This is a genomic window from Porphyromonas sp. oral taxon 279 str. F0450, assembly GCF_000292995.1.
Lineage (GTDB): Bacteria > Bacteroidota > Bacteroidia > Bacteroidales > Porphyromonadaceae > Porphyromonas > Porphyromonas pasteri.
In genome coordinates this window covers 1-57,671 of the sequence record NZ_ALKJ01000019.1, presented here as the reverse complement: position 1 = coordinate 57,671, position 57,671 = coordinate 1, and the positions used below count along the sequence as shown (strand labels likewise).

The 57,671-nt window shown below is 54.6% G+C and carries 42 protein-coding genes and 2 pseudogenes (1 of these 44 running past the window's edge); 32 read left to right on the top strand and 12 right to left on the bottom strand.

Translation table 11 applies throughout. The features are described 5' to 3' along the window. From glmM to HMPREF1323_RS04070, 18 genes are all read left to right on the top strand, one after another. Positions 1-59, top strand: partial view of a phosphoglucosamine mutase gene (gene glmM / locus HMPREF1323_RS04165; RefSeq protein ID WP_009433106.1) — the end only. Its footprint begins 1,336 nt before the window's first position; the window shows 59 of its 1,395 coding nt (coding positions 1,337-1,395); its start codon lies beyond the left edge, outside the window; it ends in the stop codon at positions 57-59. A 103-nt stretch (positions 60-162) separates the two neighbouring features. After that, a complete protein-coding gene (rlmD, locus tag HMPREF1323_RS04160) occupies positions 163-1,602 on the top strand; it encodes a 23S rRNA (uracil(1939)-C(5))-methyltransferase RlmD (protein WP_009433141.1) in 1,440 nt (479 codons plus the stop codon). Between the two features lie 24 nt (positions 1,603-1,626). Beyond that, on the top strand, positions 1,627-3,174 hold the full coding sequence (locus HMPREF1323_RS04155) for a transglycosylase SLT domain-containing protein (RefSeq protein ID WP_009432918.1): 1,548 nt from the start codon (positions 1,627-1,629) through the stop codon (positions 3,172-3,174). 82 nt (positions 3,175-3,256) lie between these two features. After that, positions 3,257-5,530, top strand: a complete 2,274-nt coding sequence (locus tag HMPREF1323_RS04150) for a GH92 family glycosyl hydrolase (protein ID WP_009432896.1) — start codon at positions 3,257-3,259, stop codon at positions 5,528-5,530. Between the two features lie 949 nt (positions 5,531-6,479). Beyond that, a complete protein-coding gene (locus tag HMPREF1323_RS04140; RefSeq protein ID WP_009433189.1) occupies positions 6,480-7,811 on the top strand; it encodes an alpha-L-fucosidase in 1,332 nt (443 codons plus the stop codon). Positions 7,812-7,818: 7 nt separating this feature from the next. Further along, entirely contained in the window at positions 7,819-8,571 is a 753-nt protein-coding gene (locus HMPREF1323_RS04135) for a copper homeostasis protein CutC (protein WP_009433082.1), read from the top strand. A 49-nt stretch (positions 8,572-8,620) separates the two neighbouring features. Beyond that, the gene (locus HMPREF1323_RS04130) at positions 8,621-11,356 is read left to right on the top strand and encodes a transglutaminase domain-containing protein (RefSeq protein ID WP_009433222.1); all 2,736 of its coding nucleotides are present in this window, start codon (positions 8,621-8,623) and stop codon (positions 11,354-11,356) included. 119 nt (positions 11,357-11,475) lie between these two features. Then, positions 11,476-12,849 carry an MATE family efflux transporter gene (locus HMPREF1323_RS04125; RefSeq protein ID WP_009433187.1) on the top strand — a complete coding sequence of 458 codons (1,374 nt, stop codon included), beginning with the start codon at positions 11,476-11,478 and terminating at the stop codon, positions 12,847-12,849. A gap of 298 nt (positions 12,850-13,147) precedes the next feature. After that, positions 13,148-14,623, top strand: a complete 1,476-nt coding sequence (gene cysS / locus HMPREF1323_RS04120; RefSeq protein ID WP_009433049.1) for a cysteine--tRNA ligase — start codon at positions 13,148-13,150, stop codon at positions 14,621-14,623. A 6-nt stretch (positions 14,624-14,629) separates the two neighbouring features. Continuing rightward, complete coding sequence (locus HMPREF1323_RS04115) at positions 14,630-15,619, top strand: glycosyltransferase (RefSeq protein ID WP_009751903.1); 990 nt, start codon at positions 14,630-14,632, stop codon at positions 15,617-15,619. Beyond that, entirely contained in the window at positions 15,612-16,526 is a 915-nt protein-coding gene (locus tag HMPREF1323_RS04110) for a DUF5106 domain-containing protein (RefSeq protein WP_009432934.1), read from the top strand. The genes HMPREF1323_RS04115 and HMPREF1323_RS04110 overlap by 8 nt, the downstream gene beginning before the upstream one ends. Next, positions 16,516-17,187 (top strand): MarR family winged helix-turn-helix transcriptional regulator, encoded by a 672-nt coding sequence (locus tag HMPREF1323_RS04105; protein ID WP_044124089.1) that lies wholly within the window; start codon positions 16,516-16,518, stop codon positions 17,185-17,187. Before HMPREF1323_RS04110 ends, HMPREF1323_RS04105 begins: the two co-directional genes overlap by 11 nt. 12 nt (positions 17,188-17,199) lie before the next feature. Next, positions 17,200-17,856, top strand: coding sequence for a LysE family translocator (locus HMPREF1323_RS04100; RefSeq protein ID WP_009433158.1), 657 nt, complete (start codon positions 17,200-17,202; stop codon positions 17,854-17,856). A gap of 43 nt (positions 17,857-17,899) precedes the next feature. Beyond that, the gene (locus HMPREF1323_RS04095; RefSeq protein WP_009751923.1) at positions 17,900-18,547 is read left to right on the top strand and encodes a carbohydrate-binding family 9-like protein; all 648 of its coding nucleotides are present in this window, start codon (positions 17,900-17,902) and stop codon (positions 18,545-18,547) included. Positions 18,548-18,563: 16 nt separating this feature from the next. Then, positions 18,564-20,027, top strand: a complete 1,464-nt coding sequence (locus HMPREF1323_RS04090) for a DUF5686 family protein (RefSeq protein ID WP_009432891.1) — start codon at positions 18,564-18,566, stop codon at positions 20,025-20,027. A gap of 524 nt (positions 20,028-20,551) precedes the next feature. Continuing rightward, the gene (locus HMPREF1323_RS04080; protein ID WP_009433032.1) at positions 20,552-21,001 is read left to right on the top strand and encodes a YhcH/YjgK/YiaL family protein; all 450 of its coding nucleotides are present in this window, start codon (positions 20,552-20,554) and stop codon (positions 20,999-21,001) included. 116 nt (positions 21,002-21,117) lie between these two features. Further along, positions 21,118-22,281: a TlpA disulfide reductase family protein gene (locus HMPREF1323_RS04075; protein ID WP_009433111.1), complete on the top strand. Its 1,164-nt coding sequence runs from the start codon at positions 21,118-21,120 to the stop codon at positions 22,279-22,281. A 128-nt stretch (positions 22,282-22,409) separates the two neighbouring features. Then, positions 22,410-23,528, top strand: a complete 1,119-nt coding sequence (locus HMPREF1323_RS04070; protein WP_009433165.1) for a TlpA disulfide reductase family protein — start codon at positions 22,410-22,412, stop codon at positions 23,526-23,528. 100 nt (positions 23,529-23,628) lie between these two features. Here the strand turns inward: HMPREF1323_RS04070 and uvrA are convergent, their stop codons facing one another. Further along, the gene (uvrA, locus tag HMPREF1323_RS04065) at positions 23,629-26,529 is read right to left on the bottom strand and encodes an excinuclease ABC subunit UvrA (protein WP_009433213.1); all 2,901 of its coding nucleotides are present in this window, start codon (positions 26,527-26,529) and stop codon (positions 23,629-23,631) included. Between the two features lie 659 nt (positions 26,530-27,188). Between uvrA and HMPREF1323_RS04060 the strand changes: the two genes are divergently transcribed. The 11 genes from HMPREF1323_RS04060 to HMPREF1323_RS04015 all read left to right on the top strand — a co-directional run bounded on the left by HMPREF1323_RS04060 (position 27,189) and on the right by HMPREF1323_RS04015 (position 41,173). Continuing rightward, on the top strand, positions 27,189-28,094 hold the full coding sequence (locus HMPREF1323_RS04060) for an ABC transporter ATP-binding protein (protein WP_044124026.1): 906 nt from the start codon (positions 27,189-27,191) through the stop codon (positions 28,092-28,094). Between the two features lie 8 nt (positions 28,095-28,102). Beyond that, positions 28,103-29,380, top strand: coding sequence for an ABC transporter permease (locus HMPREF1323_RS04055; protein ID WP_009433126.1), 1,278 nt, complete (start codon positions 28,103-28,105; stop codon positions 29,378-29,380). An 18-nt stretch (positions 29,381-29,398) separates the two neighbouring features. Beyond that, entirely contained in the window at positions 29,399-30,100 is a 702-nt protein-coding gene (locus HMPREF1323_RS04050) for a precorrin-2 C(20)-methyltransferase (RefSeq protein WP_009432983.1), read from the top strand. Positions 30,101-30,316: 216 nt separating this feature from the next. Further along, entirely contained in the window at positions 30,317-31,084 is a 768-nt protein-coding gene (locus tag HMPREF1323_RS04045) for a C40 family peptidase (RefSeq protein WP_009432956.1), read from the top strand. Between the two features lie 2 nt (positions 31,085-31,086). After that, positions 31,087-32,967 carry an ABC-F family ATP-binding cassette domain-containing protein gene (locus tag HMPREF1323_RS04040; protein ID WP_009433183.1) on the top strand — a complete coding sequence of 627 codons (1,881 nt, stop codon included), beginning with the start codon at positions 31,087-31,089 and terminating at the stop codon, positions 32,965-32,967. A gap of 40 nt (positions 32,968-33,007) precedes the next feature. Beyond that, positions 33,008-34,127, top strand: a protein-coding gene (gene prfB / locus HMPREF1323_RS04035) for a peptide chain release factor 2 (protein ID WP_156795197.1) whose coding sequence is annotated in 2 segments (ribosomal slippage) — positions 33,008-33,070 and positions 33,072-34,127 — 1,119 coding nt in all. Because the reading frame shifts where the segments join, the coding sequence is not laid out codon by codon here. A gap of 747 nt (positions 34,128-34,874) precedes the next feature. Beyond that, on the top strand, positions 34,875-37,049 hold the full coding sequence (gene pnp, locus HMPREF1323_RS04030; protein ID WP_009432979.1) for a polyribonucleotide nucleotidyltransferase: 2,175 nt from the start codon (positions 34,875-34,877) through the stop codon (positions 37,047-37,049). A 187-nt stretch (positions 37,050-37,236) separates the two neighbouring features. Further along, the gene (locus tag HMPREF1323_RS09230; protein WP_009751898.1) at positions 37,237-37,401 is read left to right on the top strand and encodes a hypothetical protein; all 165 of its coding nucleotides are present in this window, start codon (positions 37,237-37,239) and stop codon (positions 37,399-37,401) included. A 162-nt stretch (positions 37,402-37,563) separates the two neighbouring features. Then, entirely contained in the window at positions 37,564-38,598 is a 1,035-nt protein-coding gene (locus HMPREF1323_RS04025) for an alpha/beta hydrolase (protein ID WP_009432989.1), read from the top strand. Positions 38,599-38,602: 4 nt separating this feature from the next. Further along, positions 38,603-39,652 (top strand): Holliday junction branch migration DNA helicase RuvB, encoded by a 1,050-nt coding sequence (ruvB, locus tag HMPREF1323_RS04020; RefSeq protein WP_009432914.1) that lies wholly within the window; start codon positions 38,603-38,605, stop codon positions 39,650-39,652. Between the two features lie 18 nt (positions 39,653-39,670). Next, positions 39,671-41,173, top strand: a complete 1,503-nt coding sequence (locus HMPREF1323_RS04015) for an oligosaccharide flippase family protein (RefSeq protein WP_009433211.1) — start codon at positions 39,671-39,673, stop codon at positions 41,171-41,173. 353 nt (positions 41,174-41,526) lie between these two features. Here HMPREF1323_RS04015 and lptB read toward each other — a convergent pair whose 3' ends face one another. After that, positions 41,527-42,282, bottom strand: coding sequence for an LPS export ABC transporter ATP-binding protein (gene lptB / locus HMPREF1323_RS04010; protein ID WP_009433088.1), 756 nt, complete (start codon positions 42,280-42,282; stop codon positions 41,527-41,529). 39 nt (positions 42,283-42,321) lie between these two features. Next, entirely contained in the window at positions 42,322-43,152 is an 831-nt protein-coding gene (locus HMPREF1323_RS04005; RefSeq protein WP_044114258.1) for an enoyl-ACP reductase FabI, read from the bottom strand. Positions 43,153-43,530: 378 nt separating this feature from the next. On the opposite strand from HMPREF1323_RS04005, the gene HMPREF1323_RS04000 reads away from it, so the two are divergent. Then, on the top strand, positions 43,531-45,384 hold the full coding sequence (locus tag HMPREF1323_RS04000; protein WP_009433210.1) for a leucine-rich repeat domain-containing protein: 1,854 nt from the start codon (positions 43,531-43,533) through the stop codon (positions 45,382-45,384). Positions 45,385-45,950: 566 nt separating this feature from the next. Beyond that, on the top strand, positions 45,951-47,348 hold the full coding sequence (gene fumC, locus HMPREF1323_RS03990; RefSeq protein ID WP_009433143.1) for a class II fumarate hydratase: 1,398 nt from the start codon (positions 45,951-45,953) through the stop codon (positions 47,346-47,348). Between the two features lie 101 nt (positions 47,349-47,449). On the opposite strand, the gene HMPREF1323_RS03985 is transcribed toward fumC, so the two are convergent. The 8 genes from HMPREF1323_RS03985 to HMPREF1323_RS03950 all read right to left on the bottom strand — a co-directional run bounded on the left by HMPREF1323_RS03985 (position 47,450) and on the right by HMPREF1323_RS03950 (position 56,515). Next, entirely contained in the window at positions 47,450-48,964 is a 1,515-nt protein-coding gene (locus HMPREF1323_RS03985) for an NAD(P)H-hydrate epimerase (protein WP_009432998.1), read from the bottom strand. Between the two features lie 49 nt (positions 48,965-49,013). Further along, positions 49,014-49,805, bottom strand: a complete 792-nt coding sequence (gene lpxA, locus HMPREF1323_RS03980; protein WP_009432919.1) for an acyl-ACP--UDP-N-acetylglucosamine O-acyltransferase — start codon at positions 49,803-49,805, stop codon at positions 49,014-49,016. An 84-nt stretch (positions 49,806-49,889) separates the two neighbouring features. Next, on the bottom strand, positions 49,890-51,275 hold the full coding sequence (locus HMPREF1323_RS03975; protein WP_009433124.1) for a bifunctional UDP-3-O-[3-hydroxymyristoyl] N-acetylglucosamine deacetylase/3-hydroxyacyl-ACP dehydratase: 1,386 nt from the start codon (positions 51,273-51,275) through the stop codon (positions 49,890-49,892). Between the two features lie 13 nt (positions 51,276-51,288). Continuing rightward, a complete protein-coding gene (lpxD, locus tag HMPREF1323_RS03970; protein WP_009433033.1) occupies positions 51,289-52,326 on the bottom strand; it encodes a UDP-3-O-(3-hydroxymyristoyl)glucosamine N-acyltransferase in 1,038 nt (345 codons plus the stop codon). A gap of 23 nt (positions 52,327-52,349) precedes the next feature. Continuing rightward, positions 52,350-53,189 carry an orotidine-5'-phosphate decarboxylase gene (gene pyrF / locus HMPREF1323_RS03965; RefSeq protein WP_009432936.1) on the bottom strand — a complete coding sequence of 280 codons (840 nt, stop codon included), beginning with the start codon at positions 53,187-53,189 and terminating at the stop codon, positions 52,350-52,352. 69 nt (positions 53,190-53,258) lie between these two features. Further along, on the bottom strand, positions 53,259-54,347 hold the full coding sequence (gene prfA, locus HMPREF1323_RS03960) for a peptide chain release factor 1 (RefSeq protein ID WP_009432978.1): 1,089 nt from the start codon (positions 54,345-54,347) through the stop codon (positions 53,259-53,261). Between the two features lie 20 nt (positions 54,348-54,367). Next, complete coding sequence (locus tag HMPREF1323_RS03955; RefSeq protein ID WP_044114688.1) at positions 54,368-55,519, bottom strand: AIR synthase related protein; 1,152 nt, start codon at positions 55,517-55,519, stop codon at positions 54,368-54,370. A gap of 45 nt (positions 55,520-55,564) precedes the next feature. After that, the gene (locus HMPREF1323_RS03950) at positions 55,565-56,515 is read right to left on the bottom strand and encodes a glucosaminidase domain-containing protein (protein WP_044124086.1); all 951 of its coding nucleotides are present in this window, start codon (positions 56,513-56,515) and stop codon (positions 55,565-55,567) included. Positions 56,516-57,155: 640 nt separating this feature from the next. Between HMPREF1323_RS03950 and HMPREF1323_RS09085 the strand changes: the two are divergent. Next, positions 57,156-57,248: pseudogene (locus HMPREF1323_RS09085) on the top strand (DUF3853 family protein); the annotation flags it as partial. Between the two features lie 143 nt (positions 57,249-57,391). Here HMPREF1323_RS09085 and HMPREF1323_RS03945 read toward each other — a convergent pair. After that, positions 57,392-57,671 (bottom strand): annotated as a pseudogene (locus HMPREF1323_RS03945) (hypothetical protein); the annotation flags it as partial.

Genomic DNA, 57,671 nt, shown 5'->3' with positions numbered 1-57,671 from the left:
AGGAGGCCCAGCGTCTCGCAGACGAATTCAAGGCCGTCCTCCTCTCTTACCTCAACTAAGCAATACACCAAGCCTCACTATGCAGGGACACTCCATTGTGACTCCCCGTATCGTGAGGCTTGGTGTTTGTACTTATCATATCACTCACGGTTTACACGACAATTGGCACGTAAGAAGAAAGACCTCCCTCTTTTAGAAGGCATCACGATCACTGGTCTTGCTGGGGAAGGCAAGGCGCTCACCCATATAGACGGCAAGGTACTCTTTGTTCCCTTCGCTGCTCCTGGCGATGTCTGCGATATCCAGATCACAAAGAAGAAGAGCAGTTTTATGGAAGGAAAGATTGCACGTATCGTCACCCCCTCCCCTGAGCGTACCCAGCCCATCTGCTCACACTTCACCATCTGCGGGGGGTGCAAGTGGCAGCACCTCCCCTACTCCCTCCAGCTACAGAGCAAGGATCAGGTCGTCCGCGACGCCCTCCAGCGCATCGGCAAGATTGAGGTCGGTGAATACCTCCCCATCTTGGGCTCTACTGAGACTGAGCGCTATCGCAATAAGCTCGAGTTCACCTTCAGCCACAAGCGCTGGCTCTTCCCAGAGGAGCTTGACATACTCAACGCACGCTCCACACCACCAGAGCCCTATGAGCTCTCCGGACTCGGCTACCATCTTCCAGGGATGTTTGACAAGGTCCTCAACATCGACACCTGCTACCTCGGAGCCGAAGTCATGGATGAGATCCGCCTCTTCGTCCGAGACTACTGCTCCGCCCGTCCCGAGGACTATCCTTACTTTGACCTCCGCAAGCAGGAGGGACTGATGCGTACCCTTATGCTCCGTACGACCTCTACGGGAGAGATCATGGTTGTGGTCGTCTTCTACCGAGAGAATGAAGCAGCACGCACGGCGCTTCTCACGGCTTTGCAAGAGCGCTTTCCCCAGATTACCGCCCTACTCTACGTCATCAATGGTAAGTGCAATGACACCATTGGTGACCAAGAGATCCATTGCTTCTACGGACGCGAGTACATCGAGGAGGAGATGGAGGGGCTACGCTTCCGTATCGGGCCCAAGTCCTTCTATCAGACCAATAGTCGCCAGGCCTACGAGCTCTACAAGGTCGCCCGTGAATTCGCGGAGCTCACTGGCTCGGAGCGCGTCTATGACCTCTACACTGGGACGGGGACGATAGCCAACTTCGTCGCCAGACAGTGCGCTTCCGTCGTAGGTATCGAATATGTACCTGAGGCGATAGAGGATGCACGCGTCAATAGCGAGGTCAATGGCATTGACAATACCCTCTTCTACGCAGGCGACATGAAGGATATACTCACCACAGACTTCATCAGCGAGCATGGTGAGCCTGACGTCATCATCACCGATCCACCACGTGCTGGCATGCATGAGGATGTCATCGCTACGATCTTGCGTGCTGCTCCCCGCCGCATCGTGTACGTCAGCTGCAATCCCGCCACGCAGGCTCGTGACCTTCAGCTACTCACTGCTACGGGCGAGTACATTGTGACGAAGTCCCGTGCAGTAGACATGTTCCCGCACACGCATCATATCGAGAACGTCGTACAGCTCGTACGCCGATAGCCCTCTCCCCTAATTCCCCAAACTATGCTCCAGAAGATCCTTGCATCCCTGCGTCGCCCGACAGTACTCTTCCTACTTGTCGGCATCGCTATTGCCATAGCTACGGCTATCTTCCTGCGGCATAGGACTCGGCAAGCGACAGCTAGGGAGCTCCAAGCAGAGCAGCTACGCCTCCCCGATACACTCCGAGTCGTCACCCTCTCCGGTGCGACGACCTTCTTCATCTACCGCGATGAGCCGATGGGTTACCAGTACGAACTGGTGCGCCTCTTTGCTCAAAGCCACAAGCTCCCGCTGAAGCTCTACGTCACTCACAGCATGGAGGAGGCTGAAGCGATGGTCGAGCAAGGGCGTGTTGACCTCTGTATCACCCCACAGGCCATGACCCACTCTGCGAAGGAGCGCCTACGCTTTGCTGGGCCTGAAACGATGACGGGACTAGTACTTGTTCAGCGTAGGGCCAAAGCCGGAGATAGCATCCCCTACATCCAAGATGTAGCAGCCCTCCTCGGTAAGGAGCTGACTGTCATGGCTGGCTCACGCGCTGAGGAGCGCATCAAGCGCCTCGAGGAGCAGCTTGGAGGTAAGATCCTCATACGTGAGATCACAGCCGATACCATTAGTACGGAAGACCTCATCGCTCAAGTCGCCAGCCGAGAGATCAACTATACGATCGCTGATGCAGACTTGGCTAAGCTCAGCAAGACCTACTACCCTCAGCTGGACATCTCGCTGGAGGTAGGCTTTGCGCAGCGCCTTCGCTGGTTCGTCTCTCCCAAGGCTATTGGGCTCGCTGATGCCCTGGATAAGTGGGCGAAGGATATCCCCGAAGACCAAGGCTTCCATGAGATCTATAAGCGCTACTTCGAGCTCAGCAAGTCTGACGATGGAGAGGAATCTCCTCTCTCCAATACCCAGACAAAGGAGGATATACCTTCGCATGGGACTCAGCCAGCTCGCCCATCACCTCCCTCTACCACAGAGAAGCAGCCCAAGGAAACCACTACACATGAGCCTACTCCCAGTGGGAGCTACGGTATCTCACGCTTCGATAAGCTCTTCGAGAAGGAAGCACGGCGCATCGGCTGGCCCTGGCAGGTACTGGCCTCCATCGCCTATCAAGAGTCGAACTTCCGTCCCGAGGTCGTCGGCTGGTCGGGCGCTCGCGGACTGATGGGTATCATGCCCCGAACGGGTAAGATCTACGGGGCTTCGGTCAAGCAGCTCCTTGATCCAGTGGTGTCTGTACGTGTAGCAGTGGACTGTCTGAAGTCCATTGACGCACTCTTCCAAAAGCAACTCACCGACCCTGAGGAGCGTATCAAGGTCACCCTCGCAGCCTACAATGCTGGTCCTGCACACCTGCAGGATGCTATCCGACTGGCAGAGAAGTACGGCTACTCCTCTACACGCTGGGAGGGGGGTATAGAGACGGCTCTACGATTGAAGAGCGAAGCGAAGTACTACAACGATCCCGTCTGCCGAGCAGGCTACCTCCGAGGTAAGGGCGTCGCACGCTACGTCGACGAGATCATCTCCCGCTACCACAGCTACCTCAGCCGAACAAAGTAATCCTCCGTCATCCTCTACAACATCGAGGAGGCGGGAAGCACTGGTCTTCCCGCCCCCTTCTCTTTTACCTCACTTATCCTCGATGAAATCACTCCGACACCTTTCTCTCAGCCTGCTTCTCGGCTGTTGCCTCTCCCTCCAGGCGAGTAGCACCAGCCCCACGAGCTATGTCGATCTGGTCAATCCCCTCGTCGGTACTCAAAGCACCTTCGACCTTAGCTCGGGCAACACCTACCCCGTCATCTCCCGTCCTTGGGGGATGAATAGCTGGACGCCCCAGACGGGGAAGATGGGAGATGGCTGGCAGTACAGCTATCAGGCGACCAAGCTACGCGGGCTCAAGCAGACGCACCAGCCCAGTCCATGGATCAACGACTACGGGCAGTTCTCCCTACTACCGATGACGGGGAAAGCTCCCGTCTTCAACGAGGAGAAGCGCGCCTCATGGTTCAGCCATAAGGCGGAGGAGGCTCGCCCCTATTCCTATGAGGTCTATCTGGCTGACTACGACACACGCGTCCGCATGGCTCCGAGTGAGCGTGCCGCTGTCTTTGAGGTCGAGTTCTCCCGTATGGCACGACCCGAGGAGCGCTGGATCGTGGTGGATGCCTTTGACTCAGGCTCCGAGATTCAGCAGCTGGACCGCTATACCATAGTTGGCATCAGCCGCAAGAATAGTGGCGGTGTACCTAAGGGCTTTGCGAACTACTTCATCGTGCGCTTCACCGAGCCTATTCAGCGCCTCGTGCGTGAGGAGCGCAAAGGTAAGGGCGGACGACACGCCCTCGTTGCTGTGAATCTTGCAGGCGAGAAGGTGAGCTCTCCAACGACCTTCTATGTTGCCTCCTCGTTCATCAGCCGTGAGCAAGCCGAGCTTAACCTCAGAGAAGTAGCCCCTCGTAGCTATCAGCAAGTCCGCGCGGAAGGCAAGGCTGAGTGGGAGAAGCAGCTGAGTCGTATAGCTGTCACCGATAGCCCTGATCGGATGAGCACCTTCTACAGCTGCCTCTATCGCTCACTCCTCTTCCCCCGACGCTTCTATGAGGTCAATGCCAAGGGTGAGGTCGTCCACTACAGCCCATACAATGGGCAAGTTCTCCCTGGCTACCTCTATACCGATACAGGCTACTGGGATACCTTCCGAGCCCTTATGCCACTGATCCATCTTGTCTACCCCGAAGAGGGAGCAAAGATGGCTGAGGGGATGATGAATGCCTACCGTGAGAGTGGATTCTTCCCCGAATGGGCAAGCCCCGGACATCGTGACTGCATGGTGGGGAATAACTCTGCTTCGGTCATAGCTGACGCCTTCGTCAAGGGGCTGGGACGTATTGATCCGAAGGAGCTCTCCACAGCGCTACTCCACGGCGCCAACAACGAGCATCCAAATATCCGCTCCACTGGACGCCTCGGGTATAAGTACTACAACAAGCTCGGCTATGTACCCTCCGACGCCGGGATCAACGAGCATGCCGCTCGAAGCCTTGAGTATGCCTACGACGACTGGTGTATTCTCCAGGCCCTTCAGAAGGCTGGAGCCTCAGCTGATCTGCAGCAACTCTACGCTGAGCGAGCTATGAACTACCGCAAGCTCTATGATCCCAGCACCGGCTGGATGCGCGGTCGCCGGCAGGATGGCTCCTTCCAGTCCCCCTTCTCCGTCTTCAAATGGGGAGATGCCTTCACTGAAGGCAATTCACTCCACTACAGCTGGTCCGTCTTCCATGACGTGCAGGGGCTCATCGATCTCATAGGCGGGGATCAGGCTTTCACTCGCAAGCTCGACAGCATCTTTACCCTCCCTCCCATCTTCGACGACAGCTACTATGGCTTCGTCATCCACGAGATCCGTGAGATGCAGATCATGGATATGGGCAACTACGCTCACGGCAATCAGCCCATACAGCATATGATCTACCTCTATGACTACGCTGGGGAGCCCGCCAAGACGCAGTACTGGGTGCGCGAAGTCATGCGCCGACTCTACTCCGATCGCCCCGATGGCTACTGCGGAGACGAGGACAACGGGCAGACCTCGGCATGGTATGTCTTCTCGGCTCTGGGCTTCTATCCCGTGACACCAGCACTTGGTCAGTATGCTATCGGCACGCCTTACTTCCGTGAGGTCCGTCTATCCATGCCAGAGGGGAAGAGCTTCGTGATCCGTGCCTCCGATCCCAGCGTCCCCTACATCCAGTCGGCACAGCTCAATGGCAAGCCTTGGGAGAAGACCTATATTGACTATGAGACGCTACGACGTGGAGGCTCGATGACCTTCACCCTCGGTGCGAAGGCCTCCTCATGGGGTACACACGCCTCCGCTCGCCCCTACTCGTTCTCGCGAGCGAAGAAGTAGTCTCCTCCACACCATCCACTTAAATTAGCGCCCCTACAGCAGGTTAGTCCATCAAATAACCTGCTGTAGGGGCCGATCATATATAGCACCTTGAGCCTGTTGCCGCGAGTCCTGCCCGCTATTTAAAGTGGTAAGGTATCGCACGCCCAGCTCCCTGATATAGCTCTCCGAAGAGATACACAAGTCCTTCGCCTTATCGCGAGTATTCCTCTTATCCAGCGGAGGGAAAAGCTTCGTTCTCGTGAAGAAAAAAGCGCCTTCACGTAGTGATTTTCCTCTGTCTATGCGCGTAGTCTTAAAGACCAAGTACGTAAATCCAAATATCCACGTACGTAGATATTAGAGCCACGTACGTAGCCCAAACATTTCTGCCAGTCGTCCGCAACTTTTATCCCTACGCGGAGCAAGAAACTAATAGAGGTCACTTCTCAAAGCTATATAGCTTCGCACCGAAAGCTATATAGGAATCCAAGCAAAGCTATATAGGAATCCAAGCAAAGCTATATAGGAATCAGTCCAAAGCGATATAGCTTTCTTCGCCATCCTATATAGCTCTACCCACGCACCCATATACCTATTAAGAGAGCATTGCGCAAGGCCACCTCTTCATTACTCGTACCTTCTTCTCTCGGAAATCGGAGGCTTTAGGCTGAGAAGTTCAATGGAGGAGAGTGCAAGCTGTGAAGAGATGGCCTTGCGCAATGGTCTCACCTTAGAAATAGCTCTATGAGGCGCTTACTGCGACCAACACAGGTCAATTTTCTTGCCCATATCAGTAGATCCTACTGATCCCATACGATCCCATTACCGATCCTATTCAAAGAGCTATTTTATCAACCTTGAAAGAAGCCCTTGAATTCAGGCGCTTTTCCTCGGCAGTATGCGCTGAATTGAGTATCTTTGGTACGTCTGTAGACAATACACATATATGACGAACTAAAACATCAGAATGAAGAGCCTATTAACTACTACACGTGTGGCCGCTTTGGCCCTTGGCTTAGCCGTATCCTCACCCCTTATCTCCCATGCGCAAAAGAACTATAAGCCCACGAAGGAGAATCTCGCTGCGCGCGAGAAATTCCGTGATCGTGGCTTCGGGATCTTCCTCCACTGGGGGCTCTATAGCATCTTCGGCCAGGGCGAGTGGTATATGACCAATGCCAACCTCAATCGTGATGAGTACTCCAAGGTCGCAGGAGCCTTCTACCCCGCACAGTTTGATGCCGCTAAGTGGGTCGCTGCGATCAAGGCCTCTGGTGCAGGCTATCTGACGATCACGTCCCGTCATCACGAAGGCTTCTCCATGTGGGATACCAAGCAGAGTGACTACAATATCATCAAGTCAACGCCCTTCAAGCGAGACATCCTCGCCGAGCTCCGTGACGAGTGCCGCAAGCAGGGTCTGGGCTTCCACATCTATTACTCACTCCTCGACTGGCACCGCGATGACTACTACCCCATCGGGCGTACAGGCCAGGGTACGGGTCGTACTAAGCACGGGCAGTGGAAGACGTATGATGCCTTTATGAATGCCCAGCTCGCCGAGCTCGTCCGCGACTACAATGCCGAAGCTATTTGGTTCGACGGTGAATGGGACCAGGATATCAATCCAGGCTTCCAGTGGAACTTCGATAAGATGTACGCTGGCATCCATAAGATCAACCCCGCCTGCCTTATCGGGAACAACCACCACGGTGAGGTACACCCAGGCGAAGACTTCCAGATGTTTGAGCGTGACGTCCCCGGTGCCAACACCGCTGGGCTCTCTGGTCAGGCTATCAGTAAGCTCCCCATCGAGACCTGCCAGACGATGAATGGTATGTGGGGCTACAAGATCATCGACCAGACCTACAAGTCTGACACGACCCTTATCCGTCTGCTCGTCCAGACCGCAGGTCGCAATGCAAACCTCCTTCTCAACATCGGCCCCGAAGCTACGGGTGCTCTGCCTGCTACGGCTATCGACCGCCTCGAGAAGATCGGTAAGTGGATGAAGACCTACGGCAAGACCGTCAAGGATGGTGTACGCGAAGGCATCATTCCTCCCCAGGAATGGGGGGTATCGACCCAGAAGGGTAAGACCGTCTACCTGCATATCCTCGACTGGAAGAGCCGTATGCTCTCACTGCCCTTGACCGAGAAGGTGAAGAGCGTAGTAGCCTACGACACTCGTCGCCCCATCCCCTTCCAGCAGACGAAGCTCGGGCTGACGCTCTCCTTCGACAAGGCTCCATCAGAAGCCAATGCTATTGACTATATCGTAGAGGTCACCCTCCACTAAGACCATAATGAGTACCTATCGGATAGAGAACTGCGCAGGGAGTGCCGAGAGCGCCCGCCGAGCTGAGCTGGGCGGAGCCTATCGAGTCGAGCTCTGCGCTGGTCTCCCCGAGGGGGGTACGACCCCCTCCTATGGTGAGATCCTCACCGCACGCCGAGCTATCAGTATCAAGCTCAACGTCATCATCCGCCCACGCAGCGGGGACTTCCTCTATACTCCTATTGAGGTAGAGGCCATGCTTGCCGACATTCGTATGGCTCGCGAGCTAGGCGCTGACGGCATCGTCGTCGGCTGTCTCACAGCTGACGGAGCTGTAGACAAGCCCCTCCTTCGTCGCTTCGTAGAGGCCGCGGAAGGACTACCCGTGACCTTCCATCGTGCCATCGACGTCTGCCAAGATCGTGCTCAGGCGCTGGAGGATATCATCGAGGCTGGGTGCGCTCGCGTACTGACCTCAGGAGGTGCCGCCTCAGCACCCGAGGGAGCAGACGCCATCGCAGCACTCGTCAAGCAGGCTGCAGATCGCATCATCATCATGCCTGGAGCTGGTGTCACCCCAGAGAATGTAGCAGACCTTGCTCGTAAGACAGGTGCTCGAGAGTTCCATTTCTCAGGCCGAACTTCCGAGCCCAGCCCCATGCGCTACCGCCATGAGGGCGTCTCGATGGGTGGCACTGTGACCATCGACGAATATGCCTACCTCTTCACTGACCCGAAGAAGATACGTCAGGCTGTAGAGGCACTACAAGCACTCGAGTAATCCTACTCGATACTCATCCGCACGACATACAGATACTATACACATCCGCATGAATTCACGAATCATCACCCTTTCCCTTGCCCTCGGTCTCCTCGGTGGGATCACAGAGCTCAGTGCTCTCCCCCAGAAGCCGACCCGCAAGGTACAGACCAGCCGCCCCGCAGCCTCTAAGCTCCAGCAAGATTTCCTTGCCAAGCAAAAGGCCTTCCCCAAGGGTGACTTCTTCCGAATCTTCAAGCAGCAGATGACTCCCGAGGAGCGTGACGCTATGACCTTCCTCTATGCGTACATGCCTACGAATGACCTCATCGATAGAGATGGGGAGTTCTACCTCGAGAATGTCCGCGCCTCACTACGCGCTCGCAAGGAACTCCCTTGGGGGAAGTCCATCCCTGAGCGTGAGTGGAAGCACTTCGTCCTCCCGATCCGTGTCAATAATGAGGCACTCGATGCCTCACGCATGGTACTCTTTGATGCCCTGAAGGATCGCGTCAAGGGACTCTCCCTGCATGATGCGGTACTCGAGGTCAACCACTGGTGCCACGAGCACGTCGTCTATACACCAAGTGACTCCCGCACCTCCTCTCCGCTGGCTACCATACGCTCGGCCTATGGGCGCTGTGGTGAAGAGTCCACGCTCTTGGTCGCAGCTCTGCGTGCAGTCGGCATCCCCGCTCGCCAGGTCTATACCCCTCGCTGGGCACACACCGATGACAACCATGCTTGGGTAGAAGCTTGGGTAGATGGCAAGTGGCTCTTCCTCGGCGCCTGTGAGCCCGAGCCTGTACTCAATCTCGCGTGGTTCAACGCTCCCGTTTCACGTGCTATGCTCGTCCACACGAAGGCCTTTGGTCGCTATGACGGGCCAGAGGAAGTTATCGGGAATACTCCTACCTACACCGAGATCAATGTCATCGACAACTATGCCCACGTAGGCAAGGTCAGTGTGCAGGTCACCGATGCTACGGGTCGCCCCCTCGCCGGGGTCCCCGTCTCCTTCCGCGTGTACAACTATGGGGAGTTCTATACCGTAGCTACCAAGGTCAGTGATGCCGCTGGTCGCGTCTCACTCACTGCAGGACAAGGGGATATGCTTGTCTATGCGAGCAAGCCAGAGGGGACAAGCTACCGCTTCGGCATGCAGAAGGTCACCTTCGGCACCGACAAGCAGGTGCGCCTCCAGCTGAAGTACCGCCCAGGAGACCGCATCAACGAAGACCTCCTCATCACGCCTCCACGTGAGGATGCGAAGTACCCCAACGTCACCGATGCCCAGCGCGCTGAGAACAATCGCCGCATGGCTGTCGAAGACTCTATCCGTGGCCAATACGTAGCCTCCTTCGTCGGGAAGCAGCTCGAGGGTCTTGATGCTCGTGGCAACTGGAAGACCTTGCACGAATTCGTCGAGGGCTCTAAGGACCAAGAGCAGGCCAAGGCACTCCTCCGAGTTATCTCCGCTAAGGACCGTCGTGACATTCCTCTCGAAGTGCTGCGTGACCATCTGGATAACACGAAGCCCCTCCCCCAGTTCGCAGCGAACAAGGAGCTTGCTATGAGCTACATCTACAATCCTCGTGTAGCCAATGAGCCCTTAGTACCCTATAAGAAATACTTCGCCGAAGCAGTTCCACAAGAGCTGCAGAGCAAGTTCCGCTCTTCCCTCGAAGCCCTACGCCAGTGGTGCGTCGCTACTATCCAGATAGATAATAGCTACAACCCGCTGACCTATCCCATTGAGCCTATCGGGGTGTGGAAGAGTCAGAAAGCTGATACCCACTCTCGTAATATCTTCTTCGTCTCGCTGGCACGTGCCATGGGCTGGCCTGCACAGATCGACGGGGTGACGGGCAAGGTACAGGTCTATGAGAAGGACGGATGGCACGATGTCATCCTCGACAAGGGACTTCCCCAGACAGCTGCTAAGCAGGGGACACTTCGCCTGAGCTACAAGGACAATGGTATCATCGACAATCCGAAGTACTATTATCAGTTCACTATCTCCAAGTTCGACGACAAGGGGCAGACTCGCCTACTTGCCTATGACGAAGGAGACAACGGGCTGGAGCAAGGGACCTCGTGGGCTAAGACCTTCAAGGACGGCGCTCCGATGGATGCAGGGCATTACCTGCTTGTCACGGGCTCACGTCTAGCGAGCGGCAGCATCCTGGTGAACATGCGCACCTTTGATATCAAGGCTGGTCAGACGACCGATGAGGAGCTCCTCATGCGTCGCGACACCACGGCTGTAGCAGTCCTCGGTAGCTTCAATGCTGAGAATCTCTACACTTACTATGGTGAAGCTAAGGATCTGACGAAGACCGAGCAGTTCGCAGCCCCCACTGGTAAGGAACAGTCCATCCTCACGACGACAGGCCGTGGCTACTATATCCTCGGTGTCCTCGGAGCAGGCGAAGAGCCTACGAACCATGCACTGAAGGACATCATCGCAGAGCGTGAAGTCTTCGAGCACTGGGGCCGTAACCTTGTACTCCTCTTCAAGGATAAGACGAGCCAGAGCCGCTACCGTCCAGAGGACTTCGCAGGTCTTCCCAAGGGTACAGTCTTCGGTCTTGATGATAAGGGTACGATCCTCTCCGAGCTCGTCACGAATATGAAGCTCCGTGCTGGTAACCTCCCTGTCTTCGTCATCGCAGACACCTTCAACCGCGTAGTCTTCGTTTCGCAGGGCTATACCATCGGTCTGGGTCGCCAGATCCGTCAGGTCATCACCGCCCTCGAGAAGGAGCAGTGCACCGCTCCCACGCAGACCTGCACCGCCCCATAAGTAAGCGCTTATAAAGCATCGTCAAGAGGCCCCCTCCCAGCTCTGGGAGGGGGCCTCTTGTCCGTCTATGCAGGGAGCAAGCCAAGAGAGTATGTATCTTTGTCCCACAAAAGATGCTGATGACTCCTATCAAACGACTTCGTAGTTACCTACGTGAGCAGTCTCACACGCTACGCCAACTCCTCCATATCGGTACGCCTATCATCCTTGGGCAATTGGGCATTATCTCGGTGAATTTCGCTGACACCATCATGGTCGGTAAGTATAGCACCGATGCTCTGGCAGCCGCCTCCTTCGTCAACAATATCTTCGCCCTCTTCTTTGTCCTTGGACTGGGCTTCAGCTATGGGCTTACTCCCTTGGTGGCAAAGGCACATACCCGTGGTGATCAGCTTCGACTCGGACGACTTCTTCGCCATAGCACCCTGCTTAATCTACTCATTGCCTTCGGCCTTACACTATTGCTTGTCGGGGTATATACCTTCCTGGAGCTCTTCCGTGTACCCTCCGACCTACTGCCACTCATACGGCCGTACTTCATCCTGCAGATAGTCTCCTTCGGCGTGTACATGGCATCCGCAGCGCTAAAGCAGTTCTTTGATGGCATGGGACGTACACAGGTACCCATGTGGATTATCCTTAGCTCCAACCTACTCAATGTCATCGGGAACTATCTCTTGATCTTCGGCAAGTGGGGATGCCCTGAGCTTGGGCTTTATGGTGCTGGACTCTCCACACTCCTCTCGCGCATCTATATGCTCGTAGCGCTCACACTCGTACTGCGATATAGCCGCTCATTCAAAGTCATCAGCCGAGCCACCCTTGAACGCAGCATCTTCCCATCCTATTTCACTCGCCTCTTCCGTCTGGGGACACCTATCAGCATACAGACGGGGGTAGAGACTGCAGCCTGGACCTTTGCCATTATTATCGTCACCCCATTGGGTGAGCATCCTCTGGCTGTCCATCAGATCCTATGCACACTGACAGCGCTGGGCTTCTTGGTCTACTATGGCATTGGGGCTGCAGCGACTATCCTCGTGAGCAGTGCCCATAGCAAGGGGGATCACAAACAGGTGCAACATACCGTGGGAATAGCCCTCATCTTAGCCGAAGCTGTGGCACTACTCGTTCTCGTAGGACTTATCCTCGGACGACATTACCTCGGCTACATCTTCAGTAATGACCCAGGTATCATCGCGATGACGGCACTGGCCATACTCCCTATGGCACTATACCAACCGGCAGATGCCCTTCAGGTCATCTATAGCAATGCGCTCCGAGGAATGGAGGACGTAAAGCATATGGCCCTCTATGCCTGTGGGGTACACCTCATCATAGCGCCAGCTCTCTGTCTACTCTTCGGCTTTGGGCTTGGACTGGAAGGTGGAGGGATCCAGCTCACAGCTGTCTGGTCTGCCTTCCCCGTGAGCCTACTGCTCTTGGGATTCCTTCTCAAGCGACGCTTTGACCACATCTCTATACCAAGGTGAACTCCACACCCATAGAGGGGATGATAGCGACCTATATTGGTCGACGGGTGAACCTATATAGGTCGTGAAGACAAGCAATATAGGTCACGAAGCTGACCTATATAGGTTCACCCGTCGACCAGTATAGGTTCATACCACTATCCAGCCGAGGCACTTGTCCCTCCCCCTCTGTAGAGAAAGATCAAGCTGCTGAACAAAGTCTACCTTCATTCGGGTGTAGAAGCCCTATACAAAGGCGATCAAAGGGCGGGGAAGCCAGCAAGAACTATTATCTTTGTGGCAAATAATCATATACGAGATGCAGCATCCGCTATCTATCTATAACACGCTCCACCGCCGCAAAGAAGCCTTCGTCCCAGCACAGGCTCCTCACGTGGGGCTCTATGTCTGTGGGCCTACCGTCTATGGAGATGCCCACCTCGGGCATGCCCGCCCCGCGATTACCTTCGACATTCTCTTCCGCTACCTGAGTCACTTAGGCTACAAGGTGCGCTATGTACGCAACATCACTGATGTCGGACATCTCGAGCACGACGCAGATGAGGGAGAGGACAAGATCGCTAAGAAGGCACGTCTCGAGCAGCTTGAGCCCATGGAAGTGGTGCAGTACTACCTGACCCGCTACCATCATGCGATGGAGCGCCTCGGAGTACTTCCTCCAAGCATTGAGCCTATGGCCTCAGGACACATCATTGAGCAGATTACCTTGACGCAGCAGATCCTTGATGCAGGCTTTGCCTATGAGAGCAATGGGTCAGTCTACTTCGACGTAGAGAAGTATGATAAGAGCTTTAACTATGGTGAGCTGAGTGGACGCCGCATCGAAGATATGCTGAGCAATACGCGCGCTCTCGATGGTCAGGATGAGAAGCGCGGCCCACTGGACTTTGCCCTCTGGAAGAAGGCACAGCCCGAGCATATTATGCGCTGGCCCAGCCCCTGGGGCGAAGGTTTCCCAGGCTGGCATGCAGAGTGCACTGCCATGGGACGAAAGTATCTCGGCGAGCAGTTTGACATCCACGGTGGTGGCATGGACTTGGTCTTCCCCCATCATGAGTGTGAGATCGCCCAAGCCAAGGCCTCTCAAGGAGGTGAATCCATGGTACGCTACTGGATGCACAACAACATGATCACCATCAATGGGCAGAAGATGGGGAAGTCCCTCGGGAACTTCATTACACTGGATCAGTTCTTCACTGGCGAACACAACCAGCTGGAGCAGGCCTATTCGCCCATGACGATCCGCTTCTTCATCCTCAGCGCTCACTACCGCGGTACGGTAGACTTCAGCAACGAAGCTCTAAAGGCCGCAGAGAAGGGCTTGGCTCGCCTGCTTGACGCAGCAGCTCTACTCGACGGGCTACAAGCTGGAAGCACTACATCTATCGAAGGAATCCAAGGTCTCTCAGAGCGCTGCCATGCGGCTCTCAATGATGACCTCAATACACCGATTGCCATCGCTGAGCTCTTTGAGGCTGCACGTGCTATCAACTCCATTCATCATAAGCAAGCCACGATCACAGCGGAGGATCTTGATGAGCTACGTCGAATATATCGCCTCTTCCTCTTCGACCTGCTGGGGCTCCGTGACGAGCGCTTAGGCGAAGGAGGCGCGAGCGAAGCCTTCTCGGGCGCAGTAGATCTTCTCCTCTCTATCCGAGCTGAGGCCAAGAGCAAGAAGGATTGGGCTACCTCTGACCGCATACGTGATGAGCTGGCTGCCCTCGGATTCACTATTAAGGACACCAAGGAAGGTACCGAGTGGTCCCTCTAAGCCCTTATGCGATATAGCTTCGTCATCCCCGTATATAACCGCCCCGATGAGGTGCGGGAGCTACTGGAGAGCCTGACCCATCAGGAGCTCTTCGACTTCGAGATAGTCATTATCGAGGACGGCAGCTCCGTGAGTTCGGAAGCCATCGTCGAGAGCTATCGTGGGAGCTTCCCAGCTCTACGCTATATCGCTGTACCCAATGGAGGTCCCTCACGAGCCCGTAACCTCGGAGCTCGTGAAGCCACGGGCGAGTACCTTATTATCCTCGACTCGGATGTCGTCCTCCCCCCAGGCTATCTCACTGCAGTAGATGACTACCTGGAGAAACATCCCGTGGATGCCTTCGGCGGGCCTGATGCTGCATCGGACGACTTTACCACGGTACAGAAGGCTATCAACTATGCGATGACCTCTCCCCTAACGACTGGGGGAATCCGTGGTGGAAGCGCTGACGGTATGGAGAAGTTCAAGCCACGTAGCTTCAACCTCGGTTGTCGCCGCTCCGTCTACTTACAGCTTGGAGGATTCAATGAAGCGATGCGCTTCGGCGAGGATATTGACTTCAGCCTTCGCCTCATCGAGGGAGGGCATAGCACGGCACTCATCCAAGAAGCCTTCGTGTACCACAAGCGCAGAGTGGACTTCCGCAAGTTCTTCAAGCAGGTCCATAACTCAGGTATCGCACGTATCCACCTGGAGACGCGCCATCCTGGGAGCACACGATTAGTGCACCTTCTACCCGCCCTCTTCACCATTGCCTCCATCATCGCGCTCTTCCTTTGCGTTGGGCGACTGGGGCTATTGGCTCTTGCCGTCATCTTCTTTATTGATGCTTATCATCGAGCAGGACGATCGGTGGAAGTTGCCCTCCTCGCTGTACCCGCATGCTTCATCCAGCTTTGGGGCTATGGCTCAGGCTTCCTTCGTGCTTGGTGGGGGAAATATATCCTTCGCAGTAAGGAGTTCATTGCCTTCAAGGATAACTTCTATGAGTAAGGGCTGGGGTAGCTACATTCGCACCTATGGGATCGTACTATTCCTACCTTTTACCTTGGGCGCTTGTCGTCCAAAGGTAGCGACCTCATCCCTCGGCGAAGTCTACCTACCCGATCACCTCACCTCCCCACGTGAGCGTCTCGGCTACCTCATCGACCACTACTGGGACAAGATGGAGGCACAGCCTGACACCTCGCAAGCGCTTATTACACGCCAAATAGAAGACTTCTGTGGTCTCCTACACGGGGCACCCCTCGGGACTGCTCGCCGTAGTATCTTCCGCTCTCTGAACTACCTCTCTGGCGAAGCTCTACAAACAGCCCTCTCCACCTACCGCTCGCAGCTATATAATCCCGAGAGTCCTCACTACAATGAAGGGGTCTATAGCCTCGTCTTAGCGTGGGAAGAGTCTTCCATGAAGGTAGACTCGGCACGAAAGGTAGATGCATACCTTCAGCGAGTGCGCCTTCAGCACAATGCAATAGGTCGCAGTGCCCAAGACTTCCTCTACCACACGAGCGACACTACGGGCACGGTGAGCCGACGTCTATCCCACTTCAGTGCCCCCTATACCCTACTCGTCCTCTCCGTCGACTCAGATAAGAGAAATCAGCAGTGGGCAGAAGCACTCCATGGGCACAAGGCTCTTTATCGCCTCGTGCTGGAGAGGAACCTACGCCCGTTGGTCGTCTATACGGGAGCTACACGCCCAGACTCAGCACTCAGAAGCCTTTGGTCTGGGGCAACACTGGGCTATGATTCCGCAAAGCTCATCACAGCTCAACGACGCTATGACCTAAGCCACGGTAGTGCTCTTTACCTCTTAGATGCGAAGAAGACCGTTCTTCTGCGCAACACCTCTATCCCTAAGATTGCGACTTACCTCCATGCCCGTGATGAAGAGTAAGCGACTACTAACGGAACTGCTGGACTACATCGAGCTTTTCGAGCAGTCTTTCCCCAACGATGAGGAGCTCAGCATGAAGAGCTTCCTCATCTTCGTGCAGAGCATGCAAGAGGGTTCGGAAGCAAGCCCCACGTCTACGATGCGCCCAGCGAACATGGGACAGCAGCGTGAGGTATCCATCGCCCGCCACCTAAGCCTTCTCCATCGCTACTCTAAGGGCTACATCAAGCGTGCGCTCATGGCCTCCGACCTCCTGCAGAGCGAAGAGGAATACTCCTATTTGGCAAGCCTCATGAGTGGCAAGCCCCAGACCAAGACCGAGCTGAATACACTCAACGCAATGGAGAAGACCTCGGGTGCTGAGATCATCCGTCGCTTAGTAGCTAAGGGCCTGGCTGAAGAGCGCACTGATGAGCGAGACCGACGCAGTGTCCTCGTCACCATCACCCCGCAAGGTCGAGCTGAATTGATAAAGGTATTCCCCCAGCTTCATACGGCTGCTCTACTTCTCTCAGCACCATTGCAGGAGCCGCAGCAGGCTACCCTGGACTTCCTCCTCCATTATCTCTGCGGAGCTCTTTCGACACTGCCCCCCGCCAAGAGCGACAGTGATCTTGCCGAGCTTCTAAGCACACTACGTGCTGGTGCCCCATCCCATTAGTATCATCTGCCTATGCTTCTCTTAGAGCTACTCCTTACATTCGCAAAAGGTATACTTATCGGTCTCTTAGTGTCTGCTCCCATGGGGCCGACAGGTCTCCTCTGCATGAGAGAGACGACACGTGGCAGACGTCGTGATGGGATGCTGGTAGGCCTCGGAGCGACCCTCAGTGACTTAGTCTATGGCCTCATCGCCTACTGGGGCGTAGGGATCGTACTGAATCTCCTCGATCAGTACAGTAGCTCACTCAGACTCGGTGGGAGTATCTTCATCTTGGGCTTCTGTATCATCCTCCTCACGCGACACGTCTCGACGAGCGAAGACGATACGCCCGCTCCCCCACATCGTCTCAAGTCTGCCTACAGCGTGAAGAAGGTATCTGGAGCCTTTGCTCTTACGCTCTCCAATCCCTTCATCATCCTACTCTTCCTCCCGCTGTACGCACGACTCGAGTTCGTTCGGGCTGTGAAGCTCCAATTCGTTGAGCTCTTTGTAGCTATGGCGGGCATCGGTATCGGTTGCCTCCTCTGGTGGGTCATCCTGACCTATATCGTCAAGAAGCTCTCTGCCCGCTTTGGCATGAAGAGTCTAGAATGGATTAACCGCATCGTAGCCCTCGTACTCATCATCTTAGCTCTCGTAGGGATCTACACCTCACTCTTTGAGTAGCCCCTGCGTAGGCCTCCCCTCTTTTTATCCTTGTACAAAACTTATGAAGCAAGCTTATATCCCCCGCATTGAGCGCGGTGCACACACCCTATCTGAGTTCACTCCCATCCTGCGAGAGCAAGGTGAAGTGCTCTATATCGATACGCTGAACTGGCGTACAGACTTCCCTCACCGCCCACTCGTAGCTGCTTATCTTGGCTATGATGCCAAGGCACTCTACATCACCTACGTCGTCGATGGCCAAGACCTCCGCACGCTCTCCCCTGGAGATGGGAACTATGTCCACGAAGACAGCTGCGTCGAGTTCTTCATGCAGCGCGAAGTAGGTGAGGCCTATATTAACTTCGAGTTCAATGCTGCTGGAGTATGTTATGCAGCCCACCACCAGTCCCCATCCGAAGCTGAGCTTCTCAGCGAAGAAGAGTTTGCCAGCATTGATCGCTGGGCGACTCATCTCGGAGAGCACGGGCTGGAGCTGACGGGTGCTCATGCATGGGAAGTCACCGTCGCCATCCCCTGGACGACGATGGGCTACGAAGCTGCTAAGCTCCCCTCGTCGCTGCGTGCCAACCTATATAAGTGCGGCGACAAGACCCCACATCCTCACTTCCTCAGCTGGGCACCTATCGAAGAGGCTCAGCCCGCCTTCCATCGTCCACAGTTCTTCGGTGAGCTCTTCCTCCAAGCATAGTCCCGATACGCCCACTATGCCCCACCGACACTCTACTTGGCTTGGTGCTCTTGCACTGAGTCTCATCGCGCTGGCTCCGCTAAGAGCTCAGACGGGACTCACTCCTCAGGATAGCTTGCGTCTGGACTCCCTTGACGGACTCCGCCGAGAGCTTGTTCGTGCCAACGAGGCTCGCCCGAAGTATGGCATCCCGATGATAGACCGCTTCTTCCGCTACGAGCCTGTCGCCCCATATAATCAGAATCGTGGCTATCAGTTCCTCCATGCCGTCGCAGCGAGTATGGCGCGCAATCAAAAGTCCTCAAGCAGTACAGGGGGACCTCTCCAGACACTCATTGAGATCGGGGGTGGGAAGGACTTTGACTTCGGCAAGTGGCGCATTGGCATCGATGGGGTCATTGACCTCTTGACCGCCAAGAACTCCATCGACGGCCAGTGGTTCGGCTATGGTATCCTCGTAGCGCGTAAGCTGGGAGAAGGCCGGTCAATCCGTCTGCGATCCTCCATCAACTATGCGCTCAAGAGTCGCAACTGGTATCACGAGCACAACCTGCTCCTCTACTACGCGCCCCAGCTCAACGGGCTTATGATACTCTCTGGTGGGCATACCTCACGAGAGACCTTCCACCTCACTCCCGAGGAGATTTACCGCGGATACTATGGAGCACTCCCTGCGGCAAATAGCCCCGTCGCATCGTTTGTCAAGGACTATCTCCAGCTACGCAATCGCATCCAACTCACCGAAAGCCTCGACCTCTCGACCTCCCTACTCTTCGAGGATCGCAAGCCTCAGGTAGGTATCCCCTTGGAGCACCATCGCGCCCTGCTCGCTTCGGGACAAGTGCTTTGGGCCCCCTCCTTCCTCAATCGTAGCGAGTCGGGTATACCCATTCCCATCGGCCATCGCCGTGAGCTGGGGGTCATCTATAAGCAGGCCTTCGACCCAAATGGGAGCACGCAGTCCGCTTCGGCCGTCCCTTACAGCCGCTTCCAGCAGCTCGAAGCCTTCGTCCGTGGCACGATCCCATTGAACGAGGACAATAAGATCGACCTGAAGATCAATGCGGGTACGTACCTCTCTCGGGAATATCTCTCCCCAAGCGATGAGAAGTACTTCGCCCTGGCTCCTGTCATTGACCGCACACCCTTCAAGGACAACTGGGCGACCCTGCCCCCCTTCTTCACTGGAGGAAAGAGCTGGACGACGCAGGAAGTCAACTTCTATTCAAATCGCTTCCTCCTCTCACGCACCAAGGGCTTCGGGGGCTTCTTCCGCATGGACGATGCGCTCCACGCCCGCAACCTCCTCACCGGAGATGGTCGTGCCTTCAGCGAGATCGGCTACTCCATCGGCTGGGGTGACATAGCACGCTTTGGCCTCTTCGCTGGGTATGACTGGCAGAAGACACGACCACACGTTGCCTTCCGCATCAGCCTACCCATCCTCTGCCTCTCAGCCAGCGCCAGCGAGCGCTATTAGCCTCCCCCCAAGACGAAGCCACCCGACGCGATGCCGATAGCATCACGTCGGGTGGCTTCGTCTTATAGTGGCTGGCGAAGACTCTGGGGCAATGTCCCTATGCCTTTAAAGTACCATGTAGTTACGAAGCGAAAGGCCTGCGGCAAGAGGACGTATACGTTCCCTGATCAAAACGTATACGTTTCATGCCCAAGACGTATACGTTTCACGCTCGAAACGTATACGTTTTCATCGCCAAACGTATACGTTTTACCCGCGATAGGTATACGTTACGCTCAGCAAGGGTATACGTTCTGTCCAGCGCCCTCACATTCTTCCCTTTCGGAGGGAATCAAGCCCAGCCTTCTACGAGCCTTCTGTACAATAAACAGAAAGTAGTCTTCCCCCAAATCGGACACAAACGGCGCTTGATGAAGTAATGGGAAGTTTCTACCTTTGCTATGAGCTTGATGACGCGAGCTCCCACTCCCCACGCGGGATAAGACCACACGCCAAGCAACAACACATACATTATTAATCACCCTATGATCCACTGTACCCTCGACGAGTCCGCTCGCTACGAGTCCCTTCATCCTCGCTTTAAGGAGGTCTTTGACTACATCAAGAGTCACGACCTACAGGCTATGGAGCCCCAGCGCTTGGAGCTCCGAGGCGAAGAACTCTTCATCAACCGAATAGACGCTCCATCCAATCCCCAAGATGAGCAGCCGATCGAAGCGCACGAATCCTACATCGACATCCAGGTCCTCCTTGAGGGCCGCGAGCGCATCGGCTGGCTCCCCCGTGCTAAATGCCTTAGCCCCCGTGCCCCCTACGATGAGTCGAAGGACATCATCTTCTACCATGATCAGCCGACGAGCTACGTCGACTTGCTCCCAGGAGACTTCGTCATCCTCTTCCCCGAGGATGGTCATGCTCCCTTCATCGGGGACGGAAGTCCCATCAGTAAGCTCATTGTCAAGGTCCGCCGATAGCAAAACCAGTACACATCCCTGTGGAGGCACCCTCCGTACGTAGCAGGATTATCACTATCTTAGCCTAAGGATAAGAGCAAAATCATTCCCTTTAACACAAGACAAATCTCAAGTATATGAAGACAAATCAATGGATACGCCTCGGGCTCTTTGCCCTGGCTACGACCATCGCCCTACCCGCCGTCGCTCAGCGTAAGCGCCCCACCAAGGGGAAGGTCACTAAGGTCGTCATCACGCAGCCTAAGGCTGGCAACTACCGTATCGATGGGATGGCTCCCGCAGATGCCAATGGTCAGTGGGTCTACCTCTACAAGCCCAGCGGGCAGGGTGCTTCGGATAGCGTCCAGATCGCCAATGGCCGATTCACACTGGAGCGTGCTGTAGCCGAAGACGGTCTCATCGCACATCTGGTCATCCCCAGATCGTACAACCTCTCCTTCATCCCCGAAGAAGGGATCATCAAAGCTGATCTCGCTGCGATCGCTGCTACAGGGACGGCACTGAATGACCTGCACGCACAGAAGGCCAAGGCACGCGAGGCCCTCGAGACAGAGACAAGAGGACGCCTCAAGGCTATCCGCGCAGACAAGAACCTTGACGACAAGGCCAAGGAAGAAGCCCAAGAGAAGATCGTCAACGAGTTCTACGGCAAGATCAAGCCCCTCGCCGAAGCTGACCTCAAGGAGCACTCCAACGATGCTATCGGTCTCATCGCGCTTCAGAACCTCCTCGGTATGGAAGGCGTAACCGTCGCTAAGGCAGAAGCACTCCTGCAGCAAGCCGGTGATCGCCTCCGTGCAGAAGAAAGCATTACGAAGATGGTCGAACGCCTTCGCCGTGTAGAAGCTACGCAGGCAGGTGCACAGTTCGTAGACTTCGAGGGAGTAGATGACGCGAACAAGGCCGTCCGCCTCAGCGACTACGTGGGCAAGGGTCACTATGTCCTCGTTGACTTCTGGGCTTCATGGTGCGGTCCCTGCCGTCGTGAGATCGCTCACCTGAAGAAGGTGCGCGATACTTACACCGACAAGGGGCTCGTCATCCTCGGTACGGTCGTATGGGATGAGATGGAAGATCACCTCAAGGCTATGAAGGAGCTTGAGATCACTTGGCCTCAGATCTTCAATAAGACCGAAGCTACAGAGCTCTATGGTATCGCAGGGATTCCTCAGATCATCCTCTTCGATCCCGCAGGTAAGATCGTCGCTCGTGACCTCCGTGGTGAGGAGATCAATAAGCTCCTCGACAAGGCACTCCAGGATAATGGCGGCAAGCTCTAAGCGCTTGGCACCAGACCTCTAAGCAGAAGCCCCCAGCTATATCTCTTCGGAGACGTAGCTGGGGGCTTCTGCTATATACCCCTGCATGAAGCACACCTCACACCTACCACGTTAGATACCTATATACGATGACAAGACTACTACTCTACTCCGCCCTTCTTCTACTCACATTCATTCCTCAACATCTCCTTGCACAGCAAAGCGAGATCATCGAACTCAAGATCACGGGAGAAGCCACAGAGTTCGATAAAGACCAGCAGATGCGCCTCATACGCGTCTCTGATGGAGTTGTCATAGATAGCGTACCTCTCAAGGCGCGTCGCTTCGAGAAGGTCCTACGCCTCCCGACCAGTGAGCCTTATTATGAGCTATGCACCGATGCAGGCAGTCGCGTCTATCTCTTCCCCGAGCCAGGCGCACTCAAGATATCCTTTGAGCGCGAGGTGGCCTTAGGTACTCCTCTCAATGATAAGTTCGCCAAACTGATGGACAAGAAGAACGAGCTGCTTAAGCGCCGAGAGGAGAAGGAGCGGACATTGAGCAGAGACAAGAGTATCTCCCAGCTGGAGTTCGCCATGCTGGCCGACAGCCTACTCTCCGACTACGATACCTCACTGGCAGCCGTCTATGCCTCCCAGCTCAAGGAGCATCCCGACGATGCCGTAGGACTCTTCTGTCTCCGAGCCGTACTACGCACGATAGACGACGATACTCAAGCGACCAAGAATCTTGTATCTCAGGTCTCCAAGAGGCTTACACAAGATGAGGAAGTCAAGGAACATCTGCAGCGCATTCAGAAGAATGCCACCCCTCCAGGCTCAGATCTTGATCCATCTATCTATATGCTACGAGGAACGGACATGAAGGGACAGCCCGCCGTACTCCGGGACTACCTCGGCAAGGGGCACTATACCCTCGTCCACTTCTGGGCCTCATGGTGTCCTCCTTGCAGAGAAGAGATGGCTGAGCTCCGAGCATACTACATCACCTACGGCCGGCAGGGACTGCAGATCGTAGGCGTAGGCATGAACGATGACTATGCTGCCCTCTGCAACGAAGCGGAGCGCCAAGCTATCCTGTGGCCTCAAGTATTCCTCGATAAGTATCAGCGTGTAGACGGGGTCAAGTATATCCCTCGCCTAATTCTCTTCGACCCTAAGGGGAACTGCATCAATACCAATGTACCCCGAGAGGATGCCGAGGATACCCTCGAAAAGCTTGCGAGATCTATGGGCGGCAAGCTCTAACTAATCACATATACATAAAGGCTCGCCCCCTATCTGAGGCACCCATGCGGTGACCGGAGATAGGGGGCGAGCCTTTTCTTGCTCTTTACGGAGCGGAGCGCTACTTCTTGCGGGTGTGTTGCTTCACCTTCTGCTTGAGAAGCTCCTTGAGATACATACCCGTAGCGGACTCTGCGCAAGAGGCGACCTCCTCGGGTGTGCCTTCGGCGACGATGTAGCCCCCCGCCTTACCACCCTCAGGGCCCATATCGATGACCCAGTCGGCAGCTTGGATGACCTCAAGGTTGTGCTCGACGACGATCACCGAGTGCCCCTGATCGATGAGGGCCTGCAGAGCATCCAGCAGGGTACGGATATCGTGGAAGTGTAGCCCCGTCGTCGGTTCGTCGAAGATGAAGAGCGTGGGGAGCTTCTTCCCCTTCCCGAGGTAGTAAGCGAGCTTGACACGCTGGTTCTCCCCACCAGAGAGCGTAGAGCCAGACTGCCCCAGCTTGATATAGCCTAAGCCTACACGCTGCAGAGGACGGAGCTGATCGATGATCTTCGACGTCAGCTTGGAGGACGCACTATTCGCCTCGAAGAACTCGACCGCCTCATCGACACTCATATCCAGGAGCTGGGAGATATTCACACCACAGTACTCGGCTTCCAAGAGTTCCTTGCGGAAGCGCAAGCCGCGACAAGCCTCACAAGGCAAGGTGATATCCGCCATGAACTGCATCTCGATGGTGATGACGCCAGCCCCTTGGCACGTCTCGCATCGCCCGCCTTCCTTATTGAAGGAGAAGTAATAGGGCTTGAAGCCCATTTGCTTCGAGAGGGGAAGGCCTGCGTACAGCTCACGGATCGTATCAAAGGCGCCGACGTAAGTGACGGGGTTGGAGCGGGAGCTACGGCCGATATTATTCTGGTCGACGTACTCGATCTGGCTGATGGCACTCAGGTCTCCCGAGATACCACGAAGCTCGAGGTTGTCCATCGGCTCCTTGTTCAGCAGGCGAGAGACCCCTTCGTAGAAGAGCTCACGCATCAGGGTACTCTTCCCCGAGCCACTGACCCCACTGACGACAGTGAGTGTATGTAGGGGGAAGCGCACTGTGAGGTCCTTGAGGTTGTGCATCGTCGCACCCTCGACCTCGATATAGCTATTCCATGGACGGCGCACCGAGGGCAGAGGAATGGTCTCACGCCCCGTGAGGTAGGCAGCCGTATAGCCTGGTGTTTCCTTCGTTATTTCGGCGGCAGGTCCAGCATAGACGACCTCACCGCCATAGCGCCCGGCATCGGGCCCGATGTCGATGATGTAGTCGGCAGCACGCATCATCTCCTCATCATGCTCGACGACGACAACTGTATTGCCCAAGTCTCTCAGACGGTGAACGACACGGATGAGGCGCTCGGTATCACGCTGGTGGAGGCCGATACTCGGTTCGTCCAAGACGTAGAGCGAGCCTACGAGGCTACTTCCGAGCTGCGTCGCGAGAGTCACTCGCTGGCTCTCCCCACCGGAGAGGGTGCTGGAGAGTCGGTCAAGGGTCAGATAACCCAAGCCGACCTCATCGAGGAAGGTCAAGCGAGAGCGGATCTCATGAAGTAGGCGCTTTGCTATGAAAGCGTCTCCTTCGGGGAGCTGGAGATTATCGAAGAAATCACGGGCTTCCCAGAGGGTCATCGAGACGACCTCGGAGATATTCTTCCCTCCGACCTGGACACAGAGGGCATCGGGCTTGAGTCGGCCACCACGGCAAGAAGGGCAGACCGTCTTCCCCGTGAAGTGCGCGATACGCACGCGATTCTGAATCTTATGGAGCTGACTACGCAGGTAGTCAAAGTAGGGAGTGATCCCGATAGGACCATACTCCTTCGATGGGATGCCCTCCCACAGCTGGGTCTTCTGCTCCTCTGTCAGCTCCTCATAGGGGCGATGGATGGGGAAGTGTAGCTTCTCAGCATAGCGAATGAAGAACTGCTTCCACTCCGACGAGACGACCCCACGCCAGCAGGCGACGGCATCATCATAGACCGAGAGTGTAGGGTCGGGAATTACTAAGCGGTGGTCAATACCCACGACCTTCCCGAAGCCTTCGCACTCGGGGCAAGCGCCGATAGGATTGTTGAAGCTGAACATCTCGGGGCTGGGCTCTTGGAAGACTCGCCCGTCAGCCTCGAAGATATTGCTGAACTCCTGCAAGCGCACGGGTTGGCGCGCTCCATCCTTCATCTCCTCGATAGCCAGAGAGCAGATGCCTCGCCCCTCGAAGAAAGCGGTCTCTACGGATTCGCCAAGGCGATCCACGGCCTCCAGCTCTTCACTGAGCGCCAAGCGGTCGATGAGCAGGTAAAGCCCTTCGGCACGGTCATCCTTCCACAACAGGGCGTCCTCGATAGCTACGATGCCGTCCTCCGTCCAGAGACGACTATACCCCTGCTGCAGCTGGATCTCCAGATGAGCCGCGAGTGAGCGCCCTGAGGGGATATGCAGAGGGACGATGAGATAGACGCGACTCCCTATGGGGAGCGACTTGATGTAGGTCAGCACATCCTTCACCGTATGCTTGCGCACCTCTTCTCCTGTCGTGGGGGAGATTGTATGCCCTACACGAGCATAGAGCAGACGGAGATATTCGTAGATCTCCGTCGAGGTAGCCACGGTCGAGCGGGGGTTACGGCTGACGACACGCTGCTCGATAGCGATTGCGGGTGGCAGACCACGTATCCAGTCGGCCTCGGGCTTTGCCATACGCCCGACGAACTGACGCGCGTACGAAGAGAGGCTCTCGACATAGCGGCGCTGCCCCTCGGCATAGAGTGTATCGAAGGCCAGCGAACTCTTCCCCGAGCCACTCACGCCTGTGACGACGACAAGCTGCCCGCGGGGGATCTCGAGGTCTATATCCTTGAGATTATTGACACGTACGTGGTGCAGGAGGATATGCTCGGCCGTATCGTGGCGGTCGGCGGGTGTGGTGGGCGAAGTCTTCTTATTTAGTTTACGGGCCATCGAAGCTGAGTAATAGGCAATATACGGGGCGAAGGAGGGGCTTCTACCCCTCGCAAAGGACGCTTAACTATTCTTACAAAAATACGAATTATTAGCGCGCTAATCACCGATTAGAATAGGCGGACGAAGCTACCGCCTCGAAATCCCTATCCCCTATTGGGGCTGTGAGAGGATCATCCCTTCGGAGTGAAAAGCTGAAAGCAGTAGTGGTATGACCTCCTATGCGTACGAGAATTAGTTGCGGACGAATAGCTGATAAGTTCGATCTACGTGCGTGGCTCTAATATCTACGTGCGTGGACATTTGGATTTACGTACGTGGTCTTTAAGACTACGTACGTGGACGGAGGAAAACCACTGTGGGCGGCTACTTTTTTATTCACAGAAAGACCATTTTTCCTCTGCTGGATAAGAAAAATCCTCGTGCTGAAGTGAGGGGCTCACGCTACCACAGGTGAGAGGTGCTACTATGGGAGGATGGGGCGTACTACACGCCGAAAGAGCTACACCGCATGGTGAGAATCGCGACATGAGCACCCCTGCTATGATCTTCTCAACCTTCGGTCTATACCGTATATTGATATATCGTATCTTTGCTAATGGACCATGGAGCCTCGAGGATTCAAAGCTCCTCCCCTATTACACACAACCCAGTATACTATGGCATACTTAGAAGTAGATCACGTGACGAAGCGCTACAGCGAGCATACCGCCCTCAATGAGGTCTCGCTGAGTGCCCACGAAGGACGCATCTTCGGGCTATTAGGACCGAATGGTGCAGGCAAGAGTTCGCTCATCCGTGTCATCAATCGCATCACAGCCCCCGACAGTGGAGAGGTGCGTCTCGAAGGTCACCCCCTGCGAGAGGAAGACCTCTTCCATATCGGATACCTCCCCGAGGAGCGTGGTCTCTACCCCAAGATGAAGGTCGGTGAGCAGGCCATTTACTTAGCACGCCTCAAGGGGCTTAGCAAGTCAGATGCCCAGCAGCGAGTCAAGGAATGGTTTGAGCGTCTGGAGATCACGTCCTGGTGGGGCAAGCGCGTCGAAGAGCTCTCGAAGGGAATGCAGCAGAAGGTCCAGTTCGTCACGACCGTCGTGCATGAGCCCCGCCTGCTGATCTTCGATGAGCCATTCAGTGGCTTTGACCCCGTAAATGCTGAGGTACTCAAGCGGGAGATCCTTGCTCTCAAGGCCCGGGGAACGACTCTCATGCTCTCCACCCACAACATGCAGAGCGTCGAGGAGCTCTGTGATGACATCGCGCTCATTGACCGCGCCGAAGTCGTCCTCTCGGGTCAGACAGCTGAGATACGCCGAGCACACGGCTCTCACACCGCACGTGTCGTCTATGAGGGAGAGATCTCCCCTACTGACCTATCTCGTCTAAATATACTGGAGCATGAAGAGCGCGAGTACTCTAAGATCCTGCGAGTACAGCTTCAGCCCGAGGAGGAGCTTCGCTCGATCATCGGTCAGCTCCCCTCTGCCATCCACCTCCAGAGCATCGAGCTGGAATACCCCTCGATGCATGAGATCTTCCTCGCAACAGTCCAAGCTAAATAGTATCTGGTATGAATAAGCTACACCTCGTCATCGAGCGCGAATTCACCACGCGCCTCCGCAAGAAGTCCTTCTGGGTGATAACCTTCGTCATGCCTATCCTGATGATTGGCCTCGGCTTCGTCCCAGCTGCTGTATCCTCGATCAACGAGGTGGATCACCAGCAGCAGGTAGCTATCCTTGACCACACGGGTCGCTATGCAGCCCTCTTCCAAGACAATGGCAGCTATAGCTTCGTCAATTCGGACCGTCCCTTAGACAGTCTACGCAGCGAAGCCTCCCAAGAGGCAATCACGGCTATACTCGAGATCCGAGACGATCTCTTGAAGGACCCAAAAGCTATCAGCCTCTTCTCTTTCAAGCAGCTACCACAAGGGCTGGAAACTTATATCAATGAGGTGCTCTCCCGACACCTCACCGAGGAAAAGATCCGCTCGTACAACATCCCCCAGCTACAAGAAGCTATACAGGAGAGCCAAGTCCAGCTCCATGTCTCCACATATAAGTGGGGCGAATCTGGGGATGTCGATGCGTCGTCCAGTACTGTAGCCAGCATCATCGGCATAGGCCTTTCATTCTTCAGTTACCTCTTCATGATGACCTATGGAGGTATGGTGCTACAGGGGGTCCTGGAGGAGAAGAAGAATCGTATCGTCGAGGTCATCATCTCCTCAGTACGCCCTCAAGAGCTTATGCTGGGCAAGATCATCGGGATAGGTCTCTTGGGTCTCCTACAGATCGCTATTTGGGCCATCTTGTTCTTTGTAGGAGCACAGATCGCCCAGGCATTCTTCCAATCAGAAGTCATAGGAGGAACTTCATTCCTTAGCCAGGCCACGACCTTCTTCGCTGTACTGCAGGGTGTGAACTTCGCAAAGATTCTGATATTCTTCATCCTCTTCTTCGTGGGTGGCTACCTCTTCTACGCATCCATCCTCGCAGCTCTAAGTTCGCTGGTAAGCTCAGATGAAGAGGCATCACAGATGATGATGCCTGTCGTCCTCCTCCTCATCTTCTCTATGTATGCTGGCATGGGGAGTGTAGACAATCCTGATGGCACCCTCGCCTTCTGGGCTTCATTCTGCCCCTTAACGTCCCCCGTGGTGATGATGGTACGACTGCCTTACGATGTACCTCTCTGGCAGCCCCTTCTGAGCCTCGCTATACTATATATCACCGTCTTCCTGACGAGTGCCCTCGCAGGGAAGATTTATCGTACCGGCATCCTCATGTATGGCAAGAAGCCATCAATGCGTGAGGTATGGCGCTGGATTACTTACAGACAATAGCATCCCATTACCCCAACTATGATTCACTTCGTATCGCTGGGCCCTGGAGATCCAGAGCTCATCACCCTCAAGGCCCTTCGCACCCTACGCGAGGCCGACTATATCTACACGCCCGTCCCTGTCTCACGCAAGGGCCGTCATGCCTCGAAAGCCGCCGAGATGATGCTCTCACTCGGCATACGCGAGGAGCAGATCCAGCTCTACGACCTCCCGATGAGCAAGGATCGTGATGGTGCTCTCGAGGCCTATGAGATCGTAGCCCGAGAGGCCTGCGAGAAGCAAAAGGCCGAGCCTAGTGCCCGCATCGCCATCGTCGCTGAGGGTGACTGTGGCTTCTATTCCTCCTCAGCCTATATCGGGGAGCATATCGAGCAAGAGGGATTCACCACAGAGCAGATCTGCGGTGTCCCCGCCTTCATCGCCTGCAATGGCCGGCTCGGTGGTCAGCTCGTGCAGCTCGAAGAGCAGTGTACTGTCATCCCAGGCGAAGCTACTCGTGAGGAGTGGGATCGTGCTTGGCAGAGCCGTCATACCATCGTCGTGATGAAGGGATCACTCTGTGAAGCGGAGATCAAGTCAGCTATCGCCCAGCACCCCGATCGCAAGTGGCATTACTTTGAGTTCGTAGGCATGCCGAAGGAGTACATCACCTCCTCTACGGATGAGATTCTCCAGCGGGAGTTCCCCTACTTCTCTATCATCATCAGTAAGCGCCGATAGGGCACTTCAGCACACACCTCAAGCAGCGAACAAAGTCTATTTCAGCAGATTATACTATATTTGCTAACGAAAGCGTTCTCTGCTTGTAGGCATCTTTTGCCTACAGCCCATCCGAAGTGGAGGGAGTCAAAGTAAAGTACTGGCTCCCTCCACCTCGGGTGTTTAAGGTCCTTCCCACACGGGGGAGATAGCCTGCCTCACCTAAGTTAAGACAGGATGATTCGATTCAAGAAGTCATGCACTACCCTCGTAGTAGCAGCCCTCACTACCCTCCTTACCCTACCCGCAGGAGCCACCGACCTCAGCTCCACCCACGACGGAGCTCTGACCACAGAGACACACACCCAGCACACGGAGGCTTCACTCTTAGAGCTCACCACAGAGCTACAAGCCCCTGCACCAGCCCCCGCCCCCAGAAAATCAAGACATAAGCGCTCCAGCAGACGATACGCTGCAGGAAGGAGTCGCAGCTATGGCTCACACTATCGCCGTCGCAGTGGCGGCAGTGGCTTCTCCTACGATAAGATGGAGATAGCCTCCTCCACCCCCGATCTCATCAAGTCCGTCGTAGACCATGGGCAGCAGCTTTTAGGTCTACGCTATCGCACCTCAGGCGTCGCTAAGTGGCCCCTCGACTGCTCAGGCTTCGTCAGCTACATCTATTCTCTCGAAGGCATCAAGATCCCTCACTCCTCAAGTGGCCTGGCTGTCTATGCGAATAACATCAAGGATCCTCAGCCCGGTGACCTTCTCTTCTTCAAGGGGCGCAACCGCAGTGCCAACCGTGTAGGTCATGTGGCTATGGTCGTCAGCAATGAGGATGGCAACATCAAGATGATGCACAGCAGCTGTAGCCGCGGTATCGTCATCGAGAACTTTAACAACAATGCCTACTATACCTCACGCTATGTAGGCGCTGGCCGTCTACCCGAAGTCAAGGAGCACTGGAAGGGTGTCCCCATGGCCCCCGAATCCTTAGACTAAGTATGCTTCAGGTCGAGCAACTCACCAAGAGCTTCGGGGACCGCGTCCTCTTCTCTGACATCTCCTTCTCCATAGAGCGTGGGCAGAAGGTCGGACTCATCGCACCCAATGGTACGGGTAAGTCCACTCTCATGCGTATCCTGCTCGGCAGAGAGCCTCAGGACTCTGGCACCATCACCTACGAGCGTGACATCAAGCAAGCCTTCCTACCACAGCTCCCCGATCTCCCCGAGACAGGGACGATACTCGAGGCGTGCTTCAGCCCTTACGATCCCGTAGCACAGCTCACCCTCGCTTGGGAGATAGCCGTGGAGGCAGGGGATAGCCAGACGATGGAGCGTCTCCTGCCCGAGATGGAGGCCAAGGGAGCATGGCACTATGAGCAGCGTGCTAAGGAGATCCTGGGAGCACTCGGCATCCACAACTACCAGCGCTCCGTCAAGGGGCTCTCTGGTGGAGAAGCTAAGTGTATCGCCCTCGGGAGTACGCTCATCAGCCAGCCCGACCTCCTCTTCCTCGATGAGCCGACGAACCACCTTGACCTCAAGAGTATCGAGTGGCTCGAAAGCTACCTCGCCCGCTCCACGATGGGTCTCTTACTCATCACCCACGACCGCTACTTCCTCGACCGCGTCTGCAACCAGATCATCGAGCTTGACGGCGGTCATCTCTACCGCTATAAGGGGAACTACGACTACTACCTCGCCAAGCGCGAAGAGCGTCACGAGCAGGAGGAGCAGTCCCGTCAGCGTGCACTCAACCTCTACCGACGAGAGCTCGAGTGGATGCGCCGTCAGCCCCAAGCTCGCGGGACGAAGGCACAGTACCGCATCGATGCCTTCCATGAGTTAGAGGCCAAGACTCGCCCTGCTCAGCGTACGGACGAAGTACAGCTCGGTGCCTCATCGACCCGCATCGGGAAGAAGATCTTCGAGGCGCACAACGTCAATAAGCGCTTTGGCGACAAGGTGCTCCTGCAGGACTTCAACTACGTCTTCAGCCGCTATGACAAGGTCGGTATCATCGGCGAGAACGGTGTCGGGAAGACCACCTTCCTCCGTATGCTCCTCGGCGAGATCGAGCCAGACTCGGGGCACTTCGACATCGGAGAGACTATACGCTTCGGCTACTACAGCCAAGAGCCTCCGACCTTCGCGCCCGAGAAGCGCGTCATCGACATCGTGCAGGAGATCGCTGAGAACTTCGAGCTTCCCGCGGGAAGCTCCCAAGTAGAGCGTCTCTCCGCCTCCCAGATACTTACGCGCTTCCTCTTCCCTCCCGAGCGCCAATACACCCCCGTCAAGAAGCTCAGCGGTGGCGAGCTGCGCAGACTCTATCTGTGCACCGTGCTCGTCACGTGCCCGAATTTCCTCGTCCTTGACGAACCAACGAACGACCTCGATATTCTCACGCTACAAGCACTCGAGGAGTACCTCGCGGACTTCGCAGGCTGCGTACTCATTGTCAGCCACGACCGCTTCTTCATGGACAAGGTCGTGAACCACCTCTTCACCTTCGAGGGAGCAGGCGTCGTACGTGACTTCCCAGGGAGCTACACCCTCTACCGTATGAAGCGTGAGGAGGAAGAGCGTCAAAAGGCTGAGGCTTCACAGCCCCGTAAAGCAGCCCCCCAGCCAGCAGAATCACGTCGCACAGCAAACCGCCCTGCACGCCTCACCTATGCTGAGCGACGAGAGCTGGAGGAGATCACAGCACGCATCCCCCAGCTGGATAAGGAGAAGACGGCCCTTGAAGCCAAGCTCTCCACAGGCACGCTCTCACACGAAGACCTGATGAAGGCCTCGGAGCGTATCGGCGAGCTCATCGAAGAGATGGACCTGCTTACCCTGCGCCAGCTCGAGCTGGAGGAGAAGGAGGCCTAACATACCCCCGACTATTTATTCACTAATCACATAGAAGTCTATGATAACGACAGACCAGCTCAATGCCCTGCTGGAGCGCAAGACTGCGCTGAGGAGGTATCTTTGACGTCGATAGCCGACGTATCCAATTAGAAGAAGAAGAGCTTCGCACGGCAGACCCTTCCTTCTGGGAAGATCGCACCCGTGCTGAAGCCCAGATGCGCAAGGTCAAGGACCTTCGCAAGTGGATCGCCTACTACGACGAAGCTGAGCGTCTCGTCGAGGAGGTAGCCCTCGCCCTTGAGTATTATAAGGAGGAGATCACCACCGAAGAGGAAGTTGATGATGCCTACAGGCGTGCCATCCATCTCTTCGAAGAGGTCGAGCTTAAGAATATGCTTCGTGCCGAGGAAGACAACCTTGGAGCCGTACTCAAGATCAACGCTGGAGCTGGCGGTACCGAGAGCCAAGACTGGGCTTCAATGCTTGCCCGTATGTATGCCCGCTGGTGCGACAAGCAGGGGTATAAGACCACGATCACCAACTGGCAGGACGGCGATGAAGCCGGCATCAAGACCATGACCATGCAGGTCGAGGGTGATCAGGCTTATGGCTTCCTCAAGAGCGAGACGGGCGTACACCGCCTCGTACGTATCTCCCCCTACAATGCGCAGGGGAAGCGCATGACGAGCTTTGCCTCCGTCTTCGTCGTACCTCTGGTAGACGATACCATCGAGGTGGAGGTCAATCCCGCCAATATGAGTTGGGACACCTTCCGCTCCAGTGGTGCCGGTGGGCAGAACGTCAACAAGGTCGAGACTGGGGTACGCCTACGATATAAGTACAAGGACCCCGACACGGGCGAGGAAGAGGAGATCATCATCGAGAATACTGAGACCCGATCGCAGACCGACAACCGAGAGAATGCCCTTCGCCTCCTACGCTCGCAGCTCTATGACAAGGAACTTGAGCGCCGCCGCAAGGCTCAGGCCGAGGTCGAGGCAGGGAAGAAGAAAATCGAATGGGGTGCCCAGATACGTAGCTACGTCTTCGATGACCGCCGCGTGAAGGACCACCGCACAGGCTACCAGACCTCGAATGTCACCGCTGTTATGGACGGAGATATTGACGAGTTCATCAAGGCCTACTTGATGGAGTTCGCAGGAAAGGACGAGGAATAGTTCTTTAATTCACCACGACTATTGGCATAGAATAGCCCCCGCTTAGAGTTCAGCTTCTAAGCGGGGGCTTTCGTATGAGAGAGGTGCAACGACCATTTCCTCCAAGCGGGATAAACAATATGAGACTGTTGCGGGAGAGTGCTGTCCTCTATTTAGAGTGCTAAGGCATAGCACGCCCAGCTCCCCGATATGCCTCTCCGAAGTGATCAGGAAAGCCCTTCGCCTTATCGCGAGTATTCCTCTTATTCAGCGTAGGGAAAAGCATCGTTCTCGTAAAGGAAAAAGCGCCTTCACGTAGTGGTTTTCCTCTGTCTATGTACGTAGTCTTAAAGACCAGGCATGTAAATCCAAATATCCACGCACGTAGATATTAGAGCCACGTACGTAGCCCAAACTTGTCTGCTACTCGTCCACAACTTTTATCCCGACGCGGAGCAACAACCTAATATAGGTCAAAGCAGCGACCAATATTGGTTCATATCATAGGTCTATACGACAGCCGAAGTTGAGCAGCAGATGAGTCTTCTTTGATCAAGCTTATAAAGAGCCTCCATGGCATACTGGATCCCCTTCCGTTATGGCAAAATTGCCCGACCTCGAGGAGCTGAATCAAGGTAAGCAGGAAGGTAGCAGATAAGAATTCCCTCCAAAGTATGGCTACATCGCAGAGCTGGGGCGCTTGGTACCGTTTATTTGACTACCTTTGTGCCGACTATTAAAGGTGTTATCAATCAATAAAGAACAATAATGCTACAGCCAATTAGCAAAACTATCACACTGCCCGATGGTAGAGAGATCGTCATCGAGACAGGGAAATTAGCCAAGCAGGCTGACGGTTCCGTAACCCTTCGCATGGGGAATACCGTCCTGCTGGCCACTGTATGCGCAGCCAAGGATGCCAATCCTGGGGTTGACTTCATGCCCCTCCAGGTCGAGTACAAGGAGAAGTATGCCGCTTTCGGTCGCTTCCCTGGTGGCTTCACGCGCCGCGAAGGCAAGGCTTCTGACTATGAAATCCTGACTTGCCGTCTCGTAGACCGTGCCCTGCGTCCCCTCTTCCCAGATGACTACCACGCCGAAGTCTTCGTCAATGTCATTCTCTTCTCTACGGATGGTGTAGATATGCCTGATGCTCTGGCTGGGCTCGCTGCTTCTGCAGCCCTCGCCGTATCGGACATCCCCTTCAACGGTCCTATCAGTGAGGTACGCGTCGCCCGCGTCAATGGCGAATTCATCATCAACCCCACCTTCGAGCAGCTCGAGTCTGCTGACATCGAGCTTATGGTAGGGGCTACCCTCGATAACATCATGATGGTCGAAGGGGAAATGCAGGAAGTCCAGGAGGCTGAAATGCTCGAGGCTATCAAGGTAGCCCACGAAGCCATTAAGGTACAGTGCCAGGCTCAGCTCGAGCTCAGCGAAGCTGTAGGTAAGCTCGTCAAGCGCACCTACTGCCACGAAGAGAACGACGAAGACCTGCGCAAGGATGTACACGACTCTTGCTATGCTAAGGCCTACGCCGTAGCTGTATCGGGTACCGACAAGCACGCTCGTGCTGAGGCCTTTGATGCTATCGTAGAGGAATACAAGGCTAAGTTCACCGAAGAGGAACTCGAGACGAAGGCTCCCCTCATCGCTCGCTACTACCACGATGTCGAAAAGGAAGCTATGCGCCGTGCTATCCTCGACGAAGGCAAGCGCCTTGACGGTCGTAAGACCACCGAGATCCGTCCTATCTGGATCGAAACGGATTACCTGCCCGGACCTCACGGCTCTGCTGTCTTCACCCGCGGTGAGACGCAGTCTCTGACGACAGTCACGCTGGGTACGAAGAGCGATGAGAAGCTCGTCGACGACGTACTCAACTACGGTAAGGAACGCTTCCTCCTCCACTATAACTTCCCACCCTTCTCTACGGGTGAAGCTCGCCCACAGCGTGGTGTCGGCCGTCGTGAGATCGGTCATGGGAACCTCGCTCACCGCGCCCTCAAGCGCATGCTCCCCGCTCAGTACCCCTACGTAGTCCGTGTCGTCTCCGACATCCTCGAGTCTAATGGCTCTTCTTCTATGGCTACGGTATGTGCTGGTACACTCGCTCTGCGTGACGCTGGTGTACCCATCGCTAAGCCCGTATCGGGTATCGCCATGGGTCTGATCTCTGAGAACAAGGGTACGAACTACGCGATCCTATCCGACATCCTCGGTGACGAAGACCACCTCGGTGATATGGACTTCAAGGTAACGGGTACCGCTGACGGTATCACCGCTACTCAGATGGATATCAAGGTCGATGGTCTTAGCTACGAAATCCTCGAGCGTGCTCTGGCACAGGCTCGCGAAGGTCGTCTGCACATCCTCGGCAAGATCCTCGAAGCTCAGCCCGAGACTCGCGAAGACCTCAAGCCCCATGCTCCTCGCATCGTGACCCTGCGTATCGGCAAGGAATTCATCGGTGCAGTCATCGGCCCTGGTGGTAAGATCATCCAGGGTATGCAGGAGAAGAGCGGTGCCTCTATCAGCATCGAAGAAGTGGATGGCGTCGGCGTAGTCGAAATCAGCGCCTCCAACAAGGATGCTATCGATACGGCTGTCGGCCTCATCAAGGGCATCGTCGCTATGCCTGAGGTGAACGAAGTCTACCAGGGTAAGATCTCCTCGGTCATGCCTTACGGCTGCTTCGTAGAGTTCCTCCCCGGTAAGGACGGTCTGCTCCACATCTCTGAGATCGACTGGAAGCGCTACGAAAAGATCGAAGACACGGGCCTCGAAGAAGGTCAGCAGATCGAAGTCAAGCTCATCGACATCGACCAGAAGACGGGTAAGTTCAAGCTCAGCCGTCGTGCTCTGCTTCCCAAGCCCGAAGGCTATAAGGAGCCCGAGCGTCGTCCTCGCCCCGAACGTGGTGAGCGTCGTCCTCGCTAATTAGCATCTAATAGAGGAGGCTCACCCTCCCCTTCACAGAGTCGCAATTTCACAAGAGTAGCCCCCAGATATCTCCACTGAGATGGGGTATCGGGGGCTATCTTCTGTAAGCGTTTCGTCATGTACGGAATTATTGCGTACTTTGCATATAGAGAACATACACATAACCATAGTACATAGAGACATTATGAAGCAGTATATCGGTATCATCGTGATGCTCATCGGGGCTCTTCTTCAGCTCTTCACTTACTTCACGGACCAGGTAGAGAATGCTAACCTCTTCCTCGGCACGGGGCTTACACTCGTCGTCCTCGGCTTTCTCGGTCACATCTTCATCAACAAGAAGGCGTAACCACCGGACCCAAGAAGTACATCACTCCCATAGCGAGCTGTCCAGCAGAGGCTGGACAGCTCGCTTTATTTTAGCCCAAAGGCTATGCTCCTGCGATGTCTACCGCCACGGCATGGCGTGATTTAAGTTATCTTTGCATTCAAGTCAATACAAACAGATAGTATGAAACGACGACTTTATATCCTCCTCCTTCTCATCACGTGCAGGCTACTTGGTCTGGAGCTCTCCGCACAATGGCGTGCTGATAGCATCTCGGGCTACAGCCAGCGCACACTACAGATGCGAGATGACTACGCAGGAGCTGTCATAGCTACACTCATCCGGCACGACCGCACTACTCCCTCTAAGCGTGCCCTACTCTACGTACACGGATACAATGATTACTTCTTCCAGGCCGCTATGGGAGATAGTATCGCTCAGCATGGGATTGACTTCTATGCTCTTGATCTCCGCAAATATGGGCGCTCTATCCTCCCTCATCAAGATGCCTTCGAGGTACGCAACCTACGGGAGTACTATGAGGAACTGGGGGCAGCACTGAAGATCATCCGTGAGGAAGGTGCCGAGGAGGTCTACTTGATGGCACACTCGACAGGTGGGCTCATCACCTCCCTTTATCTTGCTGACACGAAGAATCAAGATAGCATCCGGGCCTTCATCCTCAATAGTCCTTTCTTTGACTTCAACTTCTCGAAGGCCGAGGAGAAGATCGTCCTTCCCCTACTGACCGCCTCAGCTGGTATAGCTCCAAGCAAGGTCATCAGCGGAGTATCCAAGTCGCCCGACCTCTATGCCCAGTCATTACTCTCCCGATATCACGGGCCATGGGACTACGACACGCATCTAAAGAAGGACTACGGACACCCCATCCGCCTCGGCTGGCTTCGTGCTATTCGTCGTGGGCATAAGCGCGTGCAGCGTGGTCTACAACTCCCGATGCCTATCCTCCTGATGAGCTCAGATAAGAGTATCCGCGCTAAGGGCGCATGGCAAGAAGCCTTCGGTAAGGCTGACCTCGTGCTGGACGTCGAGGATATACAGCGCTACGGGAAGAAGCTTGGCCCTCAAGTCGAGGCACACCGCATCCCCAACGGCCTCCACGACCTTTTCCTCTCGAGTGACTCCACCGCTTACGCCACGGTCTACCGCACGCTCTTCACATTCCTTGACTCACTTCACTCCACATCACATCCATAGCCTCATGCCGGATCTCGATAGCTTCGACATACGCGATCAGTCTACGCTCTCCACAGAAGAGCAAGATATCGATCGTGCACTCCGCCCCCTCTCCTTCGACACCTTCCGTGGACAGGACAAGGCGGTAGAGAACCTCAAGATCTTCGTACAGGCTGCGAAGATGCGCTCCGATGCACTGGATCACGTCCTCCTCTACGGCCCTCCAGGCCTCGGGAAGACTACCCTATCCCATATCATCGCAGCCGAACTCGGTGTCGGTATCAAGATCACCTCAGGCCCAGTGCTGGACAAGCCTGGAGACTTAGCTGGGCTTCTTACCTCACTTGAGCCCAATGACGTGCTCTTCATCGATGAGATCCACCGCCTGAGTCCCATCGTGGAGGAATACCTCTACTCGGCTATGGAGGACTACCGCATCGACATCATGCTGGATAAAGGTCCCAGCGCACGCTCCATACAGATCGACCTCAATCCCTTCACGCTTGTGGGCGCCACGACCCGTAGTGGGCTCTTGACCGCCCCCCTGCGCGCTCGCTTCGGTATCAATCTGCATCTGGAGTACTACGACATCGAGACGCTCGCAGACATTGTCCACCGCTCGGCAGATATCCTGCAGACGCCCTGCGTCGCCAGTGCTGCCGTCGAGGTAGCCTCTCGCAGTCGCGGTACGCCACGTATCGCTAATGCGCTACTTCGCCGTGTGCGTGACTTCGCCCAAGTCAAGGGTGACGGTCGTATCACCAAGGAGATCGCTTGCTATGCCCTTGAGGCCTTAAATATCGACCGCTACGGGCTTGACTATATCGACAATAAGCTTCTCGGAGTGATCATCGATAAGTTCGCTGGTGGCCCCGTTGGACTGACGACGATCGCTACCGCATTGGGCGAAGATCCTGGCACGGTGGAGGAAGTCTACGAACCCTACCTCATCAAGGAAGGCTTCATCAAGCGCACGCCCCGTGGCCGTGAAGCCACGGACTTAGCTTATAGTCATCTGGGGAGGAAGCCCCGCATCCGCCAAGCGGGGAGCTTCTTCGATGACGACAATTACTAAGGGCATACGACCACCACAATGAGTAGTACACTTACCTCACTAATCAAGGATACAGCAGTCTATGGCCTGAGCAGCATGTTCGGGCGCTTCCTGAATTGGCTCCTTACCTTCGTCTACGTCCGAGTACTCATCACCGAGGAATTCGGGCAGATGACTAACCTCTATGCTTGGACAGCTATCTTGATGATCATCCTCACCTATGGGATGGAGACGGCATTCTTCCGCTTTGCGAACAAGCATGAGCAGCCTGCTGACGTCTATTCGACGACCCTATGGTCACTTGGGGTAACCTCCACGCTTTTCGTACTACTCGGCTGGCTCTTCCTCGATCCCTTAGCGACAGTGCTCCACGTCGCAGAGCACAAGGATCTCCTGAGCTACCTCCTCATCATCGTCGCCAGCGATGCCTTCATGGCCATTCCGCTGGGCTACCTCCGCTACGAGCAGCGCCCTTGGTGGTTCATGACCGTACGTATGAGCTTCGTCGGGGCGACTATCCTCCTGACGCTCTTCGCCTTCTACGGTGTACCTGCTCTCAGCGAGTACATCCCTATACTTGGAGAACTCCATCCCAGAGAGCACGCCCTGCAGTATATCTTCGGGATCAATCTGGTGAGCAATGGCCTGCAATTCCTCCTGCTCCTCCCCACCCTGCGTAAGGCTACGGGGCGCTTCGACAGCAAGCTCCTTCGCTCTATGCTTCGCTATGCCCTGCCAATGCTCCTCTTAGGCTTAGCGGGCAACTTCAACAACCAAGCCGACAAGATTCTCTTCCCTCTACTCTTTGAGGACTCCCACTACGCTAATGCGCAGCTGGGTATCTACGGAGCTTGCTACAAGCTGGCTGTAGTAATGATCCTCTTCACGCAGGCCTTCCGCTACGCTTATGACCCCTTCATCTTCGCCGAGAAGAAGAAGGGTGAGGATGCTGCTCGCCGAGCTTACTCCTCGTCGATGACGTACTATGTACTCTTCACGCTCTTTATCTTCCTGGCGGTGATGAGCTATATGGATATCTTGAAGCTCCTCATCGCTCCAGCTTATTACCCTGGGCTCTCTGTCGTGCCATGGATCATGGCAGGGCAGTTAATGTTCGGCGTGTACTTCAACCTCTCTCTCTGGTACAAGGTCACCGACCGCACACATTGGGGTGCTATCCTCTCGATCGTAGGCTGCGCACTGACGGTACTACTCATCGTCCTGCTGGCTCCCCGCTACGGCTTCATAGCCTGCGCATGGGCATCAGTAGTAGCCAATGGTGGCGTGATGCTCTTCTCTTACGCCCTCGGCCAGCACTACTACCCCGTGGACTACGACCTGCCTCGACTCGGACTGTACACGCTCCTTACAGGCGTACTCTACGCTGCTGAATGGGCCATCGCACAAGCCCTCCCCGATGCTCCCATACTCCGTATGGTAGCCAATACACTCTTGCTACTTATTTTCGTCGGGATCATCTACCGCTACGAAGTACCCAAGGGTGCCCTCGTCGCTCTAAGAAAGAAGCTTCTCAAGAGATAAGACTCCCCCTCTCTAATAAAGCAAGCCCTATATCACCAGTAGCATCTAAGCTGGTGACATAGGGCTTACTTGTTTGCGCCACTGAGAGGTGTAAAAAGGAACCAGTACTGGTCAGCGAAGCGACCAGTACTGATCCGAAGCGTGAGCAGTACTGGTCGATATTAGTTACCAGTACTGGTCGCAATGCGGAGCAGTACTGGTTCGTTTCACAGCCTATAGTGAAGTCGGCTAAGTAGACCTATGGGAGGGAAATCAAGGCTCTCAAAATGGGGTGTATATGAAAGCAGTTAGCCCCCGATCCAATGTCTTGGAATCGGAGGCTAATCGTTTTCTACTTCTGAAGAAGCTGAAGGCTATTCCTTTGTCGTATCAATATCGAAAGTACGACGTCGCAGCTGGAAGTCCTTACCCAAGTACTTCTCACGCACGATCTCATTCTCGGCCAACTCCTCAGCAGTCCCCTCGAAGAGCACCTTCCCCTCGAAGAGGAGATAGGCACGGTCGGTGATACTAAGCGTCTCGTAGACGTTGTGGTCAGTGATGAGGATGCCGATATTCTTGTGGCGAAGCTGAGCTACGATGCTCTGAATATCCTGCACAGCGATAGGGTCAACACCAGCGAACGGCTCGTCAAGCATGATGAACTTCGGGTCAATGGCCAGACAGCGAGCGATCTCAGCACGACGGCGCTCACCACCCGAGAGGCGGTTGCCTGCGTTCGTACGTACCTTTTCTAAGCGGAACTCAGCGATGAGCTCCTCAAGACGTGCCTGCTGTTCCTGCTTCGTTCGATTCGTCAGCTCCAGCACCGAGAGGATATTATCCTCGACACTGAGCTTACGGTAGATCGAAGCTTCCTGAGCCAAATAACCGATACCTGCTTGTGCTCGGCGGTAGACGGGATACTTCGTGATATCCTGGTCATCGAGATAGATACGCCCTTCGTTAGGAACGACCAGCCCGACCGTCATGTAGAAGGTCGTCGTCTTCCCTGCACCATTAGGGCCTAGTAGCCCGACGATCTCCCCCTGTCCGACTTGTATTGAGACGTGGTTGACGACCGTACGCGAGCGATAGCGCTTGACGAGGTTCTCTGTGCGAAGTATCATTGTCGAAAGCTGTATAAAAGCCTCTTCGGTTTGTGGGGACTACTTCTCGCGGTTTGCGCGACCCGTAGCAAAGGCTTCGATAGCAGCAGCGCTCATACCCATAGAGCTGAAGCCACCATCGTTGAAGAGATTCTGCATCGTGATCTTGCGCGTCAGGTCGCTGAAGAGCGTGATACAGTAGTCTGCGCAGTCGTTAGCGTCGGCGTTACCCAGAGGAGAGAGGTCTTCTGCGAAGTCGAGCAGGTCAGACATACCCTTGACACCGCTACCAGCAGTCGTGACCGTAGGAGACTGAGAGACCGTGTTGATACGGACACCCTTGTCACGACCGTAGATGTAACCGAAGCTACGAGCGATAGACTCTAAGAGGCTCTTGGCATCAGCCATATCGTTATAGCCGACGAAGGTACGCTGTGCAGCGATATAAGTAAGAGCGACGACAGAGCCACCTTCTGCGATAGCGTCGAGCTTCTTAGCTACCTGCAGCATCTTGTGGAAAGATACAGCCGAGATATCGAAGGTCGTCTGGAGCATCTTGTAGTCGAGGTCATCGTAAGCACGACCCTTACGGACGTTGGGGCTCATACCGATGGAGTGGAGGACGAAGTCAACCTTGCCGAAGCTCTTCATAGCTTCCTGGAAGACAACTTCGAGTTCTTCTTCCTTCGTAGCGTCAGCGGGGACGACCTTAGCATTGAGCTTCTGGCCCAGCTCATTCAGCTGGCCCATGCGAACAGCTACAGCGGTGTTGGTAAGGATGATTTCTGCGCCTTCTTCTACAGCACGTTCTGCGACGCGCCATGCGATGGACTGTTCGTTGAGAGCACCGAAGATGATCCCCTTCTTTCCTGCTAAGAGATTATAGCTCATAGTTGTGATTCCTTTATCTGTTAAATAACCATTAATGATATATAGCACAAAGATACGCTTTTTGTGCAGAGCACCCATCTTTTGCCAATTACTCTCGGCGGGAAGGAGCTGAAGAAGTAGGCAGAAGTACCTAAGAATGCAGCCGGAAGTACCTGAGAAAGCTCTCAGAAGTATCTCGACTTCGCTCCGAGAGTAGAGGTACTTCCTACTCATTCGAGGGGAGGAAGGGGCGGATTTTGGAGGCATTAGGGTCACCACATATCGGTATTTTCCAGCGGATATAGACACGGAGGGAGGACTTCATCTACCTTTGTAACCCCGCTGTGGAAGCACTCTCCGCGGCGGTCTCTTTTACCTCAATACATATCTATCCTACGGATGAAACGAACCAATACTTACCTGACGAGTCTGGCCTTAGCACTTTGCCTCGGACTCCCCGCCTGTAAGCAGGAGAACGGCAACGAGCCAGACACCAAGAAGCAGGAGCAAGTGATGCCAACTATCAGCTATCAGCTCACCCTGCCCAGTAGTACCGATGAGATCATGCCCTCGGAGCTGGAGACGCTTCGTAAGCTCTTCTCGCGAAATGGCCTCGAAGCCGACATCGCCTCCAATGACCCGACGAAGTGGACGCAGACACATCTGGCGGTGAACTTCATCAAAGACACCGACGGCAAGTACCACGTCCTCCAGCTTTTGACTGGTACACAGGGCTTCTCGCCCATCACTTCCCTCGACTTCCTCTCGACGGACCTCCTGCCTGAGCTCACACATATCACCCTCATTGCCCCCAAGCTCGAGAAGGTACAGCTGCAGCACCTGCCGAAGCTCACGGATCTCAGCCTCACGGGTACAGCTGGTAGCCAGGCCGCCACACTCAGCCAGCTCAGCTATGAGCTTCTTGAGTCGCTCGAGCGTGTCGTCATAAAGGACTTCCCCAAGCTCGCCACCACCAACGATGATAATGGCTCCTTCAAGCTCCCTGTAGAAATGCGCAATGCCGCCGGCGAAGCTATTGACCGCCTGCCGAAGCTTTCTTCGCTTGAGCTCTCAGGTCTTCCCGCCATCACAGACCTCTACATCGAGCCCCTTCACACGACACTTCAGGGCGGTGTGAGCTTGAGCGGCCTCACGAATCTCGATTTGCTCAAGGCCAGCCATGCGAAGTTCGCCAACCTGAATTTCTCCGCAAAGGACTACCCCAACCTGCGCTACCTGACGCTTCATCATGTAGAAGCCTCGTCGGCGACCTCCGTTCAGCTCTCTGCTCTGCCGAAGCTCAGCCTCTTTGACATCAGTCATGCCGAGGGGATCACTAAGGCTGAGATCAGCGAATGCTCTCAGCTCAGCGCGCTGACTATCGAAGGCACGAAGGTAACTGCCCCTACCCTCTCCGCCCTTCCTTCGCTCAAGCGCCTCACTCTTGAGGAGAATGAGATCGCTTCGCTCGATCTCTCGGCCTTCACTTCGGTCAAGACCGTCAGCCTGGCGCACAACCGTCTGACAAATTTGGCTTCGGTCAAGCTCCCCTCTGGTATCGAATCGCTCAACCTCAGCGGGAATGAAGAGCTCGCCGAAGCTGATCTTCGCCCCTACACTTCCCTGCAGTCCGTCCTCATCATCGGGCTGAAGCGCGGTGCGACAGCTCAAGACCACGACCAGCGTGGCAAGCTTTCCACGCTGCGCATCGAAGGTCTCAAGCAGCTTGAAAGTCTTCGCGTACCCAATAATAGCATCAAGAGCGTCTTCGTCGAGGGCGAAAGCTACCCTGCACTGGAGACACTTGACCTGAGCTATAATAGCCTGACGCCCGCAGCCTGCATCTGGACCTACGCCATTCTGGGGCCACGCAAGAAGGATGCAGAAGACTATGACCGCTCGATCAAGCAGAGTAAGGTCAGCTTGAAGCCTGCGATCTTCGAGGGGCAAGCTCCATTCGACGTCGTGCTTGATGCCAATAAGGACTTCTCCTACGCTGACGTGGCGCAGGCTCTCAAGGCAGCTCAGTTCGATCCTTCCTCTACAGACTACCTCTTTATCCTGAGATACGGGACAGAACTCACTTCATCGGCTGCCTGGATCACGGGGGACGGCATCGATACGACTAAGTTCACCTGGTCTTTCTCCAAGCGTGGCGAGTATAACTTCCGATTCAAGTTCGGGACGTACTTCGTCTTAGACGGCGTATTCCCTGCTGAAGGCTTCACAAGTAAGACCTTCAAGAGCAAATAGACGCTGCAGCGCCCGATGGGACTCAGCGCAAGTAGCCCCCCAACTCACCGCTTGGAGTTGGGGGGCTACCTTCATTTTGTTGGGGCAGTTCAAGCTCATTCGGACGGGGCACAAAGAGCCTTTATCCAAGGGCTTCTTGAGGTACTCCAGAAAATACCTCTACTTTTCAATGAAAATACCTCTACTTTTCAGAGGAAGTACTTCTACTTCTAAAAGGAAGTACCTTAACTTCTCGGAAGAAGTACCTCTACTTCCTGCCAAATGTTATATTACTTTCGGTCAAATGTTATATTACTTTTCGACGAATGTTATATTACTTTTGGTCAGAAGTTATATTACTTTCTACGGAGGGTTATATGACCCACCCTGCGAGCGCCAATGACTTCCCACTGAAAGGCATTTTACTCCCGACACAAAGCCTTATTCCTTCCCGCCCGAAGAGGAGCCTTCGCGGGCGCCATCAAATTCGGCTCTCGGGCAGGAAATACAGAAATCTATTTGTATTTTTGTCTTAGTCTATAGCCGCGCTGTAGACACCCCCGCATCATTAGTGATACAATCATAGTATGGACTACAGAATCGAAAAAGACACCCTGGGTGAAGTCCAGGTGCCTGCAGACAAGCTCTGGGGAGCGCAGACCGAACGCTCTCGCAACAACTTCAAGATCGGTCAACCCGCATCTATGCCACTTGACATCATCCGTGGCTTCGCTTACCTCAAGAAGGGTGCCGCTTTCGCCAACCATGAGCTTGGCGTGCTGCCCGTAGAGAAGCGTGACCTCATCGCAGCTGTCTGTGATGAGATCCTCGCAGGCAAGCTCGACGACCAGTTCCCTCTCGTGATTTGGCAGACGGGCTCAGGTACGCAGAGCAACATGAACGTCAACGAAGTCATCGCTAATCGCGCACACCAGCTCGCTGGTAAGAAGATCGGCGAAGGCGAAAAGACGCTCCTCCCCAACGATGACGTCAATAAGTCTCAGTCATCCAACGACACCTTCCCCACCGGCATGCACATCGCTTGCTATAAGAAGGTCGTAGAAGTGACCCTCCCAGGCCTTCGCCAGCTCCAGAAAGCCCTCGACAAGAAGGCCAAGGAAATGGCAGACGTCGTGAAGATCGGCCGTACGCACCTCATGGACGCAACGCCTCTGACCCTCGGGCAGGAGTTCAGTGGCTACGCTGCACAGCTGGCTTTCGGTATCCGCGCACTGGAGAATACCCTTCCTCATCTTTCCGAACTCGCTCTCGGTGGTACTGCCGTCGGTACGGGTCTGAATACGCCTAAGGGCTATGATGTCGTAGTAGCTCGCCACATCGCAGAGTTCACCGGCCTGCCCTTCGTCACGGCTCAGAACAAGTTTGAGGCCCTCGCCTCTCACGATGCTATCGTAGAAGCTCACGGCGCACTCAAGCAGATCGCCGTTTCGCTCAATAAGATCGCCAATGACATTCGTCTTCTCGCTTCAGGTCCTCGTAGCGGTATCGGCGAAATCATCATCCCCGCCAACGAACCCGGGTCTTCTATCATGCCAGGTAAGGTCAATCCTACCCAGTGCGAAGCGATGACGATGGTCTGCGCTCAGGTCATCGGGAACGATGCTGCTATCGCTGTCGGCGGTATGCAGGGCCACTTCGAGCTGAATGTCTTCAAGCCTGTCATGGCAGCTAACTTCCTGCAGAGCGCACAGCTCCTCGGTGATGCTGCAGTATCCTTCGATATCCACTGTGTATCTGGTATCGAGCCCAACCACCCACGTATCAAGGAGCTTCTCAATAACTCCCTGATGCTCGTCACGGCTCTGAATACCCACATCGGCTACTACAAGGCTGCTGAGATCGCAAATGCTGCACACCGCAACGGTACTACCCTCAAGGAAGAAGCCCTTCGCCTCGGCTATGTCAGCGAAGAAGACTTCGACAAGTGGGTTCGTCCCGAAGATATGGTTCATCCCCTTGACTAAAGGCTGACCATTCACCCGTAAATAGAGAAGGGCGTGATGCTATCTGCATCACGCCCTTTCTTATATCCCGATCCGAAGTCCGATGACTCGGAAGAGAAAGCTTACTTAGCCTCGAGCTGATGATAAGCTTCTCCCAGGAGGTCGATCAAGCTCGTCGCCGTGAGACTGCGCTCCGAATAGCGACCAGCATAAAGCTCTGCCGACAGCCCGACCAAGTGAAGGCCCAAGACTGCAGCTGTGATCGATTGGTAGCCTTGCCCCAGAAGCCCTGCGATCACACCAGCGAGGACGTTGGAAGCACCTTGTGTTTGGAGACCGGTATTCCCCGTTGTGTCGAAGAAAGCCGTTCCCGTCGGAGCACATACTGCGGAGTAAGTGCCACGCAGTATGACATAGATATCACATTCCCGAGCCAGTTCGAGAGCACGCTCCAGACGCTCACGATCGGAGCGGAAGTCTCCGAACATAGCATCCATCTCCAGGTGCGAAGCGATCAAGATACTATTCTTCGGGAGCTTCTTCAGTAGCTTACGATCACTTGAGAGTAGTGCGATGCCATCTCCCTCCAAGAGGAAGGGACGCGAATACGAGGGCGTGAGCAGACTTTCTAAAAGATGGAGCGCTTCTTCATCTGTACCAAAGCCCTCCCCAATGACGACCGTCCGATAAGCATTGATTCCAGTGAGCAGTTTCGCCTCGTCAGACGGCGTATGGACTGTAAGCTCAGGCAGGGCAAGAGAGAGAGACAGTGCTTCCTCTGTAGGTACTAAGGCATGAAGCTCGCTACATCCCGCACGGAAAGCAGCTCGAGCAGATAGGAGCGTCTTCCCAATATGCCCCTTCACATAAGTCAAGAGAAGTGCCTTCTCTCGTGGAAGCTCGATGCTGAAGCGAGGACGCTTCTGCAGAGCCAGCGAGAGTGCAGCATCCTGCACGTGGTAATAAGCCGTATCAATCCCATGCTGTGCCTGCGGACTAATCCCCAGCGAAATGCACGACCAAGCTCCTACATAAGGCTCATTCTCTCTAAAGAAGAAGGCGAGCTTCGGGCTGTCAAAAGTGATCGTGCGCTCTGCACAGATGACGTTATCCAGCTTATTCCCCGAATTATCCTCAGCGAAGAGCCCTGAAGGGATCTCAATACTCACGATGGGAGCACTGGATTCGTTGAGGAATTTCACCAGCCCTACATAGCCAGCCGAGAGAGGTGTCTGCAGATCTGCACCGAAGAGCCCATCAATGATCAGGTCTCCACTGGCGATCTTAGGAGGTGTGAAGTCCGTAAATACCTCTTCCAAGCGGAAGGTATCCTTTGGGAGGCGCTCACGAACAGCTTCACATTCGGGCGAGAGCTTCCCTCCACGGTAGAAGAGGTAGGCAAAGATAGTATGCCCTCTACGTGAAAGTGTCTGGGCAATACTCAAGGCATAGGCGCCACAGCGACCTGCACCAGCAAAGACATAAATCGAGCGACCACCGAGAGAATAGTGGCGTAGGAGCTCTCGCTCAAAAGCTACAGCAGCACGCTCGATATGATCCTGCGCACTTAGCTTATCCAACTGAGCAGCCTGAGCATAGAGGATGTCCAGCTGCTTGCCCGAATAAATCTTCTGCATGAGAGTAGAGAAAGCTTATAAGTATATCCTATTGACTTGGTGGCAGCAATTAGTCCATCGTCCCGCGAACGATGCCACGCTCTGAGGTACGAACAAAGTCGAGGATAAGACTACGCTCGTAGCTCTCGGGGATCTCTTCCTCGATGACGCGGAAGGCCTCACTATTGTTGAGCCCACGCTGGTAGAGCGTACGGTAGATATCGTTGATGCGGAAGATCTGCTCATTAGTAAAGCCACGGCGACGCAGACCAACGATGTTGATACCACAGTAGACGATGGGATCACGACCAATGAGCGTGTAGGGAGGGATATCCTTGTTCACGCGAGATCCCCCCTGGATCATGACGTGCTTAGAGATACGCACGAACTGATGGACGAGTGAGCCACCACTGAGGATAGCATAGTCATCGACCTCTACTTCACCAGCCAGCTGGGTAGCATTACCGAGGATGACATGGTCACCAAGGACACAGTCGTGAGCGACATGCGAGTAAGCCATCAGGAGACAGTAGCTCCCGACGACCGTCTTACCGCGAGAAGCAGTACCACGATTGACCGTCACGCACTCGCGCACCATCGTGTGATCACCGATGATAGCGACACTGTCTTCACCGACGAACTTGAGGTCCTGAGGGATACCAGCGATGACTGCACCCGAATGGATATGGCAATGCTTACCGAGACGAGCTCCGCTCTTGATGACGGCATGACTCTCGATGATACAACCTTCCCCGATCTCGGTATTCTCTTCGATGACGGCGAAGGGATGGACGATAACACCTTCACCCAGCTTAGCTTCAGGATGGACGCTCGCCAGTGGGCTTATGTTAGGATGTGACATAGACATATATGTATATAGACAAGAGCCGCGCACACCCTATCCTCTCATTTAGAGGTAGGGAGTGGCAGGCTCTTGTGGATGTATTTACTTATTTTTTGCGACCTGCGCCATGAACTCAGCCTCGCAGACAAGCTTCTCACCGACGAAAGCAAGCCCACGCATGTTGGCTACACCACGACGGATCTCACCGAGCAGACGGAGCTTGAAGACAAGGGTATCACCTGGGACGACCTTCTGACGGAACTTCACGTTGTCGATCTTCATGAAGTAAGTCGAGTACTTCTCGGGGTCTTCGATCGTATTAAGTACCAGGAGACCACCGACCTGTGCCATCGCCTCCACCTGGAGAACACCCGGCATCACAGGCTCCGTGGGGAAGTGGCCTTGGAAGAAGGGTTCGTTGCCCGAAACACTCTTGACACCTACGATATAGTCCGTACCGATCTCAATGATCTTATCGACCATCAGGAAGGGATAGCGGTGTGGTAGAAGCTCACGAATACGGTTGACATCAAGAATAGGTGTCGCATTGGGATCGTAGAGAGGAGCCTGAGCTTCGTTGAGCTTAATATCCTTACGGATCTTAGCTCCCATCTCATTGTTGATCTTATGCCCTGGGCAATAAGCCAAGATACGACCACGGATAGGACGACCGATGAGCGCGAGGTCACCAAGCACATCGAGAAGCTTGTGGCGCGCAGGCTCATTGGGGAAGATAATAGGAGCATTATTGATATACCCAAGGGAGAGATCCGTACGACGTGTGACCTTCATAAGATCACATATCTTGTCGAGGTTCTCCTGAGCCATAGGCTCGTCATAGATGACAAGCGCATTGTCCAGGTCACCACCCTTGATCAGATTATTTGCGAGAAGCATCTCTACTTCACGGACAAAGACGAATGTACGGCAAGAAGCGATCTCCTTGTCGAAGTCAGCGAGGTCTTCAAGTGAAGCAAACTGGTTGCTCAGCACGGGCGAGTCAAAGGAGATATGTACGTCGACACCGAACTTACTATCGGGAAGCAGGACAATACGTGAGCGACCATCAGCCGAAACGACCTCCTGGCGACGCTTTACGATGTAGTGCTCTACTGGAAGATCCTGCTCTTCAAGACCAGCGGCGTGAATACCCTCGACATAGAGACGAGCGCTCCCATCGAGGATAGGAAACTCTGGAGCATTGACCTCAATGTAGCAGTTATCTACCCCTTTAGCGTAGAGAGCAGCCATAGCATGCTCTACCGTACTTACCGAGGCATCACCCTTGACCAAGACAGTACCGCGCTCAGTACCCTTGACGAACTCAGAGAGTGCAGGGATTTCAGGAGTGCCTTCGAGGTCAACACGACGGATGACACGCCCCGTCCCAGCAGGAGCAGGGAGGAAAGTGATCTGAATATCAAGGCCTGTATGTAAGCCCTTCCCAGAGAGAGAGAAGGGAGCTTTTAATGTCTTTTGCTTAGTCATAATACTCGTGCTCTTATAGTTGTTTTTTGAGTTCTGCAAGTTCTTTCTCAAGTGCCTGTAGGCGGCGGTACATATCGGGAAGCTTAGGTTGGATGACGAAGCTACGCATCGCCTCGCGAAGTGGCATTCCGGGAGAGCCCATAAGAGCCGTACCCGAAGCTACATTGCCAAGTACACCGGTCTGCCCCGCCATCTCTACGCGATCACCGATAGTGAGGTGCCCGCCGATACCGACCTGTCCACCAAAGCGACACCACTTTCCCACTGCCGAGGAGCCAGCCAAGCCAACCTGCGAAGCCATCACAGTATGCTCACCGACCTCACAGTTGTGAGCTATCTGAATGAGATTATCCAGCTTGACCCCACGACGGATGACCGTATTATCCATAACAGCTCGGTCGATACACGTATTGGCACCGATCTCGACTTCATCCTCTACTAAGACGCTACCCAGCTGCGGTATCTTATGATAGCCATCAGATTCGGGAGCAAAACCAAAGCCATCTGATCCAAGTACAGCACCTGCATGGATGATACAGCGCGCACCTACTCGTACGCCATGATAGAGGGTAACCTGAGGATAGATCACCGTCCCCTCACCAAGCGTGACACCACGACCAATATAGGCGAAGGAGTGGACCTGACAGCCCCGACCAATCTTAGCTCCGGGCTCAATGACAGCAAAGGGAGCTACATAGACATCTTCACCCAGCTCTACATCATCAGCGATATGAGCCTTGGGCGAAATCCCATGAAGACGAGGAGCACTCTGCTGCTCGACCAGCTGCATCAGCTGAGCTAAGGCAACGTAGGGATCCTCTACTCGGATGATTGTCGAGGCAACAGGCTGCTTGGGAGCAAAGGTGTTTGCCACCAGCAGGATCGAGGCCTTCGTCGTGTAAGCAAAGGATTCGTACTTAGGGTTAGCCAAGAAGGCAAGATCACCTGGCTGAGCCGACTCGATCTTCCCGAAGTTCGAAACGAGGACGGAGGCGTCACCTTCGATGACGCCTGAGATAAGGGGGGCTATCTGTGAGGCACTAAACTGCATATACGGTCTGTCTCGCTCTGGGCTTAGGCCTCGATAAGCTTGTTCTTAATAAGGATCTCAGCCATCTGGCGACGTAGAGCCTCAGCCTCAGCAGCTGCTGCATTGGCAAAGGCCTCGGTATTGTCAGCATAGATGATGCTACGTGAGGCATTCACAAGGAGACCACACTGGCTATTCAGACCAAAGCGAGCTACATCCTCAAGGCTCCCGTTCTGCGAGCCAACGCCAGGGACAAGGAGGAAGGCATCGGGTACGATAGCGCGAACACGCCCCAGCATATCGGCCTTGGTAGCACCGACAACATACATCAGCTGATCGCTATTGCCCCACTCGGTACTAGTACGTAAGACGCGCTCAAAGAGGGCCTCTTCACCGCCATCGACGGGGAGCATCTGGAAGTCTGCTGCTCCGGCATTCGAGGTAAGAGCAAGGAGGATCACCCAGCGCCCAGCATACTTGAGGAAGGGCAAGACGCTGTCACTTCCCATATAGGGAGCCACAGTCAGGGCATCGACCTTGAGGTGCTCAAAAAAGCTGCGAGCATACATATCGCTCGTATTCCCAATATCACCACGCTTAGCATCAGCGATGATGAACTGATCGGGATACTCTGACTGGATATAGGCCACGGTCTTCTCAAAGGCCTGCAAGCCGAAGGAACCCATACTTTCGTAGAAAGCAAGGTTGGGCTTGTAGGCTACGCACAAGTGCGCAGTGGCATCGATGATCCGCTTATTGAAGGCGAAGATAGGATCATCCTCGTCGAGGAGGAACTGAGGGATCTTACGGACATCCGTATCCAGCCCGACACAGAGGAAGGACTTCTTCCTCTTGATGTTCTCAAATAGTTCGTCTCTTGTCATAATCTCGGTATGCTATGGAGTTAGAAATAAGGAGGTAGCCCCCTTCTAACCTGTACTAATGATGATGTGTTAGAGGGCGGCTTCCTTCATTCGCTCGATATTCTCGGCGATGATAAGTTCGTCAATGATGGGTTGGATCTCTCCCGACATAATAGCGGAGAGATTGTAGAGGGTGAGATTGATGCGGTGATCGGTCACACGCCCCTGAGGATAGTTATAGGTACGGATCTTGGCTGAGCGGTCCCCCGTAGAGACCATCGTCTTACGACGTGCTGCGATCTCTTCATTATGCTTGGTAAGCTCGATATCATAGAGCTTCGTACGGAGCATCTGCATAGCCAGCTCTCGGTTTGCCAGCTGCGTACGCGCCTGCTGACAGACGACGACGATACCCGTAGGCTTGTGGGTCAGCTGGACCTTCGTCTCGACCTTATTGACGTTCTGCCCACCAGCACCACCTGAGCGAGCAGTCTGCATCTCGATATCAGCAGGATTAAGGACGACGTCTACTTCTTCAGCTTCTGGGAGCACAGCTACCGAAGCGGCAGAGGTATGCACACGCCCCTGAGTCTCAGTCTCTGGGACACGCTGCACACGGTGCACACCGCTCTCATACTTGAGGATCCCATAGACACCATCTCCCGTGACCGTGAAGATGATTTCCTTGTAGCCACCAGCAGTGCCCTCGCTCATGCTCGTGACCTCAGTAGTCCAGCCACGGCCTTCGCAGTAGCGTACATACATCTTATAGAGGTCACCTGCGAAGAGAGCCGCTTCGTCACCGCCCGTACCGCCGCGGATCTCCATGACGACGTTCTTCGCATCCTCTGGGTCTGCAGGGATCAAGAGAAGCTTGATCTCCTCTTCGAGCGAAGGGATACGCTGCTCAGCCTCCTGCATCATCTCACGCGCCATCGCACGGAGCTCTGGATCGCTCTCAGCCTCCAGCGTATCGCGCCCCTCCTGGATATTCCCGAGGAGGTTACGATATTCCTTACCTTTATCAAGGATGCGCTCCAGATCACGATACTCTTTGCTGAGCTTCATGAAGCGCTTCTGATCGGCGATAATATCTGGTGCGGTGATAAGCGAAGTGATCTCTTGGAAGCGTATTTCCAAGCCTTCGATCCGGCTAAGCAGGTCGTTTTCCGTTGCCATTTAGGTCTATTGAGTAGCTATTATTCGTAGTTAAGCACTCCGAATGGGGAGTGGATAGTGAGGTGATTCTTCTCTGCAGCTTCGACACGCCCGATGATCTGGGCTGGTACTCCGAAGCTCTCGGAGATCTCGATGATACGGGCTGCATGCTCAGCGGAGACGTAGAGCTCCATACGATGGCCCATGTTAAATACCTTGTACATCTCGGCCCAAGGTGTACCGCTCTCCTTCTGGATCAGCTCGAAGAGTGGTGGAATAGCGAACATATTATCCTTGATCACGTGCTTGCCTTCGACGAAGTGTAGCACCTTAGTTTGAGCTCCACCGGAGCAGTGTACCATACCATGGATCTCCGGACGAAGCTCATCAAGGATCGCCTTGATGATCGGAGCATAGGTACGCGTAGGAGAGAGGATCAGGCGCCCCGCATCCAGTGGTGTACCAGCGATGGGTTCGGTAAGAGCCTTCGAGCCACTGTAGACCAACTCATCGGGCGTAGCAGCATCGTAGCTCTCAGGGTAGCGCTTTGAGAGTGAGTGCTCCAGTACATCATGACGAGCAGAAGTCAGCCCATTGCTCCCCATCCCCCCATTGTAGGAGGTCTCATACGAGGACTGCCCGAAGGAGGCCAGCCCAACAATGACATCACCAGCCTGAATATGAGCGTTGTCGATGACATCACTGCGCTTCATGCGGCAGGTGACCGTACTATCTACGATGATCGTACGTACGAGGTCACCGACGTCAGCCGTCTCACCACCCGTGGCATAGACACCAATACCTTGAGCACGAAGCTCAGCAAGGAGCTCCTCTGTACCATTGATGATCGCAGCGATGACCTCACCAGGGATGAGATGCTTGTTGCGACCAATCGTCGAGGAGACGAGGATGCCATCGACGGCCCCTACACACAGCAGGTCGTCAATGTTCATGATCAGCGCATCCTGCGCGATACCTTTCCAGACAGAGAGGTCACCCGTCTCACGCCAATAGATGTAGGCCAGCGAAGACTTCGTGCCCGCACCATCTGCATGCATGATGTTACAATAGGCTTCATCTCCCCCGAGGATATCGGGGATGACCTTACAGAAAGCCTTAGGATAAAGGCCCTTGTCTACGTTGCGGATGGCAGCATGCACATCCTCCTTGGAGGCTGAGACGCCGCGCTGCATATAGCGCTCGTTCATAAGTTTGTCGGGTCTGGTGCCGAGTGAAGGTTAGCGGAGGCGGAGCACATCCCCTTCCTCGGGGGCGTAGTCAGCATCCTTATTATTGAGTTTGTAGAGTCGATCGAGTCGGATACCATAGCGCTGGGAGATGTCATGCATCGAGTCCCCTACGCGGACGGTATAGGTAGTGTAGCGAGCAGAAGCCTCCTTATTCTTTGGCTCAAGGTAGACGACGTCTCCCTCATTAAGAGGATAGTCCTCAGGAGTATCATTGTACTTAGCCAGCTTCTTTGCGGAGATCCCCATGTCAGCTGCGATACGCTCATAGGTATCATTCTGGTCAGCGAGCACATAGAGGAGGCCATAGCTGATATAGGAGGGGCGCATAGGTCTGTCATAGCTGCGCTGTGCCTCAGCAGGACGGCGAGCAGGCACAGGACGACCTGAGTACCACGTAGGATACTCGCCTCGGTCAAAGGCATAAAGCTCATAGTCCTCGATGACCTTGATCAGCATATTTGCATAGCCCTTATTCGTAGCATATCCGCAGAGCTGCAAGCCCTTAGCCCAACCGCGATAGTCGTCGTAGCGAAGAGCGAAGAGGCGCTGATAGCGACGCGCCTTGAGGAACTGAGAGTGGTCATCATAGCTATCCTTCGCCGAAGGGTAGCTACGGAAGCAGTCATTGGGGTTGTCATCTCGGCGGTAGGTACGCTTACCTGACCAGGTCGAGTGACACTTGATACCGAAGTGGTTATTGTGATCTCGGGCCAAGGTGCTCGTCCCAGCACCCGTTTCTATAAGCCCTTGGGCCAAGGTGATACTGGCAGGGATCGCATGACGACTCATCTGACGTCTGGCCTCGGCTTCGTAAGTGCGGATATAATCCATAAAGGTTGGCTTGCGTAGCACCTGGGCAAAAGCCTCAAGGCCTCCGAAAAGGAGAACCACAGCAAGAGCCAAGCTCAGTCGATATATAACGGAATGGCTGATTCTCATCATTGTTGTACAGTGAACATTTACTTGTAGACCTTCCATATCTATACAATGGCTACAAGTAGTGGCAAAGATACGAATTATATAGCTATCCTTCGGAGCATATCTGCAGGCTCCAATATAGGGTCGTGGTATGAAACACTATTGAGCCCATTGCGCAAGGCCATCTCTTCACAGCTTGCACTTTCCACCTTCGAACTTCTCAGCCTAAAGACCCGATTTTCGGGGGACGGAGATACGAGTAATGAAGAGGTAGGCTTGCACAATGTCCCCATATCCATATTGATAAACAGCACTTTGACATCAAACAAGCGTCTATGATAGTTCAAGAGAAATAGCCTCTCTCTACGCTGAAAAAGAAAGGGTACAAATCGCAAGCGATTTGCACCCTTTTCTACACCCGGAAATATCTATAGCCTATAAGACAATAAACGAGCCCTGGGAGCCTCTTGATGGAGACCAAAGGGCTCGGCTTGTTTTCCCACATTCTCCTAATACATCCTCCCCTTTCCTAGGCTATTCGGACGTGCTAATTTCGCCTATACATTTGCAGTGTCAGAGCTATTCAAGACGATGCTTGAAGACTCTCGAAGACTTATAAAGATGCATTCAATTGGATTGCCACCGCAACGTATAAGTAACTATGACACTACACGAACCCCTCGAAAAGCCCGTATGGCAGATGACGGGTGAAGAACTACTCTTCCTCGCTCAGCAGGGGTCAACGCAACGAGAGGGAGATACACAAGACAAGACTCCCGGCAAATTATTGCCCTTGAGCAGCAAGCCATCAGCCTAACACTAGACTACCGGAAGCGATGATTGCTGATAGATACTACCCCTGGAGCAATATCATTGATGGCAATAGCATAGTCAAAGTCACTCGTCCTCGTCTAGGTCGAGAACATGTATATCGCTATGATCAAGCTCTGTCTGAATCTCCACGTAGAGCTGCCCTTCGTGTACGCCGATGCTCGATATTCGGTTAAGATTCCCTGGTGTGTAGTCAATCTTAACCTCTGGAAGCATCTCGTGCGTACGTAAGTCGATAGCCCCAACGTAGAAGTAATAGTTGAGTGTCCCGTAGAAAAGATAGTCTTTGTAGACCGTCGTTACATATGTGCTGGTGTTATAGCCTGGGAACTTATACATTTGAAAG

Excerpts from the sequence above, each read along its gene's own strand:
- ruvB (WP_009432914.1), top strand. The coding sequence starts at position 38,603 with ATGCCGGATCTCGATAGCTTCGACATACGCGATCAGTCTACGCTCTCC.
- HMPREF1323_RS03985 (WP_009432998.1), bottom strand. The coding sequence starts at position 48,964 with ATGCAGAAGATTTATTCGGGCAAGCAGCTGGACATCCTCTATGCTCAG.
- HMPREF1323_RS04055 (WP_009433126.1), top strand. The coding sequence starts at position 28,103 with ATGAATAAGCTACACCTCGTCATCGAGCGCGAATTCACCACGCGCCTC.
- HMPREF1323_RS04075 (WP_009433111.1), top strand. The coding sequence starts at position 21,118 with ATGAAGACAAATCAATGGATACGCCTCGGGCTCTTTGCCCTGGCTACG.
- HMPREF1323_RS09230 (WP_009751898.1), top strand. The coding sequence starts at position 37,237 with ATGAAGCAGTATATCGGTATCATCGTGATGCTCATCGGGGCTCTTCTT.
- HMPREF1323_RS04150 (WP_009432896.1), top strand. The coding sequence starts at position 3,257 with ATGAAATCACTCCGACACCTTTCTCTCAGCCTGCTTCTCGGCTGTTGC.
- HMPREF1323_RS04025 (WP_009432989.1), top strand. The coding sequence starts at position 37,564 with ATGAAACGACGACTTTATATCCTCCTCCTTCTCATCACGTGCAGGCTA.
- pnp (WP_009432979.1), top strand. The coding sequence starts at position 34,875 with ATGCTACAGCCAATTAGCAAAACTATCACACTGCCCGATGGTAGAGAG.
- fumC (WP_009433143.1), top strand. The coding sequence starts at position 45,951 with ATGGACTACAGAATCGAAAAAGACACCCTGGGTGAAGTCCAGGTGCCT.
- HMPREF1323_RS04070 (WP_009433165.1), top strand. The coding sequence starts at position 22,410 with ATGACAAGACTACTACTCTACTCCGCCCTTCTTCTACTCACATTCATT.
- lpxD (WP_009433033.1), bottom strand. The coding sequence starts at position 52,326 with ATGCAGTTTAGTGCCTCACAGATAGCCCCCCTTATCTCAGGCGTCATC.
- HMPREF1323_RS04015 (WP_009433211.1), top strand. The coding sequence starts at position 39,671 with ATGAGTAGTACACTTACCTCACTAATCAAGGATACAGCAGTCTATGGC.
- HMPREF1323_RS04135 (WP_009433082.1), top strand. The coding sequence starts at position 7,819 with ATGAGTACCTATCGGATAGAGAACTGCGCAGGGAGTGCCGAGAGCGCC.
- lptB (WP_009433088.1), bottom strand. The coding sequence starts at position 42,282 with ATGATACTTCGCACAGAGAACCTCGTCAAGCGCTATCGCTCGCGTACG.
- lpxA (WP_009432919.1), bottom strand. The coding sequence starts at position 49,805 with ATGTCACATCCTAACATAAGCCCACTGGCGAGCGTCCATCCTGAAGCT.
- HMPREF1323_RS04000 (WP_009433210.1), top strand. The coding sequence starts at position 43,531 with ATGAAACGAACCAATACTTACCTGACGAGTCTGGCCTTAGCACTTTGC.
- HMPREF1323_RS03975 (WP_009433124.1), bottom strand. The coding sequence starts at position 51,275 with ATGACTAAGCAAAAGACATTAAAAGCTCCCTTCTCTCTCTCTGGGAAG.
- HMPREF1323_RS04105 (WP_044124089.1), top strand. The coding sequence starts at position 16,516 with ATGAAGAGTAAGCGACTACTAACGGAACTGCTGGACTACATCGAGCTT.
- HMPREF1323_RS04080 (WP_009433032.1), top strand. The coding sequence starts at position 20,552 with ATGATCCACTGTACCCTCGACGAGTCCGCTCGCTACGAGTCCCTTCAT.
- HMPREF1323_RS04100 (WP_009433158.1), top strand. The coding sequence starts at position 17,200 with ATGCTTCTCTTAGAGCTACTCCTTACATTCGCAAAAGGTATACTTATC.
- pyrF (WP_009432936.1), bottom strand. The coding sequence starts at position 53,189 with ATGACAAGAGACGAACTATTTGAGAACATCAAGAGGAAGAAGTCCTTC.
- HMPREF1323_RS04130 (WP_009433222.1), top strand. The coding sequence starts at position 8,621 with ATGAATTCACGAATCATCACCCTTTCCCTTGCCCTCGGTCTCCTCGGT.
- HMPREF1323_RS04040 (WP_009433183.1), top strand. The coding sequence starts at position 31,087 with ATGCTTCAGGTCGAGCAACTCACCAAGAGCTTCGGGGACCGCGTCCTC.
- prfA (WP_009432978.1), bottom strand. The coding sequence starts at position 54,347 with ATGGCAACGGAAAACGACCTGCTTAGCCGGATCGAAGGCTTGGAAATA.
- HMPREF1323_RS04110 (WP_009432934.1), top strand. The coding sequence starts at position 15,612 with ATGAGTAAGGGCTGGGGTAGCTACATTCGCACCTATGGGATCGTACTA.
- HMPREF1323_RS04125 (WP_009433187.1), top strand. The coding sequence starts at position 11,476 with ATGACTCCTATCAAACGACTTCGTAGTTACCTACGTGAGCAGTCTCAC.
- HMPREF1323_RS04115 (WP_009751903.1), top strand. The coding sequence starts at position 14,630 with ATGCGATATAGCTTCGTCATCCCCGTATATAACCGCCCCGATGAGGTG.
- HMPREF1323_RS03955 (WP_044114688.1), bottom strand. The coding sequence starts at position 55,519 with ATGCAGCGCGGCGTCTCAGCCTCCAAGGAGGATGTGCATGCTGCCATC.
- HMPREF1323_RS04095 (WP_009751923.1), top strand. The coding sequence starts at position 17,900 with ATGAAGCAAGCTTATATCCCCCGCATTGAGCGCGGTGCACACACCCTA.
- HMPREF1323_RS04005 (WP_044114258.1), bottom strand. The coding sequence starts at position 43,152 with ATGAGCTATAATCTCTTAGCAGGAAAGAAGGGGATCATCTTCGGTGCT.
- HMPREF1323_RS04140 (WP_009433189.1), top strand. The coding sequence starts at position 6,480 with ATGAAGAGCCTATTAACTACTACACGTGTGGCCGCTTTGGCCCTTGGC.
- HMPREF1323_RS03950 (WP_044124086.1), bottom strand. The coding sequence starts at position 56,515 with ATGAGAATCAGCCATTCCGTTATATATCGACTGAGCTTGGCTCTTGCT.
- HMPREF1323_RS04155 (WP_009432918.1), top strand. The coding sequence starts at position 1,627 with ATGCTCCAGAAGATCCTTGCATCCCTGCGTCGCCCGACAGTACTCTTC.
- cysS (WP_009433049.1), top strand. The coding sequence starts at position 13,148 with ATGCAGCATCCGCTATCTATCTATAACACGCTCCACCGCCGCAAAGAA.
- HMPREF1323_RS04045 (WP_009432956.1), top strand. The coding sequence starts at position 30,317 with ATGATTCGATTCAAGAAGTCATGCACTACCCTCGTAGTAGCAGCCCTC.
- HMPREF1323_RS04060 (WP_044124026.1), top strand. The coding sequence starts at position 27,189 with ATGGCATACTTAGAAGTAGATCACGTGACGAAGCGCTACAGCGAGCAT.
- HMPREF1323_RS04090 (WP_009432891.1), top strand. The coding sequence starts at position 18,564 with ATGCCCCACCGACACTCTACTTGGCTTGGTGCTCTTGCACTGAGTCTC.
- uvrA (WP_009433213.1), bottom strand. The coding sequence starts at position 26,529 with ATGGCCCGTAAACTAAATAAGAAGACTTCGCCCACCACACCCGCCGAC.
- HMPREF1323_RS04050 (WP_009432983.1), top strand. The coding sequence starts at position 29,399 with ATGATTCACTTCGTATCGCTGGGCCCTGGAGATCCAGAGCTCATCACC.